46 protein-coding genes (1 of these 46 running past the window's edge) are annotated in these 57,671 nt (G+C 60.5%); 25 read left to right on the top strand and 21 right to left on the bottom strand.

Annotated features, from left to right (window positions below; translation table 11 throughout):
• From ACFFNA_RS12420 to ACFFNA_RS12410, 3 genes are all read right to left on the bottom strand, one after another.
• Positions 1–51 carry the 5' portion of an efflux RND transporter permease subunit gene (locus ACFFNA_RS12420; protein WP_378918554.1) on the bottom strand. Its footprint begins 3,090 nt before the window's first position, so the window shows 51 of its 3,141 coding nt (coding positions 1–51); it begins with the start codon at positions 49–51; the stop codon falls past the left edge of the window.
• A complete protein-coding gene (locus ACFFNA_RS12415) occupies positions 48–1,220 on the bottom strand; it encodes an efflux RND transporter periplasmic adaptor subunit (protein ID WP_378918552.1) in 1,173 nt (390 codons plus the stop codon). Before ACFFNA_RS12415 ends, ACFFNA_RS12420 begins: the two co-directional genes overlap by 4 nt.
• Positions 1,221–2,183: 963 nt before the next feature.
• Positions 2,184–2,483: a hypothetical protein gene (locus tag ACFFNA_RS12410; protein ID WP_378918550.1), complete on the bottom strand. Its 300-nt coding sequence runs from the start codon at positions 2,481–2,483 to the stop codon at positions 2,184–2,186.
• 380 nt (positions 2,484–2,863) lie between these two features.
• On the opposite strand from ACFFNA_RS12410, the gene ACFFNA_RS12405 reads away from it, so the two are divergent.
• Positions 2,864–3,100 (top strand): hypothetical protein, encoded by a 237-nt coding sequence (locus tag ACFFNA_RS12405; protein ID WP_378918548.1) that lies wholly within the window; start codon positions 2,864–2,866, stop codon positions 3,098–3,100.
• 312 nt (positions 3,101–3,412) lie between these two features.
• Here the strand turns inward: ACFFNA_RS12405 and rpoH are convergent, their stop codons facing one another.
• From rpoH to ACFFNA_RS12385, 4 genes are all read right to left on the bottom strand, one after another.
• Positions 3,413–4,363 (bottom strand): RNA polymerase sigma factor RpoH, encoded by a 951-nt coding sequence (gene rpoH, locus ACFFNA_RS12400; protein ID WP_378918546.1) that lies wholly within the window; start codon positions 4,361–4,363, stop codon positions 3,413–3,415.
• A 112-nt stretch (positions 4,364–4,475) separates the two neighbouring features.
• Entirely contained in the window at positions 4,476–4,850 is a 375-nt protein-coding gene (locus ACFFNA_RS12395) for a response regulator transcription factor (protein WP_378918544.1), read from the bottom strand.
• A 117-nt stretch (positions 4,851–4,967) separates the two neighbouring features.
• Positions 4,968–5,639: a response regulator transcription factor gene (locus ACFFNA_RS12390; protein ID WP_378918542.1), complete on the bottom strand. Its 672-nt coding sequence runs from the start codon at positions 5,637–5,639 to the stop codon at positions 4,968–4,970.
• Positions 5,636–7,072: a sensor histidine kinase gene (locus tag ACFFNA_RS12385; protein WP_378918540.1), complete on the bottom strand. Its 1,437-nt coding sequence runs from the start codon at positions 7,070–7,072 to the stop codon at positions 5,636–5,638. The genes ACFFNA_RS12390 and ACFFNA_RS12385 overlap by 4 nt, the downstream gene beginning before the upstream one ends.
• A 524-nt stretch (positions 7,073–7,596) precedes the next feature.
• Between ACFFNA_RS12385 and ACFFNA_RS12380 the strand changes: the two genes are divergently transcribed.
• Positions 7,597–8,823 carry an oxalate decarboxylase family bicupin gene (locus ACFFNA_RS12380; protein ID WP_378918538.1) on the top strand — a complete coding sequence of 409 codons (1,227 nt, stop codon included), beginning with the start codon at positions 7,597–7,599 and terminating at the stop codon, positions 8,821–8,823.
• Positions 8,824–8,855: 32 nt separating this feature from the next.
• Here ACFFNA_RS12380 and ACFFNA_RS12375 read toward each other — a convergent pair whose 3' ends face one another.
• From ACFFNA_RS12375 to ACFFNA_RS12360, 4 genes are all read right to left on the bottom strand, one after another.
• Positions 8,856–9,203 (bottom strand): hypothetical protein, encoded by a 348-nt coding sequence (locus ACFFNA_RS12375; RefSeq protein ID WP_378918536.1) that lies wholly within the window; start codon positions 9,201–9,203, stop codon positions 8,856–8,858.
• Positions 9,204–9,245: 42 nt separating this feature from the next.
• Positions 9,246–9,842 carry a hypothetical protein gene (locus tag ACFFNA_RS12370; RefSeq protein ID WP_378918534.1) on the bottom strand — a complete coding sequence of 199 codons (597 nt, stop codon included), beginning with the start codon at positions 9,840–9,842 and terminating at the stop codon, positions 9,246–9,248.
• A 26-nt stretch (positions 9,843–9,868) separates the two neighbouring features.
• Entirely contained in the window at positions 9,869–11,200 is a 1,332-nt protein-coding gene (locus tag ACFFNA_RS12365; protein WP_378918532.1) for a gluzincin family metallopeptidase, read from the bottom strand.
• 138 nt (positions 11,201–11,338) lie between these two features.
• Positions 11,339–13,216 carry a TPR end-of-group domain-containing protein gene (locus ACFFNA_RS12360; protein ID WP_378918530.1) on the bottom strand — a complete coding sequence of 626 codons (1,878 nt, stop codon included), beginning with the start codon at positions 13,214–13,216 and terminating at the stop codon, positions 11,339–11,341.
• Between the two features lie 238 nt (positions 13,217–13,454).
• On the opposite strand from ACFFNA_RS12360, the gene ACFFNA_RS12355 reads away from it, so the two are divergent.
• From ACFFNA_RS12355 to ACFFNA_RS12340, 4 genes are all read left to right on the top strand, one after another.
• On the top strand, positions 13,455–13,655 hold the full coding sequence (locus ACFFNA_RS12355; protein WP_378918528.1) for a hypothetical protein: 201 nt from the start codon (positions 13,455–13,457) through the stop codon (positions 13,653–13,655).
• A gap of 196 nt (positions 13,656–13,851) precedes the next feature.
• Entirely contained in the window at positions 13,852–15,066 is a 1,215-nt protein-coding gene (locus ACFFNA_RS12350; protein ID WP_378918526.1) for a glycosyltransferase family protein, read from the top strand.
• Position 15,067: 1 nt separating this feature from the next.
• Positions 15,068–16,312: a glycosyltransferase gene (locus ACFFNA_RS12345; protein WP_378918524.1), complete on the top strand. Its 1,245-nt coding sequence runs from the start codon at positions 15,068–15,070 to the stop codon at positions 16,310–16,312.
• Positions 16,309–17,505 (top strand): glycosyltransferase family protein, encoded by a 1,197-nt coding sequence (locus tag ACFFNA_RS12340; RefSeq protein WP_378918522.1) that lies wholly within the window; start codon positions 16,309–16,311, stop codon positions 17,503–17,505. Before ACFFNA_RS12345 ends, ACFFNA_RS12340 begins: the two co-directional genes overlap by 4 nt.
• A 203-nt stretch (positions 17,506–17,708) precedes the next feature.
• Here the strand turns inward: ACFFNA_RS12340 and ACFFNA_RS12335 are convergent, their stop codons facing one another.
• Entirely contained in the window at positions 17,709–18,380 is a 672-nt protein-coding gene (locus tag ACFFNA_RS12335; protein WP_378918520.1) for a class I SAM-dependent methyltransferase, read from the bottom strand.
• Between the two features lie 83 nt (positions 18,381–18,463).
• Between ACFFNA_RS12335 and ACFFNA_RS12330 the strand changes: the two genes are divergently transcribed.
• The 4 genes from ACFFNA_RS12330 (at position 18,464) to ACFFNA_RS12315 (ending at position 23,034) form a co-directional block, all read left to right on the top strand.
• Complete coding sequence (locus tag ACFFNA_RS12330; RefSeq protein WP_378918518.1) at positions 18,464–18,829, top strand: hypothetical protein; 366 nt, start codon at positions 18,464–18,466, stop codon at positions 18,827–18,829.
• A gap of 17 nt (positions 18,830–18,846) precedes the next feature.
• A complete protein-coding gene (locus ACFFNA_RS12325; protein ID WP_378918516.1) occupies positions 18,847–21,561 on the top strand; it encodes an ABC transporter transmembrane domain-containing protein in 2,715 nt (904 codons plus the stop codon).
• Between the two features lie 40 nt (positions 21,562–21,601).
• Complete coding sequence (locus ACFFNA_RS12320; RefSeq protein WP_111545113.1) at positions 21,602–22,051, top strand: cyclic nucleotide-binding domain-containing protein; 450 nt, start codon at positions 21,602–21,604, stop codon at positions 22,049–22,051.
• 128 nt (positions 22,052–22,179) lie between these two features.
• Positions 22,180–23,034 carry an MBL fold metallo-hydrolase gene (locus ACFFNA_RS12315; protein WP_378918514.1) on the top strand — a complete coding sequence of 285 codons (855 nt, stop codon included), beginning with the start codon at positions 22,180–22,182 and terminating at the stop codon, positions 23,032–23,034.
• Between the two features lies 1 nt (position 23,035).
• Here the strand turns inward: ACFFNA_RS12315 and ACFFNA_RS12310 are convergent, their stop codons facing one another.
• Both ACFFNA_RS12310 and ACFFNA_RS12305 read right to left on the bottom strand, forming a co-directional pair.
• On the bottom strand, positions 23,036–23,800 hold the full coding sequence (locus ACFFNA_RS12310; RefSeq protein WP_378918512.1) for a polysaccharide deacetylase family protein: 765 nt from the start codon (positions 23,798–23,800) through the stop codon (positions 23,036–23,038).
• Entirely contained in the window at positions 23,797–24,885 is a 1,089-nt protein-coding gene (locus ACFFNA_RS12305; protein WP_378918510.1) for a glycosyltransferase family 4 protein, read from the bottom strand. Before ACFFNA_RS12305 ends, ACFFNA_RS12310 begins: the two co-directional genes overlap by 4 nt.
• A gap of 74 nt (positions 24,886–24,959) precedes the next feature.
• Here ACFFNA_RS12305 and ACFFNA_RS12300 point away from each other — a divergent pair, with 74 nt between their 5' ends.
• The 8 genes from ACFFNA_RS12300 to ACFFNA_RS12265 all read left to right on the top strand — a co-directional run bounded on the left by ACFFNA_RS12300 (position 24,960) and on the right by ACFFNA_RS12265 (position 35,946).
• A complete protein-coding gene (locus ACFFNA_RS12300; protein WP_378918508.1) occupies positions 24,960–26,138 on the top strand; it encodes a DUF3095 domain-containing protein in 1,179 nt (392 codons plus the stop codon).
• 114 nt (positions 26,139–26,252) lie between these two features.
• Complete coding sequence (locus ACFFNA_RS12295) at positions 26,253–27,596, top strand: nucleotide sugar dehydrogenase (protein ID WP_378918507.1); 1,344 nt, start codon at positions 26,253–26,255, stop codon at positions 27,594–27,596.
• Between the two features lie 265 nt (positions 27,597–27,861).
• A complete protein-coding gene (locus tag ACFFNA_RS12290; protein ID WP_378918505.1) occupies positions 27,862–29,202 on the top strand; it encodes an adenylate/guanylate cyclase domain-containing protein in 1,341 nt (446 codons plus the stop codon).
• A 164-nt stretch (positions 29,203–29,366) separates the two neighbouring features.
• Positions 29,367–31,262: an ABC transporter ATP-binding protein gene (locus ACFFNA_RS12285; RefSeq protein ID WP_378918503.1), complete on the top strand. Its 1,896-nt coding sequence runs from the start codon at positions 29,367–29,369 to the stop codon at positions 31,260–31,262.
• Positions 31,259–33,157, top strand: a complete 1,899-nt coding sequence (locus tag ACFFNA_RS12280; protein WP_378918501.1) for an ABC transporter substrate-binding protein — start codon at positions 31,259–31,261, stop codon at positions 33,155–33,157. The genes ACFFNA_RS12285 and ACFFNA_RS12280 overlap by 4 nt, the downstream gene beginning before the upstream one ends.
• Before the next feature lie 2 nt (positions 33,158–33,159).
• Entirely contained in the window at positions 33,160–34,158 is a 999-nt protein-coding gene (locus tag ACFFNA_RS12275) for an ABC transporter permease (protein ID WP_111545122.1), read from the top strand.
• Positions 34,155–35,336, top strand: a complete 1,182-nt coding sequence (locus ACFFNA_RS12270) for an ABC transporter permease (protein ID WP_378918499.1) — start codon at positions 34,155–34,157, stop codon at positions 35,334–35,336. Before ACFFNA_RS12275 ends, ACFFNA_RS12270 begins: the two co-directional genes overlap by 4 nt.
• Positions 35,337–35,466: 130 nt before the next feature.
• On the top strand, positions 35,467–35,946 hold the full coding sequence (locus ACFFNA_RS12265; RefSeq protein ID WP_111545124.1) for a class I SAM-dependent methyltransferase: 480 nt from the start codon (positions 35,467–35,469) through the stop codon (positions 35,944–35,946).
• Between the two features lie 52 nt (positions 35,947–35,998).
• Here ACFFNA_RS12265 and ACFFNA_RS12260 read toward each other — a convergent pair whose 3' ends face one another.
• Positions 35,999–37,414: an adenylate/guanylate cyclase domain-containing protein gene (locus ACFFNA_RS12260; RefSeq protein ID WP_378918497.1), complete on the bottom strand. Its 1,416-nt coding sequence runs from the start codon at positions 37,412–37,414 to the stop codon at positions 35,999–36,001.
• A 186-nt stretch (positions 37,415–37,600) separates the two neighbouring features.
• On the opposite strand from ACFFNA_RS12260, the gene ACFFNA_RS12255 reads away from it, so the two are divergent.
• The 3 genes from ACFFNA_RS12255 (at position 37,601) to ACFFNA_RS12245 (ending at position 40,556) form a co-directional block, all read left to right on the top strand.
• A complete protein-coding gene (locus ACFFNA_RS12255) occupies positions 37,601–38,425 on the top strand; it encodes a hypothetical protein (protein ID WP_378918495.1) in 825 nt (274 codons plus the stop codon).
• A 74-nt stretch (positions 38,426–38,499) separates the two neighbouring features.
• The gene (locus ACFFNA_RS12250; protein WP_378918493.1) at positions 38,500–39,024 is read left to right on the top strand and encodes a GNAT family N-acetyltransferase; all 525 of its coding nucleotides are present in this window, start codon (positions 38,500–38,502) and stop codon (positions 39,022–39,024) included.
• Between the two features lie 146 nt (positions 39,025–39,170).
• Entirely contained in the window at positions 39,171–40,556 is a 1,386-nt protein-coding gene (locus ACFFNA_RS12245) for a hypothetical protein (protein ID WP_378918491.1), read from the top strand.
• A 125-nt stretch (positions 40,557–40,681) separates the two neighbouring features.
• Here ACFFNA_RS12245 and ACFFNA_RS12240 read toward each other — a convergent pair whose 3' ends face one another.
• Complete coding sequence (locus tag ACFFNA_RS12240) at positions 40,682–42,448, bottom strand: adenylate/guanylate cyclase domain-containing protein (protein WP_378918489.1); 1,767 nt, start codon at positions 42,446–42,448, stop codon at positions 40,682–40,684.
• Positions 42,449–42,676: 228 nt separating this feature from the next.
• Here ACFFNA_RS12240 and ACFFNA_RS12235 point away from each other — a divergent pair, with 228 nt between their 5' ends.
• Both ACFFNA_RS12235 and ACFFNA_RS12230 read left to right on the top strand, forming a co-directional pair.
• Complete coding sequence (locus ACFFNA_RS12235; RefSeq protein ID WP_378918487.1) at positions 42,677–45,976, top strand: ATP-binding protein; 3,300 nt, start codon at positions 42,677–42,679, stop codon at positions 45,974–45,976.
• A 19-nt stretch (positions 45,977–45,995) separates the two neighbouring features.
• Positions 45,996–46,676 (top strand): redoxin domain-containing protein, encoded by a 681-nt coding sequence (locus tag ACFFNA_RS12230; RefSeq protein WP_378918485.1) that lies wholly within the window; start codon positions 45,996–45,998, stop codon positions 46,674–46,676.
• 142 nt (positions 46,677–46,818) lie between these two features.
• Here ACFFNA_RS12230 and ACFFNA_RS12225 read toward each other — a convergent pair whose 3' ends face one another.
• From ACFFNA_RS12225 to ACFFNA_RS12205, 5 genes are all read right to left on the bottom strand, one after another.
• Positions 46,819–49,734, bottom strand: coding sequence for a glycosyltransferase (locus ACFFNA_RS12225; RefSeq protein WP_378918483.1), 2,916 nt, complete (start codon positions 49,732–49,734; stop codon positions 46,819–46,821).
• A 426-nt stretch (positions 49,735–50,160) separates the two neighbouring features.
• Positions 50,161–53,301, bottom strand: a complete 3,141-nt coding sequence (locus tag ACFFNA_RS12220) for an ATP-binding protein (protein ID WP_378918481.1) — start codon at positions 53,299–53,301, stop codon at positions 50,161–50,163.
• Between the two features lie 111 nt (positions 53,302–53,412).
• Complete coding sequence (locus ACFFNA_RS12215) at positions 53,413–53,784, bottom strand: nuclear transport factor 2 family protein (RefSeq protein WP_378918479.1); 372 nt, start codon at positions 53,782–53,784, stop codon at positions 53,413–53,415.
• Positions 53,785–54,000: 216 nt separating this feature from the next.
• A complete protein-coding gene (locus ACFFNA_RS12210; RefSeq protein ID WP_378918477.1) occupies positions 54,001–55,419 on the bottom strand; it encodes an IS1182 family transposase in 1,419 nt (472 codons plus the stop codon).
• 315 nt (positions 55,420–55,734) lie between these two features.
• Positions 55,735–56,109, bottom strand: coding sequence for a tautomerase family protein (locus ACFFNA_RS12205; RefSeq protein ID WP_378918475.1), 375 nt, complete (start codon positions 56,107–56,109; stop codon positions 55,735–55,737).
• Between the two features lie 214 nt (positions 56,110–56,323).
• Here ACFFNA_RS12205 and ACFFNA_RS12200 point away from each other — a divergent pair, with 214 nt between their 5' ends.
• Both ACFFNA_RS12200 and ACFFNA_RS12195 read left to right on the top strand, forming a co-directional pair.
• Entirely contained in the window at positions 56,324–56,887 is a 564-nt protein-coding gene (locus ACFFNA_RS12200) for a TetR/AcrR family transcriptional regulator (RefSeq protein WP_203280679.1), read from the top strand.
• Positions 56,888–57,296: 409 nt separating this feature from the next.
• Positions 57,297–57,671, top strand: a 375-nt coding sequence (locus tag ACFFNA_RS12195; protein ID WP_378918473.1) for an Arm DNA-binding domain-containing protein, incomplete at its 3' end; no start/stop codon positions are given.

The raw sequence follows: 57,671 nt of genomic DNA, 5'->3' as shown, positions 1-57,671 counted from the left end.
CAGCAGGCTTGTCGCGATCGGCCGGTGAATGAAAGGGGCCGAGACGTTCACGGGATCGCTTGCTGCACTGCGCTTTGCAGGGCGGCTTCATCAGCGGCTTTGCCCACCAGCACCTGAACGCGGCTGCCCTGCACGAGCCTGTACTGTCCGTCGACCACGACAGTTTCGTTCGCCTTAAGACCCGAATCGATGAGGGCTTGTCCCCCGCTCAACTGCGCAACAGTGACAGGCCGCATCTGCGCGGTTCCATCAGGTGCGATCACATAAACATAGGAGCCGTTCGGACCTTGCTGCACCGCCGACCCGGCGATCGTCAGCCCCCCAGTGCGGGTATCAAGAAGCAAACGCGCATTCACGAGCGCTCCGGGCCAGAGTTGGTTCCGGGCGTTCGGAAACGTGGCCCGGAGGCGGACCGTACCTGTCGTCTGGACGATCTGGTTGTCGACAAGCAGGAGTTTGCCTTCGTCGAGCTTGGTCTTGTCGTCCTGGCTGTACGCAAAGACCGTAAGCGGCCCCTTGGCCATCTGCCGCTGGATTTGCGGGAGCGTGTCCTCGGGCAGCGTAAAGATCAACGAGATCGGTTGGACCTGCGCAACGTCGACCAGACCAAAAGTATCGGTCGGATGAATGATGTTGCCTTCGTCGATCTGCCGGATACCCGTTACACCGTCGATTGGCGAGGTCAGGCGGGAGTAGCTCAGATTGATCTGAGCGGCTTGTAACAGAGCCTCGTCTGCCTTGATTGTCGCCTGGAGCTGGATGACCTGAGCCTTCTGAGTGGCCACCAGCTGGGACGTGGCAAAGCCTTTCGCCAGCAGGGGCGTGTAGCGGTCCAGATTTGCCTGCGCGTTGACGAGTTGCGCCTGGTCGCGATCGCGGGTCGCGATAATCTGATCGATTTCTGCCTGATAGGGATCTGGGTCGATCTGCGCCAGCAGATCGCCCTTTTTCACTGTCTGACCTTGCGTGAATGCGATCTTCGTAATCGGTCCTGAAATCAGGCTATGCACCACCACGTTGTTGTAGGCGATCACCGTTCCCACGCCACGAAGGTAGATCGGCACGTCGTGACTGGCTACTTCTCCGGCAACGACCGGAACCGCCGGCGGAGGAACAGAGGCCGCCGCAGGTTCGGAAGGATCGTAGACATGCTTGGCTGCAAACCCAACGCCGCCGATCAAAATCAGCAGCGCGGCAACAATGACGGGTCGCTTGCGCATCGAAGGCTCCTACAAAGACGGGATCGCTTTTTTCAGCAGCCGGGCGCCGACAGCGTGTTTGTGCCTGTCACACCCGTACTGCCGCAGGTTGGAATCGTTACCAGTGGACTTGTCACCGGATCGGTTAAACCGGGTGTTGGAATGCCAATTAACGGGCTCACTCCCAAATTGCTGAGTTCCGAAGACCCCAGCGGAATCCCAACCGGGGTCCCAAGACCCCTGGACGATGTCCCAGACGATGTGCCGGTGGTGGTGGATAGTATCGATGTGGTGCCGGAAGGCGACGCGCCCGATGCCGTCGTGCTGCAGGTGCCCAATGCTGTTGAAGGCATCGGATTCACAGACGACGTCCCACTCATGGTCGTGGCTCCGTCAACGCCTCCGCCATCGAAAGTGGAGAGGGCGGAGGTCGCTCCGGTACACCCGGAATTGGTCGTGCCTACAGAGGCAGGCGTCGTCAAGCCACCAGGATCGAGTTCGACCGCGCCCAGGGGAATACCAACCGGATTGAGGGGCGAACCAACGCCAGAGAGGGGCGAGGTCATTCCTATTGCGGGCGTGGTCGTGCTGACTTGCGCCAGGCTTGGCCCGCTGAACAAGAGAGCGATCGCAAAGGCGATCGGCAAGATTGGCATCGCAACATCATTGTCATTTCGCATTGGAACTACCGTCGTTTCGTGTGTCCAGGTGAGGCATGCGTGAAGGAACGTCGTTGGGCCTTCGAACGCATTTCGCCCGGTCAGATCGGAGATGATGGCAGATGGAGGGGAAGCGCTCTTCCGTAAAGGCGGCTGGATTTCCCTATTCGCACGCCGACCCCCGAGCATTTGACGGTTCCTCCAGGCAGGTCGAGCATCTGCGACAGGCAAGCTGGCCTGGAAATCGGTCAACTTGCCAATTGGAGCCGGAAACAGAACCGTTTCAATCCAAACCACCCAAACCACGCCAGTTGGCGAGATTGGGTCACAGGCAAGAGTGCCAGATTCCATTGGATCCGTAGTAACTCGGATTCACGGCATCAAACGAGCAGTAAGCCGTGTCGGTGTCGTCGTTCAACCAGGGCCGGTTGTCATGTTGCAGATCGCCAAGTTCCCGATCGCCAAAAAAGACCTTGTGGTGCTGGCGGTTGCCAATGGCACCGCTGCTAAAGTGTACGGCATGACCGTCACTGCCGCCACTGCGCGCCATGGAAACCGTCACCGTGCCGGTCGCCAGCATCACGCCCAAAGTAATCTTCGCCAATGTTGTCGCTGATTTTCGCACGATACGCTCCTTCAGATTGAGAATTCCAAGACTGTTTGAACAGCACTTATATTAGTCGTGTATTTCCTTCTCGAAATAGCCTCTATGTTTGATAGATATATATCATGATCTGTAGATATGACCCGTTGGGTGCATGGTGGTATCGGCAGTGCGAAACGAAATTCAGCCGGGCCGCAGTTCAGTGGACGTGCGAGCCAAATCTTTCGGCGTTCGAATCCGGTCCCCACTCGCGCTGTGGAGTCCGGATTCGAAGAGACTCTCGTGGATCACGGACAATATGGGTACCCGAGATATCCGTAGTATGGATACGGGTAACCACAGTAGCCGTCGTCATAAAAGTCACTGCCGAAACCGCGGCCCCTTCTGAAACTATGACCGCCATGGACCCCGCGGACATGGGCGCCATCGCCCATGCTTGCGGTACGACCGTCGCTGCTAGGGTTCATGCCGCGACCACCGCCAAAGCCTTCGCCGTTGCCGCCGCCGCCAAAACCTCCGGCATGGCCGCCACCGCCCATGCTCGCACCATGACCACCGCCGCCGCCAAAGCCTCCGCTACCACCAAAGCCGCCGCCGTGACCGCCGCCACCGCCGTGCGCCATCGAGACCGTCGCTGAGCCAGCCGCCAGCATTGCGCCCAAGGCGATGGTCGCCAAGACTGTTGTTGCTCTTTTCATAATACGCTCCTGTAGTTGAAGCTTTCTTAGTCGTTGAAAGCCACACTGATATAGATACAGGAGACACCTCTCGGCATAATACGATTGTTTGACATATATATATCTTTTAACTACATATATTACTTGTTGATTTCATGTGTTGCCGGCAAATATGCCCTACACAGGCAGGCAGCGCGCCTTCGAGGCCTTGGCTGCAAGGTATCCCGCTCTGACCAGGGCGGGACCGGTCGTCGCTTCGGATGCGCTGGTAACCTATGGGCTGCCCCAAGACGCTCCGGGATCAGGATGTGCGATGGACGCAACTCCAACGTTCATGCGTTCGGCGACGGGCATGGCGTCCCGTTTCGCATAGACAACCTTCACTGCATTTTGCAATTTTTCGAAGGCGCGCATCTCAATCTGACGCACGCGCTCGCGCGAAACGCCGAATTCGCTGGAGAGATCCCCCAAACTCCTCGGGTCATCCGCAAGCCGACGCGCCTCAAGAATGCGCCGTTCGCGTGCGTTGAGCACGCCAAGCGAGTCGATCAGCGCTCTATGCCGGTTGGAGGCCTCCTCGATCTGAACGAGCTTGTGCTCCTGGTTGTCCTCGCCCTCGACAAGCAAATCCTGCCATTCGCCTTCGGCTCGACCGCGCAGGGGCGCGTTGAGCGACGTGTCTCCGCCCATGCGGCCGTTCATGTAGATAACTTCCTGTTCCGTCACCCCAAGGTTGCTTGCAATGAGTTCCACCTGATCTGCATGCAGGTCATGATCGTCAAGAGCCGAGAGGCGAGCCTTGAGTCGCCGCAAATTGAAGAACAGCTTTTTTTGATTGGGCGTCGTGCCCATCTTCACCAGCGACCAGGAACGCAGGACATATTCCCGAATGGCCGCCTTGATCCACCAGACAGCATAGGTCGCCAAACGAAAGCCGCGCTCCGGTTCGAAGCGATTGACTGCCTTGATCAGACCGATGCTGCCCTCTGATATTACCTCCGACATCGGCAGTCCGTAGCCGCGGTAACGCATGGCAACCTTGGCAACCAGGCGAAGATGCGACACCACCAGCTGGTGAGCGGCCTCCGGGTCGTTGTGCTCGCGCCAGCGTTTTGCCAGCGCCTGTTCCTGCCCGGGCGTCAGCATGGGGAGATGTTTGATCTTGTCGAGATAACGGCGAAGCCCGCGTTCGCTCGACGGATTTGTTGTTGTTGCGCGTGCCATGCAGCACTCCTTGCTTGCGTCGCAGGGGAACTTTCGATGTTGGCTTCTCTGTTCGAGCTGCCGCTGTTTGCCGCGCTCTTCGCTTGAAAGGCGAAGGTGCACCTAGGTGCCGTTAGCGCGTGCCATGAAACACAGAATCGATACAGCTGATCATGGCCTGGCTATCCAACGGCTTGCGGAAGAAGCCGATCGCGCCCGTTTCCCGAGCGCGTTCGCGGACACGTTCCTCGGGAAAGGCGGTGATCAAAATGGTCGGTATGTGATAGCCATGTTCGATCAAATGATCCTGCAGCTCTATTCCTGTCATTCCGGGCATCTGGATATCGCAGATCAAGCACGACGTATCTTCCAGACTAGATGACCTCAGGAAATCCTCGGCCGATTCGAATGCAAATGCGATGAAACCCAACGATCTAATGAGGCTTGCGGTTGCAAGTCGAACGGACTCATCGTCGTCGATGATTGAGATCATCGCGTTACGGGTCAATTCACTATTCCTCCGTGCTTGCCGATGACCCAGGCATTGCTGTTTCAAAGACTGTTTCTCGGCGAGATATTGCGCCTGCGGTCGTGAAAGCGAAAGTTATACAGAGGTGTAACAAACTTATTTCCCGGGAGCGTCTATCCCCAGGGCGCCGGCCATCTTCACCAGGTCGGCTAGAGTTCTGGCACCCATTTTCTTCATCAGGCGACCGCGGTGGATTTTCACCGTGATTTCACTGAGTTGCATCTCGCCAGCGATTTGCTTGTTCATCAATCCAGTCGCGACAAATGCCATCACCTCGCGCTCCCGAGGGGTCAGGGTGCGCAGAAGGCTCTGCAGCTCCGACTGCGCCCGGTCTCTCTCTCGCCGTTGCCTGTCGCGCTCCAGAGCGCCGGCGACTGCATCCAGAATATCCTGATCTCGGAAGGGCTTGGTGAGGAAATCGACCGCACCGGCCTTCATGGCTCGCACAGACATCGGAATGTCGCCGTGACCGGTCATGAAAATGATCGGCAGGTGAATGCCTGCCTTGCCCAACTGCGTTTGAAATTCGAGTCCGCTCACCTCCGGCAGCCTGATATCGAGCACAAGGCAGCTTGGACCGTCGGGAAGCCGACTGTTCAGCAGTTCGGGAGCAGAACCGAATAGCTCGACGCGCGTACCAACAGATCGGAAGAGGCTGCTTAAAGCTTCACGTAACGACGGATCGTCGTCCACGACCAGAACAGTCGGAGGATCGGCGCCGTTGTTGCCTTGTGATTGGGAGGGAGAGGCGGGGCGTCGGATCATCATCCGGCATCCTTTTCGACGCGTGGCAGGGAGAATTGGAATATCGCGCCGCCGCCTGGATTAGGCACGATCCATACACGGCCTCCATGCGATTCAATGATCGACCGGCAGATCGACAGCCCCATGCCTATTCCATCCGCCTTGGTGGTGAAAAAGGCCTTGAACAACTGACGCGCACTATCGGGATCGATGCCAGGTCCAGAATCCTGGACCCTCACATTTGCCTGGTTCGATTCATCGATCGACGTCGTAACGAGAATTTCGCGTAAGTCGCTGTTGCTAGAGGCCATTGCCTGAACCCCGTTGATCAACAGATTGATCAGGACCTGTTGAAGCTGGATACGGTCGCCAAGTGCGGGCAGCGGCCGGTTGCCTTGATCCAGTTTCAGGGTGATGCGATTTGCAACGAGCTCATGCTGCACCAACACGAGGGATTCGTTGACGATCTCGTTCACGTCGACAAGGGCCATCTGGATGTCACCCTTCCTGGACAACGCCCGGATTCGATGGACGATGTCGCTAGCGCGTTGGGCGTCCGCGATGCTCCGCTTGACCGCGCTGCGGACCTCATCCAGATCGGGCTTGTCTCGATCGATCCACCGTAGGCACGCCTCGCCGTTCATAACGATGCCGGCAAGCGGCTGATTCACCTCGTGCACGATCGAGGCCGTCAATTCACCCAATGTGGTGAGGCGTGTCACATGGGCGAGTTCAGCCTGGGCCTTCAGGACCTCGGTTTCGGCTCGCCTGCGCTGTGATATGTCCGTATTCGTTTCGAGAACCGCCAACGGTTTGCCATCGGCATCCTTCTTCAGCGACCAACGGCTGGAAACGACAACGACGGATCCGTCCCGCTTCGTGTGCACGAGCTCACCTCCCCAGCGGCCGGAGCTGAGCAGTTCCCGATTGATCTCGTTCAGGCTGGCTGGAAAGACTGTCTGCAGGAGCTGATGGGTGGACTTTCCCGCCGCGTGTCCGGCGGACCAGCCGTAAATGGCTTCAGCACCACGATTCCAATAGCTGATCAGACCGCCCATGCTGCGTACGAAAATCGCATCATGCGTCAAATCGAGCAGTTGGGCCTTTTCAGATAGATCGGTCGAGGTCGACTGGTTTTTAAGGACAAGAAGGGTGGTGATGGCGATGGCCGCGATGCTCATGAGGCAGCGGCTGAGCGCGCCTCCACTGGCTTCGCCTCCATGAACAATCCAGAGGCTCAATAAGGTGAGCGCTACACAGGCGAATGAACACAAGACAATGCCACGCCTATGGAAGGCGGCACCTGCGAGCAGAATAACGACCACATAGAGGACCGCGACAGCTCCAGAAAATGGATCAATCGTATCGACAACGAATATCCCGGCCGCCAGAAGGATGGCTAGAGGCGCCACCAGCCGCGAATTGCCGGATGCTGGCGGAGATAGTCTGTGCCGCATAAGGTCTCTACTCGGTTCCTGGTCGACGCTTGCGCTGCTGATCGACTCTCCGTGGCGCACCGTCCAACCTAGGCAACAGAATCCTTTCTGCTTGTTCGAAATTGCGGTCGTCGGTGCCCGATTGCACCTTTGTCACTGCAACACCTCGCCGCGAATCCCCAGGGACCGAGCGACCGAACAACGACACAGGCTTGAGAGCGAGCCCAAGATCTTGCTGAAAACACGCAAACCAGCAGCGCGTTGTCGTGGATGCAAAAAATAGAAACAGGCGAGCGTGACAGCCTGAGTGTTTCCATTTGCCGCAAGCCGCCTGAGACGATCGCGAGCAGCGTTCCTCCGCACCGCTGCACCTCTGACAGCCACGATCATCGTGCGATTCAGCTATTGCGTGGGTCAACAAGAAAGACCTCGTCAGCGCCCGATCAATATCGTGTGCCTTGCGCGCCAAGCGGACACTCATGCGGGTCCGTGGCCGAACCAATTCGCGCCGTCGAGAAGCCCACCGCAGCAAGGAATGAAACAAAATGAGCATAGCCACTGACAAGATATCCCGTCGAACCATGCTGGCTGCGACAGCAGCTGGCGGCTTGCTCACGACGGCGACACTGGCCCAGGCGCAGAAAGGTGACCCGATAGCCAGCGGCCGCGGCGGCACCAACCCTGGTCCGATGAATCCTTCCCGAATAGCCCAGAATCCGGACCTAATGGTCCCACCGAGCACAGATGCGGGCGGTCTGCCGAACCTGCGTTTCTCGTTCGACGATGCCCATATCCGACTGTCTGGCGGCGGCTGGACCCGGCAGGTGACCGCACGCGAGCTCGGCGTCTCCAAGGACATTGCCGGCGTGAACATGCGCCTGAATGCCGGCGGCGTGCGCGAGTTGCATTGGCACAAGGCCGCCGAGTGGGCCTATGTTCTGTATGGGAAAGCACGCATCACGGCGGTCGATGCCAATGGCCACAATTTCGTCGACGACGTCGGCGTGGGCGACCTTTGGTATTTCCCGCCGGGCATTCCACATTCGATCCAAGGCCTTGATCCAGACGGGACGGAATTCTTGTTGGTGTTCGATGACGGCGACTTCGACGAGGATAACACCTTCCTGCTGAGCGACTTTCTGAAGCACACTCCTCCCGAAGTGCTCGCCAAGAATTTCGGCGTTCCGGCATCGAGCCTTGCGAACTTCCCCGATCCCAGCGAGCTTTACATATTTCCCGCGCCGGTTCCGGGGCCACTCAGCGCAGACAAGATCGCGGGCGCTGTCGAGGTCCCGCAGAGCTTCAGCCACCGCATGATGGCACAGGCTCCGATCAAGATGAAACACGGAACGGTGCGAATTACCGACAGCGACGTGTTCCCAGCTTCCAAAAAAATCGCGGCGGCCCTGGTCGAGGTCGAACCGGGAGCGATGCGCGAGCTGCATTGGCATCCGAATACGAACGAATGGCAGTACTACATTCAGGGTCAGGCCCGCATGGGGGTATTCGCGGCGTCGGGCGCTGCCCGCACATTCGATTTCCAGGCCAACGACGTCGGCTACGTGCCCTTCGCCATGGGGCACTACATCGAGAACACAGGTAACACGACACTGCGATATTTGGAGGTATTCAAAAGCGACTACTTCGCCGATGTGTCACTGAATCAGTGGCTCGCCGCCACACCGTCGGAATTGGTCCGCGTCAGTTTGCGCGCCGACCCGCAGTTTCTGCGCGCCTTGCGCAAGGAGAAGTCACCCATCGTGCCAGCCTAAATTAGTCACAGCTTTTTTGGAAGTGGCTAGCTTTAGGACACCGTGATAACTCCATCCTCAGGGCCACTTATGACGATTTCCTTGAAGTGTTTATGCTTGATTTGGACATAGTATACTCCGGCTGGAGCGTCAGCTTCTGCTTTAACCTTAAAGGTGATTATTGTCGCATCATCGATGACTACATCGTCTTGGTATACCGCTAGATGCCTCTTGGTGGCTAAAGAGTCAGCATAAATAAAATCAATTACCAGTTCTTCTTTGTATTTGTCTTTAAACCAATCACGGTCTGGGTATACTTTCACGCTGACTGTAACCGGATCTCCGCCTCTCACAGCATTTCCTTCAGGTGTAGAGACTTGTACTATATCTACTCTTGCCATGGTCCATCTCCCTTCGGCATTTTCAAATAACGATCGGAAACGCTAGTCGAAATCGCCGCGCCCGCCGCGGTTCATGGCACCACCGGACCGTCCCATCGCACCGCCAGACCTGCCCATCGCGCCGCCTGATCGCCCCATCGCACCGCCGGATCTGCCCATTGCTCCACCCGATCGACCAAACGAACGCGGGTCCAGCTCTGCACTTAACAGGACATCTTCGAGCGTTCCGGTGTCGAGTTCCAGCCGCATTGTCAGGTCACTCTTGTCGTAGACCCAGACCTGCATTCCGCGCGCAAACGAGCCTATCTGTGATGCGAGTCCGGTATAGTCAGGGTCGCTTGGACCGCGGCTCATGACCTTGAGATCGGTTTCCGTCGGGGCTGGATAATCAACGACAGAGCCAGGCCCGTGGACAAGAAGTATGGTCGGTCGGGCCAGCTCGTAGAACTGCGCTTCGAAGGTGAACGCATAAATCCTTGCCAGCAGGCTACCGGAGGCGTCAATCTGGTTCTGCAGGAATCTGTTGTCACCAAGCCTTGGAGGCCGTCCCCCATCGACCCTCTTCATAAGCTTCAAATCTTCAAGAACTCGACCGAACAAATGTATGGCCGAGCTACTTAGGATGGTTTCAGTTACCATGGATCACCCCATCTTCTGCATGCCGATCAAAGATCGGCGCCACTTCTGGACATCCAATATTTTTCGAAATAGCTCATATCCGGCAGACGCTGCTGGTCCCGTGGACGAACGATTCGGCCCTCATGGACATGGCTCTTTCGGCCTGATTTCGTCAGGCGAGGCCCGGCACGGTAGCGAAAAATCCCTCTCCGGTCGAAATCCCGGAAGATGATGCTTGATAGTTCTCCTCCGGTCATATTGTCGTCGACCGCGAGCATCGTTCTCGCCACGTCACCGTAGTCCAGGAAATCCGGTGCGAGAGCCCACAGCGTCTCGGCGAGATAGGTACCCACGATATCCCGCGCGTCGAGCAGCGCTTCGACGAAACCTTCTGGATTGCGAGCGAAATCGCGGTCAAAGACTTCCTGGACCGGCAGCTCCGCAGCTGGGTCGAACTCGGCGAGGTCGGCAAGATCTTCGGCCTCCGGCGAGATCAGTCCTCGAGCCACCAAGCTCTCGTGAAAGACATCGACCAGAATGTCGAAGACAGCGCCCGTGAGAGGTTGCGACAGTGCATGCTCGTCGGTCCAGCCGTCCGCAAAATCGGCCATCGTCAGTTTGTTGTTGGCCTCGCGTATCTGGCGGTGCGGCGAGAATTCCGAGAAGCGAGAGAGTTGGTTGGCGATGTAGAGATTGCCACGCGTCTCTGTCAGAACATTTTCGATCACGGAGGGAAAATGCATGGCCGCGATCAACGAAACGCAGTCGGAGAAGGCCTCCTGAAAGCCCAGATATTCGGGGAACTCTGCTCCCGGGTTCGGTATGCCGAGGACGCTGTAGACGAACGCATGGCCAACCTCGTGCGCGATAATATCGAAGTCGAGGCTGAAGGGGAGCGCGCGTCCGTCTTTCAGGAATTGGCTGCCGAGCTCGAGGAAGCCATAGCCATATTGGGCGTTATCCCAACCCGGCAGGATCGAGATTTCCAGACGGTCGTAGTGATCGCGGAAATGCCAGGTGAGCGGCTGGCCGATGTAACGCTCCCAAACGTCGAGCGTGAAGCGCACGCAACCGAACGCGTGCGCTGCTTCGAAGCCGGGCGTCGAGGGCTGATAGTGATCGAAATTGCCTTCCTCGTCGGGAACGGCCGGATCGAGGATCGCTCGCGTCCAGGGCGGCAGGGAGATGACGGGCGTGCCCAACGGGCCGTGGTTGACGCCATAGGGCCGCGTCTTGTCGACCGGCTCGACGACATACATACGATCGTCGGACGGGCCAGGTCCGACGCTGCCTCGCGGGGACGAAACCGTAATGATTTCAGGGCTTGACGTAGGGTCTTCGAACGGAGGCTGAACGAACAGCCTGAACCGGGTACCCATTCCCCACCTCTCGGTTATATTAGCAATATAACATAATATCCGTGGGATGGCGAGGGCGTTGGTCTGTCAGGTTAAATCGTTCTGAAGGCCGGTTCTTGATTACCGGCAATAAAATTGCCTCAAGAACAATGCGTGTCGCTACTGCAGGAGCTGGAGCAACTTCTGGTAGCGAGGATGACTGTGAATAGAGGCGAAATCGGAATCGTTCTTGAACCAGAGTCTCATCTCGACGCTAGCCTGCGGCAGCCACGCTTCCAAAAGGTCGATCGAGCGTTCGAACTCCCCCAGCAACGCATAGGTACAAGCGGCGTTGTATTGGACGTTGATATCGCTAGGGGCGATCGCCAGAGACCGGTCAAGCCACTTCGCTGCCCTATCGGGTTCACCAAGGAAGGCCAGCACGATCGCCCCTAGGCAGGCACAATTGGCGTTCTCCGGATGCAGACGGAGTTCCTCTTCAGCTCTCTCCAATGCGATCCGCGCATAAAGCTCCGCGTCGTTCTGTTGGCCGAGAGTGCGGAAGACGTTCACCAGCATGACCGGTGCGCCGTAGTCGGTCGGTTTGATCTCCATAGCGCGCATGAAGTACGTCGCGGCGAGCTCGAACTGGCCGCCGGTTACGCAGAACTCGGCATAGTAGCGGTTGGCCTCGTGGCAATTGGGGTCGAGCGCGAGAGCCTGTTCGAACGTCGCCGCGGCCTCGGAACGGCGGTCGGCGAGAGAAAGGGCAAAGCCCCTGGCTGAATGCGCCTCGGCCAAATTCGGGTCCAGAGCCAGGGCCTTATCGGCGGTCGCGAGAATGTTGTCCACTTGGATCGGTGAGCCGTACATCGACTGAAGGCGTACGTCGCTGACCGCCAAACCTGCATAGGCGCGGGCATATCCCGGATCAAGCTCGATGGCCCTGATATAACTTTGTCTGGCCATCAGGTGGTTCGCTCTGGTCGCGATGTGGCTGTAATCGCGGCCTCGAAGATAATGCGTATAGGCTTCCACATTGTCCGTCGGCGCCTTCTCAATAGCCTTCTTCTCCGCGGGCAGGAGCCTGACCCTGAGCTGCGCCACGACCGCCTTGGCGATTTCGTCCTGCACGGCGAAGATGTCGGTGAGGTCGCGGTCGTAGCGGGCAGCCCAGACGTGTCCGTCTGTGGCGCCTTCGATCAGTTCGGCATTGATCCTGACCCGGTTTCCCGCCTTGCGGACGCTGCCCTCGACAATGTAGCCGACGCCAAGCTCCCTGGCGATGCGTTCCATCTTGTCGGTCCTGCCCTTGAAGGCGAAGACCGTGTTGCGGCTGAGCACGAACAGGCCGGAGACGTTCGAGAGGTCGGTTATGATATCTTCAGTGATGCCGTCGCTGAAATACTGCTGGTCGGGATCATTGCTCAGATTGGCGAAGGGTAGGATCGCCACCGACGGCTTGTCGGACCGCACTAGCGTCTGGACGCTCCTGGCCGCAATATGCGTCTCGACATGCGGGACGCCCTGGTCCCAGTTGGCGAAATAGACGCGCACCGGCTGAGCAATGTTCTTGACGGTCATGGCGCCCTGATCGGCGAAGTCGACGCCCAGCTTGTTGCCGACCGCATGGCGCACCGCTTCCGAGCAGGCGATGCCGCCGGGTATCGCGAGGCCCTGCAGCCGCACCGCAAGATTGACGCCGTCGCCATGGAAATCATCACCGTCGACGATGATGTCGCCAAGGTTGATGCCCATGCGAAATTTGAAATGCCGGTCCTCGGGGATGCCGGCATTCCGCTCGGACATGCCTCGTTGGATCTCGACGGCGCAGCGCGCCGCATTGATTACGCTGGCGAACTCCACCAGGAAGCCGTCACCCATCACCTTGAAGATGCGCCCACCGTGCTTGGTGACGGTCGGGTCGAAGAACTCCCGTCGATGCTGCCGAAGGAGATTGAGCGTGTGCTCTTCGTCGACCTCCATAAGACGGCTATAGCCGACCACATCTGCGGCCAGGATCGCCGCCAGCCGACGCTCAACATGCTGCTCGGACATGTCGTCTCCTGAAATCGTAGACAATGGTTCTGCCTGTTTTAGTTCTATCTGATTTACCTCTTCGGCGCCAACGCCGCTGGAATGGTCGCTCGCGCCGGTCCCGATACGGTTGCCAACCAGGCGGCGCAGCACTAGTCGCAACCTAAGCGATCCGGCCGTACGGTCGACGTCTTTCGACGCGCACGGCCTGTTCGCGCCGCGTCAGAGCAAGGCGCGAGGGGTCCCTCGCTGTGACTTCATGCGATTTCTGCAGGATGGCGGGCAGGATTTCCGCCAAAGCGCCTCGTCCAACACCCCAGAAAGCGAAAAAGCCGCGGCGGAGAAGCGGGTGAAGCGATTCGAACGCTTGACCCCAACCTTGGAAACGTCAATTTCTGCTAACGCTGCCCTATCCGAATCTCCGCTACCAGAATCCGAGATGATCAATACAGTGAAATGATGCAGGTTCTTCTGGACCATGTGGCAAGCGGGCAGCTGAGCAGACGCAGCTTCCTGGCTTGAGCATATGGACCCTCTTGGGTAATACAAATTGAAAATTGCGCCCTCATGTTTCAAAACAGGTCGGTAAGGGTGGTTTGGAAGCCTGCCGGGTCGCCTACGGTCCTCAAGGCGAGAATTCTAAAAGACGTTCAACAATGACCCAGCACGTACAAAACGCTCGAATTCTCATGTACAGCCACGACACGTTCGGGCTCGGCCACTTGCAGCGCTGCCGGACGATCGCGCATTCGCTGGTCGAGGATTTCCGCGGACTTCAGGTGCTTATCATTTCGGGTGCGACTATCGCTGGCGCCTTCGACTACCGCGCCCGTGTCGACTTCGTGAAGATCCCCAGCGTCATCAAGTTGCGCAACGGCGAATACACCTCGCTGGAAAAGGATATCGATCTGCATGAGACGCTAAGGATGCGTCAGTCGATCATCCGCCACACAGCCGAGACCTTCCGGCCGGATATCTTCATCGTAGACAAGGAACCGCTCGGCCTGCGCGGTGAGATCGAGGACACGCTGTCCTACCTCAAGACGCGGGGCACCACGCTCGTGCTTGGCCTGCGCGAGGTGATGGACGCGCCGCATCTGCTCGAAGCAGAGTGGGCACGCAGGGATGTGATGCGCAAGATAGGCCTGTTCTACGACAAGGTCTGGGTCTATGGTCCGCCGGATTTCTACGATCCATTGACCGGCTTGGATGTGCCGCCGGCTGTCAGGGCAAAGATGAAGTTCGTCGGCTTCCTGCAACGGAGCCTGCAGAAGAACGAGTTGCCCGGCCACCGGCCCGAGGGCGACTATATCCTCGTTACCACCGGTGGCGGCGGTGACGGCGCCGAACTGATCCACGACGTCATCGATGCCTATCAGCAGGACCCGCAATTGCAGCATAGGGCGCTGATCGTCCTTGGGCCTTACATGCCGGCGCGCAAGCGCAACAAGCTGCTCAAGAAGGGGGCCAAGATCCCCTATATCAAGATCATCGAGTTCGACAACCGCATGGAAGAGCTGATTGCCGGCGCCAAAGCGGTAGTGGCGATGGGCGGTTACAACACCTATTGCGAGATACTGTCTTTCGACAAGCCGGCGCTGATCGTGCCGCGCGTCAAGCCCCGCGAGGAACAACTGATCCGCGCACGGCGCGCAGCCGAACTCGGCCTCATCGAGATGCTTTTGCCGGAAGAAGCCGAGGATTCCCAGCGGTTTGCCGATGCACTGGAGGTGCTGCCGGACCGGCCCCGCCCATCTCAGAGCAATCCGCATCTGACACTGGAAGGGCTGCCTCATATTTCCGAAATCGTCGCGGAACTGCTCGACCGGCGGGCCGGCCATCACCTTTCGGTCATTGAAGGCATGAACTGAGTTGCAACGTCGCAAGATCGTCGTGGTTCTGAAGGGCTATCCGCGGCTGTCGGAAACCTTCATCGCGCAGGAACTGCTCGGTCTGGAGCGTGCGGGGTTCGACCTGATACTCGTCTCGCTCAGGCGGCCGACCGACGCAAAACGCCACCCCGTGCATGACGAGATCAAAGCGCCCGTCCATTATCTGCCGGAATATCTGCATGAAGAGCCACTGCGCGTGGTTCGCTCGCTGTTTGCTTATCTGCTGCGGCCGGGCTTCTGGCGCGCGCTCGGATCGCTGGCTGCCGATATCCCCCGCGACTTTACGCGCAATCGCGTGCGCCGCTTCGGGCAAGCGCTCGTGCTGGCGGCCGAATGGCCGGAAGACGCGGGCTGGCTGCATGCACATTTCGCGCACACGCCGGCATCGGTGACGCGCTATGCCAGCCAGCTTCGTGGCCTGCCCTGGAGCTGCTCGGCCCATGCCAAGGACATCTGGACTTCGGCGGACTGGGATCTGGCTGGCAAGCTTTCCTCGGCGCGCTGGACGGTCACTTGCACGAAAACCGGCTTCGACCGTCTGAAAAAACTCGCTAACGGCAACTCGTCTGTGCATCTGAGCTATCATGGGCTCGACCTTGATCGCTTCGGCAGTTTCGGCGAGGCGCGAAAACAGCATGACGGCTCGGCGCCGGACGAACCGGTTATCGTTCTGAGTGTCGGGCGCGCCGTTGAAAAGAAAGGTTACGATACCTTGCTGGAGGCCCTTGCCCTCTTGCCTGGTGATTTGGCGTGGCGTTTCGAGCATATCGGCGGCGGCGAGGAGCTGGAACGGCTCAAGGCGCTGGCGCAAAAGCTCGGACTGGATGGTCGCGTCTCTTGGAAAGGCGCGCTTGCGCAGGAGGAGGTGCTTGTGCACTACCGCTGCGCCGACATCTTCGCCCTGGCCTGCAGGATCACCGCAAATGGCGACCGGGACGGTCTGCCGAATGTTCTGGTGGAGGCTGCTAGCCAGCGGCTTGCCTGCATATCGACCGATATTTCCGGCGTGCCGGAGCTTTTATCGCCGGATGAAACCGGGCTGCTGGTTCCGACGGAAAACCCAATTGCGCTGGCACAGGCGCTGGAGCGCCTGATCCGTGATCCCGTGCTGCGCGCCCGCCTCGGCGACGCCGCAGAGCGGCGCGTGCGCGGCGATTTCGATCATATGGCAAGCATTGGACAGCTCAAGGAACTGTTCGAGCGGGAGTGGCGGGCCGCCGAATGAAGCGGCTGCGCGCTTTCTTCTATGTCCAGCACCTGCTCGGCATCGGCCATCTCGCGCGCGCCAGCCGCATTGCGGCGGCTCTGGTCAATGACGGATTTGACGTAACCGTCGTGACCGGCGGAGCGCCGATCGCGGGGTTTCCGGGACTGGGTGTAAAATCTGTAACCCTGCCACCTGTCACCTCCGGTGATGAAGGATTTTCCGGACTTGTCGACCTGCAGGGCAAACCCATCGACGATGATTTCAAGAAATGGCGTTCAGAGATGCTGCTGCAGGCATTCCGGGATTGCAGGCCTGATATCGTCATTGTCGAGGCGTTTCCATTTGGACGCCGGCAGATGCGTTTCGAACTCTTGCCGCTGATCGAGGCCATCGATGCGACGTCTCCCAGACCGCTGCTGGCGACGTCCGTCCGTGATATCCTTCAGGAGCGCGTCAAGCCGGGCCGAAACGAGGAAACGGTCGATCTCATCAACAGACATTTCGACCTTGTTATGGTCCACGGCGATCCGGCTTTCGCAACCATCGACAAGACATTTCCACTGGCTGGGGCGATCAGGGCCGAGGTCACCTACACAGGGCTCGTTGCCGCGCCGCCATCGCCCGCGGCCTCCGAGCGCTTCGACGTTCTGGTGTCGGTTGGCGGCGGGGCTGCCGGAAAGAACCTTGTCAGCTCCACCATCGCAGCGGCGCGGAATGCCAACAACGGTTGGAAATGGTGCTTGATCACCGGCCCAAACCTGCCGAAAGACGAGTTTGATGCGATCGCACGCGATGCCACGCCGGGCCTGTCCATCTTCCGGTTCCGCGAGGATTTCGCCAGCCTGCTAACCGGCGCCCGCCTGTCAGTCTCGCAGGCGGGTTACAACACGGTCTGCGATGTCCTGCGCGCGGGTTGTCGCTCCCTGCTCGTTCCATTTGCAGCCGGCGGGGAAACCGAACAGACGGTCCGCGCCCTGATGCTCGAAGAACTCGGTCTTGCAACGGTGCTGATGGAAAAGGACCTAACGCCTGAAGGTTTGGCGCAAGCGATCGAACAGGCGCTTATGGGACCGACGCCATCCGCGCATCGCCTCGATCTGGAAGGCGCGCGTCACTCGGCGCAAATCCTGCGCGAACGGTATCGAACATGGTCCCTAAAAGTGGGGCCTGGTTTCGGAAAAGTTCATGATCAAACCGACGATAGATCCTAGAGCCGCTCATCGTTTCACGGAAACGCAGAACCGCTCTATCTCTTTGTTTTTGACGCAATTCCGGACGGAAAACCGGTTCACACTTTTCCTGGAATTGCTGTAACGCGCGTCGCGTCTGGCGTGATTCGTGCGACGCGCTTCAAGTCCTTGTTTTTATGCATGTCTTTGTCCCAACACCGCTACGCACTTTTGGGCGAAATGCATTAAACAGTTCCAATCAGCATGAAGCGCGTATAATTTTTTGTCGGCAGTTCGCCGGAGAACCGCACCTCCCGTAGCGCCGCCATTGCTTCGAAGGCTGCAAGTGAGGCCACGCAGTTGATGTGCGTCGGCTCGCTGAAATAGTCGTTCGATTGCAGCAGTACGTTCGTGCCCCGCGGAAGCAGAGCAAGCCAGGCGCGCAGATCGGCTATGTGTTCGCAGCTCGTATTGACGATCAGGTCGGGCCGCCCGGCCGCATAGTCGAGTGCGTACATATCTGCCGTCAGCGCCCGGAACCGGTCGCCGGCTTCCCGGTTGAGGGTCCGGGCGACCGGCGCGACTTCGGGATCGATGTCGATGCTGTCGACCGCCGCGATGTCGAAGCGGGCGTCGTTGAAAAGCATTGCCGGCAATACGCCGTACCATCCACCCAGAACCCATATGCGCCCGAACCGGCCGCCGCAGCTTTCGAACAGCCTGTCGAGCGCCCACATCTTGCAGGCGACCTGCTTGTGGTTGAAGGCGTTGGCGATATCGGCCTTCGGATGCTTGGTGATGACGCGCGCCAGCCCTGCCACGAGAGGGCAGTTGACATAGGCAGCAATTCCCCTCGTGAGGTCCAAGGCTTGCTCGTGCCAGTCCGTGCCGGCATTGCGTGGTTGCGTGACATCCATCATATTCGTCTTGTATGTTGGGATTTCGGGCGACACAACGCAATCTTGCCTCCTGCAAGGCTGTTCGATTCGCGGACGTGATTATGCTGCAAGCCGCTTCGCCATTGGCCGGTGCCGGAGAGAGCCTGTTGCATCTGTCCAGACCATCGGCGTCCATCCGCCAGCACCAGCCGCGCAGCTGCGGCCTCGTGCTGCCCGGCTATTCGCCAAAACCCTATGGAAGCCGCGAACCGCTTGGCCAGTTGCTTTCTTCGCTGACCAACAATGCCCATGTCGTTGTGATCGACCATGCGCCGGAACTGGACCGCGCCGCCTCGCAGGTTCCTTCCATCGTTGAGCGCACGACAATCTCCGTGCACTGCAGCTTCGAGCCTGTCGCTGGCGACGAAGAAATTGCCGATACGCCATTCGCCAGCAGGTGCTTTTACATCCTGCATCCTTCCAACTGAAGGGTCCACAGTCGCATATGGAATCCAGCCTAGCCCGTTATATCTGGACGCACACCAAGAAGCAGCAGCTCTGGATATTGATGATCGTCGTGCTTTCGATGATCCCGTATTTCATATCCTTCGACCTGCCGAAGCTGATCGTCAACGGCCCGATCCAAGGTAGGGGCTTCGAGCAGCCGGGCGCGACCCATCCATTCATGAGGCTACACTATGACCTGCCGTTCATTGGAGAGGTCCAGTTCTTCTCCGGTTTTCAGCTTGACCGCGAGGCGACGCTGTTTGCCCTGAGCGTTGTGTTCCTCTTGCTAGTCATCATCAACGGCCTGTTCAAACTCTACATCAACACCTACAAGGGCCGCCTCGGCGAACGCATGCTACGGCGTATCCGCTTCGATCTGGTCGATCGTGTGCTGCGGTTTCCGCCGGTTTACTTCAAGCGGGTGAAATCCGCCGAAGTGGCGACCATGGTGAAGGACGAGGTGGAGCCGCTGGGCGGCTTCATCGGCGATGCCTTCCTGCAGCCTGTGCTGCTCGGCGGCCAGGCGCTGACGGCCATGCTGTTCATCTTGGTCCAGAACGTCTGGCTCGGAATGATAGCGGCCGTGATCGTGGTGATCCAGATCGTGCTCATCCCGCGAATGCGGCGGCGGCTGATCGTGCTCGGGCGCGAACGGCAGTTGACGGCGCGCGCGCTTTCGGGCCGGGTTGGCGAAATCGTCGACGGCATCGGCGCGGTTCACGTCCACGATACATCAAACTACGAGCGCGCCGACATAGCTGCCCGGCTCGGGATCATCTTCAAGATCCGCTTCGATCTTTACCAATGGAAATTCATGGTGAAGTTCCTCAACAATTTTCTCGCGCAGCTCACGCCCTTTCTGTTCTACATGATCGGCGGGTATCTGGTCATCGAGGGGCGGCTGGACGTCGGCCAACTCGTGGCCGTGATCAGCGCCTACAAGGACCTGCCCGGACCGATGAAGGAACTGATCGACTGGGATCAGGCACGGCAGGATGTCCAGGTCAAATATCAGCAGGTCGTTGAACAGTTCAGCGTCGACGGTCTCATTGCGCCGAGAATCGGGGCATTGACGGTCGACGATCCCGATCCGATGACCAACCCCCTGTCGGCGATCAGTCTGTCCATAGCAGACGACGGCGGTGCCATGCTCCTCGACCGTATCTCCCTCCAGGTCAAGCCGGGTGAGACGGTGGCGCTGGTCAGTACCGCAACAGGTGGAGCGGAGGCGCTTGCAGAAGCCTTCGCGCGGCTGAACTGGCCGGACAGCGGAAGGGTCGCTTCGGGCGCCGACGACCTGCTTGAACTCCCCGAAGCAGTGACCGGCCGGCGCATGTCCTATGCCTCGTCGGATGTTTTCCTGTTCCAGGCAAGCCTTCGCGATAACCTGCTCTACGGGTTGAAGCATGCGCCGCTGACATCGGTGACTTATGACGGTGCTGCGGCAGACCAGCACCGCTGGAACGTGCACGAGGCGCGCCGGTCGGGCAATCCGGATCTTGATATCCGCAGCGACTGGATCAACTATGCTTCCGTCGGCGCTACCGGCCCGCACGACCTCTTTGAAGCCGTGCGCCGGGTGCTCGACGCGGTTGTTCTGTCGCGCGACATCCTGGACCTTGGCTTGCGCTCTTCGGCCGACCTCACGCGTCACACGGAGCTTGCCAGGCGGATCGTCGAACTGCGTGCGGCGCTGCGAACCCGGCTGGAACACGAAGGGCTGAGCGGACTGGTGGTTCCTTTCGAACCGGGCGCCTACAACAAGGAAGCGACGATCGGCCAAAACCTGCTCTTCGGCGCCGCCGCCGGCCCCGAACTGGCCGACAGGGCTCTGGCGGCCAATCCCTATTTTGCTTCTGTGCTGAAACAAGCCGGCCTCGACCGCACGCTCTACGAAATGGGCATGGAGATCGCCAAACAGGCGATCGAGCTGTTTGCCGACCTGCCGCCCGATCACCAGTTCTTCCAGCAGCTCGCCTTCATGAGCGCCGAGGAGATACCCGCCTACGAAACCTTGCTGCAACGGCTCAAGAACCGTCCCCACGAGGCGGTTTCGGAGAACGACCGCGCCATGATCGTCACCTTGAGCTTTGCCTATATCGAGCCCCGGCACCGCTTCGGCCTGCTGAGCGACGAGCTGATGAGCAAGATCGTCGCTGCACGCAACCGGTTCTATGAAAACCTGCCGCCCGAGCTGCAAAATGCGATCGAACGGTATGATCCTGCCAAATACATTGCCGCGGCCACCGTCATGGATAATGTCCTGTTCGGGCGTGTGGGCAACAACCATCCCGACGCGCCGGACCGCATACGCTCCATCGTCTATGACATTCTTGACGAACTGGGGCTTTATGCCGAACTTCTGGATGTCGGCCTGGACTTCAACGTCGGCTCCGGCGGCAGGCGGCTGACCGGTGGACAGCGACAGAAGCTCGATGTTGCCCGGGCCCTGCTCAAGCGTCCCGATTTTCTCATTCTCAACCGGCCGCTGTCGGCGCTCGACCAGCGCATGCAGGATAAGGTGCTGCGAAACGTGCTCGAGGAAGCCAGGCGCGACGGCCATTCGCCGGCAATTGTGTGGGTCGTGACGAGTCCGGCAATGGCGATGATGTTCGATCGCGTTATCGTCTTCGACTCGGGTCAATTGGTGGAAGACGGAACACACGAGACACTTTTGGCAGGGAACGGTATCTTCAAGGAACTGTTGTCATAGACTAGTCTGGCAAACGCGAATTTTGGGAAGGTTTGCGACAATGCTGCTCAAGGATGAAGTTGGAATGCTGCAACGCATTCCCTTGTTTTCTGGCATCGAGTCGACAAAGCTCAAGCTGCTTGCGTTCACATCCGATCGCGTGAGCTACAGCGCCGGCCAGATCCTTTTCCGGCAGGGCGACGAGGGAGACGCCGCCTATGTCATCCTTTCAGGCAGGGCGGATATTCTGGTCGATTCCGACAGCGGACCGATAAAAGTTGCCGAAATGGTGCCAAATTCGATTGTTGGCGAGATCGCCATATTGTGCAACAGCTCTCGCACTGCCACCGTCAGAGCGGCAAGTCCGCTGGAAGCCTTGAGAATCAGCAAGGATCATTTCCTGAGGCTTATGAAGGAGTACCCGGAAATGACCATCGAGATATTGCGGGTTCTTGCCGATCGCCTAAGCCATACGACCGCGGATCTGATCGACGCACGAAGCGCCAAATAACGAATGAGGTGCGCTCAGTCCTCGCTGTCGTGATGGCACTGGTCTCAGAAGGTCACCCGGAGAAAACCTGTCTCGCCTAGCAGCAGTTGTTTGGCTACGATGGGCGACGGGGACAGCGAAGGGGTAGCATGGACGACGACGTTTTCCTGGTCAGGTTTTGGGGCGTGCGCGGCAGCATTTCGGTATCGGGGCCAGAATTCTCTCGCTATGGCGGCAACACAACCTGCATTGAGATGCAATGCGGTAAGCATACGCTTCTGTTCGACGCGGGCTCTGGCCTGCGGCCTGCCGGCGGGGCGCTTCGGGCGTCGGGCGTGACCGATTTCGACCTGCTTTTCACCCATTGCCATTACGATCACATCATCGGGCTGCCATTTTTTGCGCCGATCTATGACCGGAACGTCAAGGTTACGCTTTGGTCCGGGCATCTTGCAGGACGCATGACGACCCGGCAGATGGTCGATGAGTTCATGCAGCCGCCGTGGTTTCCGGTGAAATTGGAGATCTGCAAGGCAAGTCTCGACTGCCGCGATTTCGTATCCGGAGACGTGCTTCGGCCGCGCGAAGGGGTGGTGGTCCGAACCGGCAGTCTTATCCATCCGGGCGGCTGCATAGGCTACCGGGTCGAATGGGGCGGACGTGTCGTGGCGATGATCACAGACACTGAGCACGAGCCGGACAAACTCGATCAGGCGGTGCTCGGCCTGATCGAAGATGCCGACCTCGTGATTTACGATTGCACCTACACCGAAGAGGAAATGGAACGCCGCCGCGGTAACGGGCACTCGACATGGCAACAGGGCGTCAAGCTCTGTGAGGCGGCCGGTGCGCGGGGGCTTGCGCTGTTTCACCACGATCCGACACGCACCGACGAGGAACTGGACGAGATCGAGAAACTGGCCAAAGACAGGTTTGCCGGCGCTTTTGCCGCGCGGGATGGCCAAACGCTCAAATTTCCAGTCTCATTGCGCAAAAAGCGCTGAGCTATTTTCCTCTACCGGCGCTGCGCCCGATCAATGTCCTGATCGGAAGCCATGCGCAGGCTTCAGTCTGTGCGGTGACTGTGAACAGCCGTTCGAGGAAAAGCCAGGCCGATTCATCATGTACGAGATGGTGGGTGAGCAGGCCGACCGGTTCGCCGCCGTCGAATGCATGCTGCAATTGCGCGATGATAGCCTGAACCAATAGGCCATGATCACGGCAGCCGCGCGTGCCATGCCAATCCATGATGTCGACATTGCTGTTGATGACCGCCAGTGAAGCCGGCTTCGGCGGCCCATAGACCGACAATGCCGCAAATCCTATCGATCCAAGGTCGGATACCAAGCCGGCGTCGATCCTGTTCCAGGGTGGCACCAGCATCGGAACCGCACGTGCGCCGTGCAGGCCGGTTACGTGCGACAGCCCGCGAGCCAAATCATCGAGCACCGCCTCGCGTGGCCGATGCGCGCCGAGCTCCTGCTTTTTCTGGTCCTCGGGCGCATGATTTCGGTGCGCCCAGCCATGGATGGCGACCGTGGCATGCGGCGCCTCGTCAAGCCGGACGACAAGCTTCTCATCAGTCAGGGCCGGAATGACGGCCAGAGTGACCGGAACCGCGAATTCACCGGTGAGGTCGAGCAGCCGATCAAGCGCAGGCGTCGGATCCACGGCGTCGTCGTCGCGCAGCCAGAACTCTACCTTGCGGTCCGCCCGTTGCCGGCGCGCCAGTTCTTCAACCAAGGGCTGCCAGATCTGATCGGATGTCATGAAACGGGGATCTTCGCAAGAAGTTCGGCCAGACGCGCCACTGCAGCATCGAGGGAGCGTTCTTCGAGGATGAAACGTCTGGCTTCCGCGGCCATGATGGTTCTTTCGTCGTTACGGACCAGAAGCCTTTCAATGGCAGAAGCGAACGCCGCCACATCGCCCGGCGGGGTGAGAAACCCGGTCTGGCCATGCCGCACGACCTCCGGCACGCCAGCGATGTCCTGAGCCACCACTGGAAGGCCGGCGGCCTGTGCTTCAAGATAGGCAACGCCATAGGCCTCGCCGTAACCCGGCCAGACGTAAATTCCCCCGCTGTAGAGGACATCCGGCACGGCGGCTGGCTCAATCGCGCCAAGCCATTCGATACGGTCGGCGGGCAAGCCGGCGAATTGCGCTTTGACCTCGTCACGGGCAGGCCCGTCCCCGACGACCGACATGGTCCAGGGCAGGTGGCCGATCTGACCGAGCGCTTGCGCCAGCATGCGATAGCTTTCGACTTTGTCGCCCGGGCGCATCATGGCGACGGTAACGAGGCGCGTCGGACAACCCCGTGCCGGCATTTCCCCGAATAGCGATGTGTCGATGAAGGGCGAAAGCATACCGAGTGCGGCGTCGGGAATCGCATCTGTCAGTCCCTGACGATCCCTTTGCGTGAAGCAGATGTTCAGAGCTGCCTGTTCGACGGCTCGCCCCACCAACGCTTGCGTATCGGCCCACAAACCGACGTTGCGCCGCCTCGAATAGGAGGCTTCCGCTGTCACATAGGGGACAGCAAAGGCCGACGCCAGTTCGGCCCCGATCAGGTCGGGCGCCTTGTAATAGGGATGATAGGAGAACCAGAGATCGGGCTTGCCTTCACGATCCCAAAGCTTTGTCAGCCGCGCGACTTCCTCTCGGGCCTCGATCTTGAGCGCATCGAAACTTTTCGACTCCGGTTCGCGTAGATAGAAGCGTAATTCGGATGCCAGTTCGACGCTGTGCCCTCCATGCTCCAGCGCCTTGACCAGCATCCGTGCCATCTGGCGGTCGCCGGAGGCAACGGGATGATTGGGCGACTTCAGCGGCGCGTAGAAGGCAATTCGCATCGCGCGACCCTATCATCGGAAAGCCTGCGCAAGTCAATTTCGAAGCATGATCGACTTCACCTTCAAGCAGTGGAATGTGCTATCTGATGCTCATGGAAACAGCTGCCGCGTCCGACCCGTTTGTCGCTTCCTTGCCGGTCTTCGCAAAGTTCGAAAGCGTTGCCGATATCGATAACTATCGGCCTCTCCCCGATGGCTGGGCGCTGGCCACCGCCGACATCGTCGGCTCGACCAAGGCGATCGAGGCTGGGCGCTACAAAACCGTCAATATGGCCGGCGCCAGCGTCATTTCGGCGCTGCTCAATGCACTGGGTCGGCAAGATCTTCCCTTTGTCTTCGGCGGCGACGGCGCGCTCGTGGCGTTTCCTGGCTCGGCGCTGGAGATCACCCGCAACGCGCTGGCGGCTGTCCAGAGATGGGTGGCGGACGAACTGGACCTGACCTTGCGTGCCGCAATCGTGCCGATAAACGATATAAGAGCGCAAGGCCTCGACGTTCGCGTGGCGAGGTTCCAGGCCTCCGAGGCGGTCTTCTATGCCATGTTCGCCGGCGGTGGCGGCAGTTGGGCGGAAGCCGAGATGAAAGCGGGGCGCTACCGCATCGATCCTGCGCCGGCCGGCGCGCGGCCGGATCTGACCGGCCTCTCCTGCCGCTGGAACCCGATCGAAGCCCGGCATGGCGAAATCGTCTCGATCATAGCCATACCGGGGGCGTCGCGCGACTTGCGCGGTTTTCAGTTTCTGGCTTCCGACATCATCGCCCTTGCCGGCATGCAGGAACGCGATGGCCACCCGGTTCCGGTGAACGGGCCGGGCTACAGTTTTTTGCCCGCCGGCCTCGATATCGAGGCGCGGGCCATGGCGCCGGCAGGATGGCGGTGGCTGTCGAAGCTGTGGATAGTGTTCCTGATGACGCTTACGGCTGTCACCGATAGATATGGCTGGACGATCGGCCGTTTCGATCCGAAGATCTACAAACGCGAGGTGGCCAGCAATTCGGATTTCCGCAAGTTCGACGACGGCTTGAAGATGACCATCGACGTTGACGCGGATGTGTTGCAACGGATCGAGAACCGGCTGAAACAGGCGGAAGAGGCGGGCATCTGCAACTATGGCCTGCACCGCCAGAAATCGGCCCTGATGACATGCCTCGTCGCCTCGCCGCTGCAGCGCGATCACGTTCATTTCATCGATGGCGCCGCCGGCGGCTATGCGATGGCTGCCGCAAGCCTGAAGGCGAAGGTGCCGGTCTGATGACGGCTTGCGGAAATCGATCTTCCGCAATATGCCTCGGCCATGGTTCTTGGCATCAGGTGAGCCTCGCCACGGGAGCGGACAGCCTGTCCGAATTGACGGGAAAGCAGATTTTTGGACGCCTCACTATCGACATATGACCGTCTTCTGAACCGGATTTCGACGCGCGCCGCGCAAATCGGCGTGATCGGACTGGGCTATGTCGGGTTGCCGCTGGCGGTTGCAATCGCACGCGCCGGCTTCCCGGTTTCCGGCTTCGACATCGAAGCCCAGAAGGTCGAGAGCCTGAACAACGGCCAATCCTACATTGAGGCGGTGACGTCGACAGCCCTTGCCGGCCAGGTGGCGAGCGGACGGTTCCGAGCCACCGCGGATTTTGCCGAACTGGGCGTCTGCGATGTCATCATCATCTGCGTTCCGACACCGCTGACGAAACACCGTGAGCCGGACCTCTCCTTTGTCAGGGACACGGCAGGCACGATCGCGAAGCATCTGCGTCTCGGCCAGCTGATCGTGCTGGAATCGACCACCTATCCCGGCACCACCGACGACGTGATCAAGCCCATACTGGAAGAAACCGGCTTGCAGTCGAAGATAGACTTCTTCCTCGGCTTCTCGCCCGAACGCGAGGATCCCGGCAACCGCAGCTTTGAAGTCGCGACGATCCCCAAGGTCGTGGCAGGCGACGGCATTGAAGCGGCGACGCTCGTGCAGGCTTTCTACCGGGGCGTGGTCAAGACCGTCGTTCCGGTTTCCACCACAGCGACCGCCGAGGCGGTCAAGCTGACGGAAAACATTTTCCGCTCGGTCAATATAGCCCTCGTCAACGAGTTGAAGGTCGTGCTCGGTGCGATGGGCATCGACATCTGGGAGGTGATCGAGGCGGCAAAGACCAAGCCCTTCGGCTACATGCCTTTCTATCCTGGCCCCGGACTTGGCGGGCACTGCGTTCCGATCGATCCCTTCTACCTGACGTGGAAGGCGCGCGAATACGAACTGCCGACCCGCTTCATCGAGTTGGCGGCAGAGATCAACACGGCCATGCCGCGTCATGTGGTCGATGAACTGGCGAAGGCGCTGGACCGGCGCTGCGGCAAGGCGCTCAGCCGCTCGCGCATTCTCATCATCGGGCTCGCCTACAAGAAGAATGTGCCCGACATCCGCGAAAGCCCCTCATTGCGGCTCATTGAACTCATCGAGGAATGGGGCGGCAAGGCGGAATTCCACGATCCGCATGTTACCGAGATCCCGACCACACGGGAGCATATGGCGATCAAGGGGCGTCGCTCGGTCGAATTGACCGAGGCGGCCTTGAAGGATTTCGATGCTGTCGTCGTTGCAACCGACCACGACGCGATCGACTATCGGGCGATCGCCGATCACGCCCTTCTGATCGTCGACACACGCAATGTTTTTGGCCGCCTCGGGCTAGCCCGAGAGACGGTGGTGAAGGCCTGACGGCGTCTGAGCCAGCGAATTTTTTGCCCGATGTCAGGATCGTGGTTGCACTCCGTCGGCAGCCTCGCCACATATCGCCCCACGAGATAGATGCAGTTTCGCCCGCTCCTTGCCTGCAAGGACAGTCACTTGGGAAATTCTTCGCCGGGTTTTGCCGCCGAAGCCGGCTTCATTGACTTCGAGGGTCTTATGTTTGGGTCGTTGGCGGACTGTGTTGTAGCGGATCAAAGGAGAATGGCTCGTCTTCGACGGGTCTGGAGATAGCATGAGCACAGCGCAAGCAGAAATTTCCACCACTCTCATGGATAAGGTTGCCGATTGGCTGACGCAATCGGCGCTGGCGGGCAACGACCTGGAAACATTGGTAAAAGGCTTTTGTGAACGGCTGGCTGCTGCCGGCCTGCCGCTGAAGCGGGTGCATTTGAGCTTTTCGATGCTTCATCCGCTTTATGACGCGCTTGGCTTCACCTGGTTTCGCGGCCAGGGCATGGAAGTAGAAGGCTTCCGCCATGAGGGCGGCGTGCCGTCTGACAGGTTCCTGACCAGCCCATACTACCATCTGCTCAGCAACAAGCTCGACCATCTGCGGCGCCGGTTCGACCCGTCGGTGCCGTCGGAGTTTCCGGTTTTCGATGAACTCAGGCTTATGGGCGTTACCGATTACATGGCTTTCGTCCATTCCTTCAGTGGCAACACCACTCAGGGCATGATGGGGTCTTGGTCCACCGACAGTGCTGCAGGCTTCAGCGACAGCATGATTTCGGCGCTGCTGCGCATCCAGAACCATCTCGCTATCGCAACCAAGATGGCGGTGCTGACCAAGCTCGCCGACAACATGATGACCACTTATCTCGGCGGCGATGCCGGCAGGCGCGTGCTGGACGGCCAGATCAAGCGCGGCGAGGGCGATACAATCCGGGCCGCACTGGTCATGGCCGATATGCGCGGGTCGTCAAGGCTTGCCGAAACCTCCGGCCGCGAAATCTATATCGATACGCTGAACCAGTTTTTCGACGCCGTTGCCGCACCTTTCAATCGCAAAGGCGGGCAGATCATGAGTTTCATAGGAGATGGCTTCATTGCCGTCTACCCTTGCGAAAGGCACCGCTCGCAGTCCGAGATCGCCTGCCAGGCTGCTCTTGCGGCAGCGCACAAGGCCACCGCGCGTATGATGGATCTCAATCTGCGCAGAAAGGAGCAGGGGTTGAGCGACATAGGCTTTGGTATCGGCCTGCATGTCGGCAATGTGATGTTCGGCAATGTCGGGCTTACCGACCGGCTCACATTCTCTGTCTTCGGCTCGGCTGTAAACGAGGTCCAGCGCCTCCAGACCCTGACCAAGAAATATCCGCACAGCGTTCTCGCCAGCAAAGACTTCGCCAGCTATTGCGGCGCCAACAGCTGGCTGACGCTCGGCAACGAGGAACTGGCGGGCATCAAGCAGAAGCTGACGGTGCTTTCACCCGATCTGTCGGGTGCTCTCGCACTCGATGAAGACAGTGCGATGGAGCCGATTCACGACCGAATATCGGACGCAGAGCAGGTCATGCTGCTTCATCGCGATGCCACGCGGTTGTCAGCGGGCGACCGGAGGAAGCTCCAGTAACCACCACGATCTGATCCGAACGCCTTGGCATGCAGTCCGGTCGCCGGTTCCGCCAGGGAACTGGCGACCGTTTCGAATCCAAGTTGCTCTAGGCTGGCAATGCGCTAGTCTCGCTTTCTGCGTCGGTCGCCCCGGCAGGCCGCCAGAGTGGGGTTGGTGTGAGAATGAATTCGGGTTTTGATCTGCTGCGGATCGAAGATGTTGGCATCTCTTTTGCCATTATCGGGGGACCGTTGCATGCCGTCAGGCGTGCAAATCTTCGCGTCCTGCCCGGCAAGGTTACCGCGCTTGTGGGCGAGTCCGGTTCCGGAAAATCGGTTCTCAGCCAGGCAGTGATGGGCATTTTGCCGAAGACAGCCCATGTTCGCGGCCGTATCCTGTTTTCCGATCCTGAAAAGCCCGGCACGACGCAGGATATCCTGCAGATGCCGCGTGACGGACCCGAAATCCGGGCGTTGAGAGGCAGCCGCATCGGCAAGATCTTTCAGGAGCCGATGACATCGCTGTCGCCGCTGCACACGATCGGCAACCAGGTCAGCGAATCCCTGCAGATTCATACGCCCATGGCTCGGGCGGAGCGCAAGGCGCGGACCGAGGAAATGCTCAGCCTTGTCGGCTTTCCCAATCCCAAGCGCGCCTATGACATGTATCCCTTTGAACTTTCGGGAGGATTGCGTCAACGCGCCATGATCGCCATGGCGCTTATCTGCCGGCCCGCCCTGTTGATCGCCGACGAGCCGACGACGGCGTTGGACGTCACCATCCAGGCGCAAATCCTGCAATTGCTGCGCGAGCTTCAGACCAAGCTGAACATGGCGATGCTGCTGATCACGCACGACCTCGGCGTGGTCGCCAATGTCGCCGACGAGGTGGTGGTCATCTACCATGGCGAGATCATGGAAGCGGGACCTGTCGAGGCGATATTCCGCCGGCCAGGTCACCCTTACCTGAAGGGCCTGATGGCAGCCGTTCCGCATTTCGACCTGAAGCCTGGCGAAAGGCTAAAGGCGCTCCGCGAGGTGCCGGTGAATGTCGGGAACCTGCTCGGCAAGCAGACGGCGCCGGTATCGAAAGGGCCGGACGACATCCTGCTGTCGGTCAAGGATCTGGAAAAGACCTTCACCACCCGCAAGTCCGGATGGTTCGGCGGGGATCATCAAACCTCTGTTCGCGCCGTGGACGGCGTGAGCTTCGATATCAGGCGGGGTGAGTGCCTGGGTCTGGTCGGCGAAAGCGGCTCCGGCAAAACCACCGTCAGCAAGATCCTCATGCGGGCTGTTACCCCTAGCGGCGGCTCTGTGATCTTCAACGGCCGCGATGGACCGATCGACGTCTTGGCAGCCGGGGGAAACGCCCTGCGCATGCTGCGCGCGAAAATCCAGATGGTCTTCCAGGATCCGGTTTCGTCGCTTTCACCTCGCATGACGGTGGAGAACATCTTGAGCGAGCCGCTGGAAATCCATCAACGTGGCAATGCCGCTTCCCGCCTCGCCACAGTCAAGAGCCTGATGCAGGCAATCGGGCTCGATCCGCGCTTCATCAAGCGTTATCCGCACAGTTTCTCCGGCGGGCAGCGTCAGCGTATCGGCATCGCGCGCGCGTTGGCGCTGGGGCCTGAACTCCTGATCTGCGACGAGCCGGTTTCAGCACTCGATGTCTCTGTCCAGGCGCAAATCCTGAACCTTCTGAAGGACCTGCAGAAGGAACTGGGCCTGACCTACCTGTTCATATCCCACAACCTGGCGGTGGTGGACTACATGGCAGACCGCATCGCGGTGATGTGCGGCGGGCGTATCGTCGAGCTTGCGCCGCGCGAAATTCTGCTTAGGAAACCGGTGCACCCCTACACGCGCTCACTGGTCGCCGCAGTACCTTTCCCCGATCTCGACAGGCCGATGGATTTCAAGACGCTGAATCTCAGCGGCGCTTCCGACACCAGCGCATGGGGACCGCAATTCCGCGACGAGGGCGACGAGGGTATGCTGTCGCCGCTCGATCTTGGCGGCGGCCACCTCGTGCTGGCCCGACGTTCGGCAGATGTCAGCGAGCTACGCCATTGATCAGCCGGCGCACCGTCCTTGGCCTCATGGCTTCGGCATTTCTGCCGGGCACGTTGCACGCCGGCGATCTGGAGCCGGAATTTCTTCAGCCGTACCTGAAGGCCAGGGCGCTGCCGGCACTCGCCGAACGCCTGCCCAAGAGCCCGCGCGCGGTGAATCTCGCTGCGATGGGCCGGCAGCCCGGCCAGTATGGCGGCACGCTGCGTACGATCATCGGCAGCCAGAAAGATATCCGGATGATGACGATCTATGGGTATGCTCGCCTGGTCGGCTATGACGAAAAGCTTAACATGCAAGCCGACATTCTCGAAAGTTTCGACGTAGCGAATGATCGCGTCTTCACTTTCAAGATACGGGAAGGGCATAAATGGTCTGACGGTGGCCTGCTGACGCCGGAGGATTTTCGCTATTGCTGGGAAGATGTCTGGCTGAACGATGAGCTTTCGCAAGGCGGGCTTGCCCCGGCCCTGCTGGCGGACGGCAAGCCGCCACGCTTCGAGATCGTCGATCCGTTGACGGTCCGCTATAGTTGGGATGCGCCCAATCCCGACTTCCTGCCCAGGCTCGCTGCTGCTTCGCCGCTATCGCTTGTTCTGCCAGCCGCCTATCTCAAGCAGTTCCACAAGAAATATCAGGATCCATTCCGGCTCGCCGGCCTAATGAGGGAGAACCGGGCCAAGAAATGGACGCTCCTGCATATCCGCATGTCGCGACAGTATCGCCCGGAGAACCCGGATTTGCCGACGCTCGATCCCTGGCAGAACCGGACCAAGCCGCCGGCTGAGCAGTTCGTCTTCGAGCGCAACCCGTTCTTTCATCGAATAGACGAGAATGGCCGGCAACTGCCCTATGTTGACCGGATTGTCATGAATGTCAGCTCGTCGGCGATCATTTCCGCCAAGACCGGTGCGGGCGAGAGCGACCTGCAATGCATGGGAATTGACTTCACCGATTACTCCTTCCTGAAGGATGCGGAGAAGCGCTACCCGGTGAAGATGCATCTCTGGAAACGCACACAGGGTTCGCGGCTGGCGCTGCTGCCCAATCTGAATTGTGCCGACCAGGTGTGGCGTCGCCTTTTTCGCGACGTGCGCGTGCGCCGCGCACTTTCGCTCGCTGTGGACAGGCGCGAGATCAATATGGCTGTGTTCTACGGATTAGCACAGGAAAGTGCCGATACGGTCCTGCCGGAGAGCCCGCTCTACCGGCCGGAATTCGCGAAAGCCTGGGTCGCCCATGATCCCGACCAGGCCAATGCCCTGCTCGACGAGGTCGGGCTTCAGACGCGTGGCGATGACGGCCTGCGGATACTTCCCGATGGACGCCCAGCGCAGATCATAGTGGAGACGGCCGGCGAAAGCACACTGGAAACCGACGCGCTCGAACTCATCACCGATCACTGGCGCAAGATCGGCATCGCCTTGTTCATCCGGACTTCGCAGCGCGACATCTTCCGCAGCCGCGCGGTTGGCGGCCAGATCATTATGTCGATGTGGTCGGGCATCGACAATGGCGTGCCGACCGCCGACATGAACCCGAGCCAGCTGGCCCCCACCATCGACGACCAGCTGCAATGGCCGCTCTGGGGTGCTCACTACTTGTCTCGTGGCAAGCTCGGTGAGGCGCCCGATCTTCCGCCTGTGGTCGAGTTGATGGCTTTGCTCAAGCGCTGGAACGCATCGACCGAAACCACGGAGCGCGCCGAAATCTGGAATTCGATGCTGTCGATCTACACCGATCAGGTGTTTTCGATCGGCACGGTGAACGGAACGCATCAGCCGGTTCTAGCGTCCTCGCGGCTGCGCAACCTGCCTGACAAGGCGCTCTACGGCTACGACCCGACTGCCTATTTCGGTGTCTACATGCCGGATACATTCTGGCTTGGAGAGTCCTGAGCGTGCTTCGATATCTTGTTTGGCGCATCGCCGTGATGGTTCCAACGCTGCTGATCATATCGGCGCTGGTGTTCACGATCATCGAACTTCCCCCAGGCGACTATTTCGACAGCTATGTTGCCGAGCTTCGGGCTCAGGGCGAAGGGGTGGATTCCGATCGCATCGAGATGATGCGCAAGGAATATGGTTTCGACAAGCCGCCGATCGTTCGCTACTTCTACTGGGTCGGCGGGATGCTGCACGGCGATTTCGGCTATTCCTTCGAATATGAGCTGCCGGTTCGCGACGTCGTCGGGGACCGAATGTGGCTGACCGTGATGGTTTCCTTCGTCACGATCGTCTTCACCTGGCTCATCGCCTTTCCAATCGGCATGTACTCCGCCACGCATCAATACAGCTGGGGCGACTACGGCCTGACTTTCTTCGGCCTTCTCGGCCTTGCCATTCCGAACTTCATGCTGGCGCTGATCCTGATGTATTTCGCCAACATCTGGTTCGGCACATCCATCGGCCATCTCATGGACCAGCAATATCTCAGCGAGCCGATGAGCTGGGCCAAGGCGAAGTCGATCCTCGCCCATCTCTGGATCCCGGTCTTGATCATCGGCACCGGAGGCACGGCAAGCATGATCCGGCGGCTGCGCGCCAATCTGCTCGATGAGCTACACAAGCAATATGTCGTGACCGCACGCGCCAAAGGCCTTCATCCCTTCAAGGCGCTGGTCAAATATCCGCTGCGCATGGCGCTCAATTTCTTCATTTCCGACATCGGCTCTATCCTGCCGGCCATCATCTCCGGCGCCGAAATCACGGCGATCGTGCTGTCTTTGGAAACGACCGGGCCGATGCTGATCAAGGCGCTGCAAAGCCAGGACATGTATCTGGCAGGGTCGTTCCTGATGTTCCTCGCCTTCCTGACGGTCATCGGTGTCCTGATTTCCGACCTGGCGCTGGCGCTGCTTGATCCACGAATTCGTTTGCAGGGCGGCAGCACCAAATGAACACGAATTCTCCGCTGCCCGCTCCGGGTGCTCCACTGCAACACTACGTTTCCATCGCGCCCATTGACCTGCAGTCGGTCGAGGCGATGACGCCGGAGCAGTCGAAAGTCTATCAGGCGTCGCAGTTGCGGCTGATGTGGTGGAAATTCCGGAAGCACCGGCTTGCCGTTATATCAGGCATATTCCTGGCAGTGCTTTATTTCGGGATACTGATCTGCGAGTTCCTGGCGCCCTACAATCTGCACACGCGCAACATGGACTACATCTATTCGCCGCCGCAGCGGGTGCACCTGTTCCACAACGGCCAGTTCGTCGGGCCGTTCGTCTATGGCCGCCGGATGACGCTGGATATGGACACGCTCAAGCGGAACTACATCGAGAACCACGATGATGTTCAGCGGATCCGCTTCTTCTGCAGGGGCGACAGTTACCGGTTCTGGGGCCTGATCGAAGGTGACAGGCATTTTGTCTGCCCTGCCGAAAACGGCCAGCTCTTTCTGGCCGGCACTGACAGGCTGGGGCGCGATGTGCTCTCGCGCATCATCTATGGCGCACGCATTTCACTGACAATCGGCCTCGTCGGCATCAGTTTCAGCTTCGTGCTCGGCATTGTCATCGGCGGACTGGCCGGCTATCATGGCGGTATCTTCGACCTGATCGTTCAACGGATAATCGAAGTTCTGCAATCGATCCCCAGCATTCCGCTATGGCTGGCTCTGGCGGCTATCATGCCGATAACCTGGAGTCCGGCCCTGATCTATTTCGGCATCACCGTCATCCTCGGGCTGCTCGACTGGACCGGACTGGCGCGGGCCGTGCGTTCGAAGCTTCTAGCCTTGCGCGAGGAGGATTACGTTCTGGCCGCGCAATTGATGGGCGCCAGGAGCAGCCGCATCATCGGGCGGCACCTCATTCCCGGCTTCATGTCGCATCTGATCGCGACGGCGACGCTCTCCATACCCAGCATGATCCTGGGCGAGACGGCGCTGAGCTTCCTCGGGCTCGGCCTGAGGGCGCCGATAACCAGTTGGGGCATCCTGCTCACCGAGGCGCGCAGCGTCAACGTGATCGCGTTCTATCCATGGCTGCTTTTGCCGATGCTCCCCGTCATTCTCGTCATCATGGCGTTCAACTTCCTCGGCGACGGCTTGCGGGACGCCGCAGACCCCTACAAGTGAGATCGCAATTCCGCCGCGCGCCGTGCCGCCGACTCCACCCGGTATGATCCTTGTCGGCGGCCTGTTCGGTTATTGCAATGTTCATTGCTCGCCTCTATGTGCGGGACTGGTTCAGGACATACAATCGCCTATGAGTCGCCTCGACAGTTTCATCCGCAGGATGACCGCACAGCGCGACATTCTCGATCATGTCTGCACCGAGGTGGCGAAGATGGAGGGGCCCGTGGTCGAGCTCGGCCTCGGCAATGGCCGGACGTTCCACCATCTGCGCGAGCGCCTGCCCGGACGCCGGATCGTGGCGTTCGACCGCGCACTTGCCGCACACGCCAGCTCAATTCCCGAAGCTGAAAACCTCGTGCTCGGCGAAATACGCGAGACGGCGAGCAGGTTCATTGGCATCGATGCCGCTCTTGTTCATGCCGACATCGGTACCGGCTATGAAGATCTCGATGCAGTGACCTCTACCTGGCTTCCCGATCTGATTGCGCGCCTGCTTCGCGTCGGCGGCATCGCGGTCAGCGGCACGCCGCTCGATCACCCGCAGCTGCAACGCCTCCCGCCGCCGCCTTCGGTGCCCGCCGATCGTTATTTTGTCTGTAGGCGCGTGTGAGGGGCCGAGACGACCCAAATCTTCAGGGGCCAAGTCTTCAGGGGCCAAGTCTTCAGGGGATCGTATAGACTGCGATCTCCCGCTCAATGCCGCGCAGCGAGACCTCGTGGGGCACGGGCGTCAGCGCTTTCCTGTGCAACAGATCGGCGGTGAGATTGTCGTCGACCACCGCACGAGTGGCGAAGATCGCCTGTGCGGTGGCAAGGTTCTGGACCCGCGAAGCAATGTTGACCGTCTGGCCGAAATAGTCCTGTCGCTCGTTCATGGACACGGCGATGCAGGGGCCGGCGTGGACTCCGATCTTGAGCAGCAGATCCTCGCGCCCGCTCTTGTCGTTGAGCGCACGCATGGCATCGCGCATCCTGAGGGCCGCGGCAATCGCACGATCAGGCGTCGCGAAGGTCGCCATCACCGCATCACCGATCGTCTTCACCACCGCGCCTGCCTCCGCCGCGACGATCTCGTGCAGAACCTGGAAATGCTCGCGCACGAGATCGAAGGCTGAAAGGTCGCCCACCCGCTCGTAAAGCGCGGTCGATCCGCGCAGGTCGGTGAACAGGAAGGTCAGGCTGGTGATCTTCAGGCGCTGGTTGATGTCGAGCGTGTCCGCACGATAGAGATTGCGGAACGTCTGGTTGGTGAGCAGGCGCTTGGCGGTCAGGAAGGGCCGGCGTTTGCCCAGCAAATCATGCAATGCCTGGCCGGCGATGAAGACCGTCGGCAGCACGCGGGTGTCGGTCCTGTTTTCCAGCGAAATGCGCATCGGGCCCGGTTGCATCTCCAGCGTCTGGCTCTGCACATGGTCGCGGTCGAAGACCAAAGAGAGGCTTCGGCGTTCCTTTGTTGGTTCGCCCTTCCCATCGATGAACTGCGCTGAATGGGTGACCGGATCGAAGACGATGATGAATTCGGACGGAAGCTGTATGAGCAGAAACGCCTTTTCACCGGGCGCAAGCTCGATACCCTCCAGCGAGAACGCTTCTATCTTTTTGGCGAAATCCTCTTCCGGCAGATCGACGCCGGACCCCCAGTAGATCTGGCGGAAATATTCCACCAACGGCAGTTCGTGTGGATTGTGGGCGGCAATCCTGCGCACGCGGGAACTGACGGTGAATGTCACCTCGACCATCTCGTCGAGGGTCGGCGAATAGCCCTCGGCGCACAGCGCGCAGGTGTATTCGTCCTTCTGCAGGGTTTTCAGCGTGGCGTTGGTGTCGAGCACGCCGCCACAGCCGGGGCACAGAACATTCCAGGAAATGTCGAAGATGCCCACCCGCGCCGCGTGGAGAAAGGCGCCTATGGTGCGTTCCTCGTCGAGGCCATGCTTGCTGGCGAAGGCTGGCGCATTGATGCGGCAAAGTTCGCGGTCCTGGCCTTCCGCGATGGTTCGCTCGATCGCGTCGATTGCCTGTGGATCGACATCGGTCGATTGCCGCAGAAGCGAGAACAGATCCTGAGCTTCGTTCATCGTGCAGGCTCCGGACGCCCCATGAGGCATGGTTGACCGGACCGCTCTTTGGTCCGAGTCTTCATTCTACTTCGAAACGGACCGTACGGCCATTCGAATAGACAAGCCTGGTGACAGTCCAATTTCCATTCGCGGTAACCGGCACTATGATGATCCATGGGGAATTCATCCTTGGGGCTCTCTCCCATGCCGACATCCGACAACCCGCCATTTCCGGCGGCCCTGCGCCTTTTCTCTGCGGTGGTCATCATCGTCCTGATCGTAGGCGCCGGCCTGTTTTTCGCACCCGTCTTGGTCAAGCCGCGCTGGCCTTGGGCCGTCACGCCGTTCAATGCCCGCTTCCTCGGCGGCTTCTACACCGCCGAAATGGTCGTGATGGCGGCGCTACTGTTGTGGAATCGCTGGTCGCCCGCCAGGCTCGTGCTCGTCATGGCCTTCATCTTCACCGTCATCGTGTCGGTGGCTTCGTTCCTCAATCTCGGCTATTTCAACTTCGGGCGCAAAGCGCCCTGGCTCTGGTTTTTGGTCTATCTTGCTTCGGTCGCGGTATCCGGGCTGTTCCTGTGGCGGGCCAGGGCCCGTCCTTCTGCAAAAGGCGTGACCTTAAACCCCGCATGGCGGGGCTACATGCCGGTGGAATCGGCGATCCTTGGGCTCTATGGCGTCGGCCTGTTGCTGTTTCCCCTGACATTCAGCAGCATCTGGCCATGGCCGGTAGACGCCTTCCACGCTCAGGTCTACAGCGCCATCTTTCTCGCCGGTGCGGGCGGCATATATCTCGTCTGGAGAAGCGCGCCGCGCGAGGAACTGCTGGTGCTCGGCTTGGCGCAGTTTCTGGTTGGCCTGCTTGCCATCCTTGGCCTCGTCATCACCGACGCTGCGGTGCACCGGATCGACTGGACGGCGACCGGGACATTGTGCTGGCTCGCCCTTTTCGGCTGGATCGGCATCAGCGGCGTCTTCAAACTCTACGCCGCCTCGCGGTATTTTAGCTCGCAATCGGCATCATAGGGTGCAGAGACGGCTGGATTTTCAGGGGACGTCCGGTGCATCGTGCCGGGCCGATTGCCTTCGCCGGGAACGCCATGACCAGCACGACCTCGCCATCCTCCGAGAAAATCCAGCCGCAGCTGCGGTCCGTCCGGCCAAGCGATGCGGAGGCGCTTTGCGCTATCTTCAACATGCCGGGCTTCCGCTGGGGCACGCTCAGGATGCCCTTCGAGCGGGTAGAGCAGGTGGAGCGGCGCATCGCCAAGTCCGGCCAGGAAACCACCTGGATCGTTGCCGAGTTGGACGGCAAGGTCGTCGGCCATGGCAGCCTGGTCGTGCAGGGTTCGCCGCGCCGTTCGCATATCGGCGAGATCAATATCGGCCTTGACGATGCCTTTGTCGGCAAGGGCATCGGCTCTGCCATACTTGGCGCGCTGCTTGACGTGGCCGACAACTGGCGCGCCCTGAAGCGGGTCGAATTGACCGTCTATGCCGACAACGAACCGGCCGTCCGTCTCTACACAAGCCACGGCTTCGAGGTCGAAGGCCGGCATGTGAAGGCCGGTTTTACCGACGGGCAGTACCACGACCTCCTGAGCATGGCCCGGCTGCGGTTCTGAGGTCTCCCTTGGCGTTTGCACCGCAAGCGGCTAATGCATGTCGCTCAAAAGTGGTCCCGGTTTTGGGAGAACGACATGCTAAAAAACAAAGATCTAAAGCGCGTCGCATGGGTCCGTTCAAACGCGACGCGCTTTAGACGGGACCAATGACCGCCGTCTTCGATCCAACCCCTACGCCTCCGGCGGAAATTCTGGCTGTGCTGTCGCTGCTCTGTCCGGAAGTCGTACGTGACATCGAGCAGAACTGGAATGCACCGGTTTCCGATTACGCCCGCCATCTGTGGCGGCCGGTGGCAAGGCCTGCATCGGCCCCGGCTATCGCTGCCCGCTCGATCCTGCGCGAAGTCCTGCATCAGCGCCTTGGTGTGATCATGCAGCCTGAAGAGATCGGCAAGGCGCTCGAAGAGTTCGAGCACAGACCGGTGATTCAGTCCGGCCTGCACTGCCTGCTTCTGATGGACCGGATCACCTTCGATGCCGTCCTGCTTGCCTGGCTCGGCGCGGTCGAAAACGGGCTGTCGGCCTTCGTCGGCTTCATGGGAACGACGATGACCATGGAGACAATTGGCCGGGAGGGGCCGGGATGGCTCGATGTCGGCGACGACAAGGTCAACCTGTTTGGCATGGGGCGCCACAAACTGTGCCGCAAAAGCGCCTGCGTGGCCGGTCCCGTCTCCCTCAACAAGCGCGCGCTCGAAGCGGTGGGCGATGAAACGGATGCCAGCCGCTGGCTGGGCACACTGCTTGCCAACCAGGACAAGGTGTTTGGAACCGCCGCCGATGCGCTGACAGCCCTCAACGAGGATCTGGTCGCCGATTGGGATCGTTCCGGCATGGCCCTGCCGGTTTTCATCGATGATCGGCTCGCCGCGGCTGCCATGGCGCGGCATCTAGAATATGACGGCAGCCTTCTTTCCAGGCTGCTCATTGATCCCGCAAGGCGCCAGCGTCTCGAACGTGCCTTGCAAGAGGCCGCATCGAGCCCCTTTGGCAGGTTTCTGCCCAATGCCACGGCCTATTTCTGGGGCATCCGCGAGGAGCGCGTGCGCAAGCTCGTCCTCGAGAACGGGCACCTGATCGAGCCTGACAAGCCGCATGGTCTTTCCATCCCGTTCGAGCGGCCGCATCTCAAGCAGGCGCTGCTGGACGGCGTGCTGCTGCCGAACTTGTTCCTGATGTTCCTCGTCCTTGCCATATTGCCGCGTGTGCGGGTTGTGGGCGGCCTGAGACAGATTGGCTATGTAGCGCTTTTCCACTCGATCCTGCTGGCTGCGCTGGACGAAAACATGCCGGAAGAGCGCGATCTGGCTGCGGAGCTGCAGGTTCGGGAAAATGCCTGGGGCATGCGGGTCATCGATGAAAAGATCTCGGTCCGCGAGCAGCTTGCCGGCCTGCCGGAAGGGGCGCTCTTCCCGGACCTGCTCCGGCAATACCGATTGCGGACACTTGCCGAGACGACCGACGACCTGAAGCTGGTTCGCGAAAACGCCCGATGGCGCAAGATCGGCCAGGCAGAGATCAAGGCGACCTGAGCCTCACTTCAGGCCTTATTTCAGGTTGATTTTCTAATTTCGACGACGGCTTCCGCCTCGACGATCATATGGCTTGCCTGCGATCCGTCTGCAGTTCAAAGCCTGACCTGACATGGGCTCACCTGTCATTGCACGACACCGGCCTTGCGGAGCCCGTCCACCACGAGTTCGAAATCGGCAGGGTTCTTGTAGGGCAAGACTTTGCGACGGTATTCCAGCGAATAGTCGGGATTGACGCGAAGCACCTCCTGCCATGCCGCGCGGGCCTCGGCGAAACGGCCCAGATGGCCGTAGCTGGCGGCCAGAAGCGCGCGCGAGACGTCGGTAACAGCGTTGCGAGCCAGCCGTTGCATCAAGAGGCCAACGGCCTCTTCGTACCTTCCCAGTTGAAACAAGGCCAAAGCCTGGAAGTGCAGAAGCACATCCGGAAAGTACGGATTCAAGGTCTTCCCCCGGGCGAAACTCTCGAGGGCCTCCTCAGGTCTGCCCGAATAGTACAGCGCCTCGCCGAGGATGACGTGCCCTTCGGCGAAGTTCGGATTGAGGGCGATCGCGTGCTCGGCCTCGCCGATGGCCCCATCGTGCCGTCGTGTGTACAGCTTGGCTATAGCCAGCGCCCAGTGCGCCCAGGGATCGCTGTCATCCAGCGTTACCGCTCGCGTTGCGACCTCTTCCGCTTGCGCCATCGATTCCGGCGGCGAGGCACTCCACCTGTTCAGGTAATCGAGTCCGTGCGTGAGGGCGAGGAAAGCGTGGGCCGAGGCAAACTTCGGGTCCAGTTCGATGGCACGTTGCAAGAGGTCGCGGGCTGCGAGGTTCGTCTCCTTCGTCAGCCGGTGCCACAGCTCCCGGCCCCGCAGGAAACAGTCATACGCCTCCGCGTTGCGCGGGTGCTCGGGCGCCAGCCGCTGACGGTCACCCTCCGTCAGATTGAGCGCCAGCGCAGCGACGATCTGCTGCGTCACGTCGTCTTGCACGGCGAATATGTCGGTCAGGTCGCGATCGAACCGCTCCGCCCAAAGATGGCCGCCCGAGGTTGCATCGATGAGCTGCGCGGTGATGCGCACCCTGTTCCCCGACTTGCGTACGCTGCCCTCAAGGACATGCCGCACGCCGAGCTTCGTGCCCACCTCCTGCACATGGACGTTCTGGCCCTTGAAGGTGAACGACGAATTGCGTGCGATGACGAAGAGCTGCGACAGTTTGGACAGCGCCGTGATGATGTCTTCGGAGATGCCGTCGGCGAAGTAGTCCTGTTCGACGTCACCGCTCATGTTGGCGAACGGCAGGACGGCTATCGACAGCTTCGGCGGCGCTGCCGGCCGGCTCGTCGCGGTTTCCGAGGTCGCGGCCGCCTTGGTCCCGGCGCTGCCGACTTGCAACGAATAGACCCGGATCGGCTCGGCGATGTTCTTGAGCTGCGTGCTGCCGAGATCGCTGACCGAGAGGTCGAGCCTCGCCTTGACCTGGCGATAGGCATCCTCGGACAGGCAGATGGCGCCGGGCGCCGCGACGCCCTCCAAACGCGAGGCGATGTTGACGCCGTCGCCCATCAGGTCGCCGTCGCTTTCTTCGACCACATCGCCCAGATGGATGCCGATCCTGAACTCGATGCGGCGGTCCTGCGGCACGCCGGCATTGCGCTCAACCATACCATTCTGAACCTCAACGGCGCAGCGCACGGCATCCACCACACTGCGGAACTCAACCAGCGCCCCATCCCCGGTGCGCTTGATCACCCGTCCGTTGTGCACAGCGATGGTCGGATCGATCAGGTCGCTGCGCAGTGCCCGCAACCTCGCCAAAGTAAGATCTTCGTCCGCGCTCGCGAGCCGGCTGTATCCGACCACATCCGCAGCCAGGATCGCGGCCAGCTTACGATTCTCGCTCATCGGTCCGTCTCCTCGTCCCTACGATAGCAGGAAGACGGGGGGTACGAGGGAACTTTCGCAAACGACGGCCACGCAGCCGCCCGAACGACAGGACTCACACCGATCGCTCGATGCCCATCTGCGCTGCCGCTTGCTGGTCGACGGCTATCGGTTCATTCTTGTGAATACCCTGGCCGTGAAGTGCGTAGCGAGATCACGCCGTCACGGCCCCTAGTGAGGTCTTGTTCGATGGACTGCTCGGGCTGCGGTTTGGAGGTTGAGAGCGGATACGCTTTCTGTCCGAGGTGTGGCAGGCGCCAGCCCGTGCCATGCGCCAGTTGCGGCTACCTCTGCGCACCTGATTTCGAGTTCTGTCCGAAATGTGGGGCAAGCGTCGGTGCGCCCGCAAAAGCCGTCGAACGGCCTGCCCCGACACCGAGCCGGACCATTGTGCCGCCTTCTCGAACTCCATCGCTGCTTGCGAACATCGAAAGCGAAGATGGGCTGCATCCCGTCTCTGACGCCGATCGCCGGACGGTGACGGTCCTGTTCGCCGACCTTTGCGGCTTCACGACACTCAGCGAGCAGCTCGACCCCGAGGTGATGCAAGCGCTGCAGAACGAACTGTTCAAGGAATTGACGGCGGCCGTGCGAAACTTTGGTGGTTTCGTCGACAAGTTCATTGGCGATGCACTGCTCGCTTTGTTCGGTGCGCCGGTCGCGCATGAGGACGATCCGGAACGTGCGCTTCGCGCCGCCCTCGACATGATCGCCCGGACGGCGCGGCTCGGCGAAAGCGCGCCGCCCTCCGGCTCGCCTCTGTTACTCCACATCGGCATAAACACTGGTCCGGTCGTCACTGGCGGATTGGGCATCGGCACCGCCAAATCCTATTCGGTGACCGGCGACACAGTGAATACGGCGCAACGCCTGCAATCGCTGGCCGCACCGGGTGAGGTGCTGGTAGGCGAGCTCACTCACAGGCTGACCCGGCATGCCTTCTCTTACGAGTCGCTGGGTGATGTCGTGCTTCGCGGCAAGGCTGGCAGTGTGCTCGTCCATCGACTGGATGCACCGCTTGCGGCGCCGCGTGCAGCGCGTGGGCTCGAGGCGCTCGGCCTCAGCGCGCCGATGATAGGTCGTGGTGCGGAGCTCCAAAGAATGCTGGCGAGCCTTGACCAGGCGTGCGGCGGCTCGGCCCAACTTGTCCGCCTCGTCGGAGAAGCCGGTATCGGGAAATCGCGGCTGGTGAAGGAGTTCGTCGCCCGCGTCGGCGACGAGGATCGTTTTCGCAACGTCGCCGTGCGGCAGGCCACGTGCTCACCGCTGGGCGAACAATCATTTGGCGCCTTGGGCGCAGTGGTGCGCAGCGCTGCCGGGATGATGCAAAACGACAATGGGGACGAAATGCGGGGGAAGCTCGCAGGCTTGCTTACCGATCTCGGCCTGCAGGGCGAGGAGGCGAAGCGGCTGATGCCCTTGCTCTACCATGTGCTTGGCCTTGGCGACCCCGATGCCACCTTGCAGCATGTCGAGCCCGAGCAGCTGCGGCGGCAAATTCTCTACGCAGTCCGCACACTCATCGAACGGCGGCTTGCGTTGTCGCCGCTGTTGATTGTCGTCGAAGACCTGCACTGGGCCGACGCCGTGTCGCTCGAGGCACTGCGTTTCGTGATGGACAGGTTGGAACGCACGCGGCTGATGTTGCTGGTCACCCATCGTCCGGCACCGGACAACGACCAGCTCGACTCAAGTCGGGTCAGCCACACAGCGCTCAGGCTTTCGCCGCTCAGCCATGATGACGGACGCAGCCTCTTGGCGGCGCTTTTCGGCGAGAGCTGGGTAAACTCCGCAGGAAGGCTTCCCGACCAGATCCTCGAGCGCGCGGGCGGCAACCCGCTTTTTGTGGAGGAGATCGTTCGCGGCCTTATCGATCGCGGTGTACTGGTGCGCGAGGGCCAGCGATGGCGGACTGCGGCAGGCGAAGTCGCAACCGGCATTCCCGCCACTATCCAGGCAATGTTGCTTGCTCGCGTCGACCGGTTGCCCCAAGAGGTGCGCCGGTTGGCCCAGGAAGCCGCGGTAATCGGCCCGCGCTTCGATGCCACACTTCTGAAAACCGTGACAGCCGACCCCGGCCGGCTGGAAGCCGGCTGCGAACTGCTTTGCGATGCGGAAATCATCGAGGAAGTTGCCGGATCAGGCTCGGTCTCGTCGCAAAGCTACCGCTTTACGCAAACATTGCTGCAGGACGTGATCTACCAGAATCTGCTCCTGCAACGCCGGACCGACATCCATGGGCGGGTCGGTGCTGCCTTGGAGCAACTGTACGGCGACAAGCCGGAAAGGCTCGAGGATTTGACCGTGCTCGGTCATCATTTCGCACTGAGCGCCGAGCGGGAGAGGGGCGCGCATTACCTGCAGGCGGCGGGCGATCGCGCTCGCATGATATACGCCAACGACGACGCCCTTCGTTTCTACGAGCGAGCCCTGACTGCGTTGGACGCGATCGGGCAAACACCGCTCAAACTGGCAATAGCAGAGCGCATTGCCGATTTGAGCGGCCCGGTAGGCCGCCGCGAGATCGCGCACCACCACTACGAGACGGTGTTGCAGGCATACCGCGAGTCAGCCGATCGTGTCGCTTCGGCGCGCGTTTTGCGTAAGATCGGTCGGCTGCTCTGGGACGTCGGCAAACGGGACAACGCAGAATCCCGCTATGCTGAAGCGGCAGCGCTCCTCGATGGAGCGGATGCCCCGATCGAGCAGGCGCATCTCTGGCAAGAACGTGGCCGACAGGCGTTCCGTAGCGGAGACAACGCTCTCGCGGCAAAATGGGCGGACGCGGCGCTGGATTGCGTACGCACTCTGACAACGGAGCATGTCTCCGAGGTAGGGCGTGATGCCACTCTTGTGACCGCCGAGGCACTTAATACCAAGGCTGTTGCGCTGGCCCGCCTTGGGCGAAACCGTGAAGCCGTGCGAGAGGTTGAGCGAAGCATTGAATTGGCCGAAGCCGCCGGTCTACTGGGCGCGGCCTGCCGCGGCTACACCAATCTCGGCGTGCTTTACACGACCATCGATCCGGCAAAGGCGATGGAGGTCTGTCGGCGCGGTCTTGAAGTGGCGCGCCATATTGGTGATTTGGGTTTCCAGGCGCGCCTTCTCGCCAATCTGGCGGTCGCTTGTTGTACTTTCACGGATCGCTGTCCAACGGAGGGCGTGCCTGCCGCCGAGAAGGCTATCGAGATCGACCGGGCGCTCGACCAGCGCGAGCACCTGCCGGTGCCGTTGATCGTGCTTGGGCAGATCCACCAGTGCAACGGCCGTCCGGAACTGGCGGTTGGCTTGTTCCACGAAGCACTGGACGTAGCCCGCGAAACAGGCGAACCCCAACTGCTGTTTCCGTGCTATGATGGTCTCGCAACGCTTAATCTCGACCTCGACAATCTGGCCGAGGCCGAACGCTACTTTTCCCTGGCGCAGGGTATATGCGCCCAGCACGGGCTCGACCCGGAAGCGCTTGTGGTGCTGCCTTTTCTCGACTAGCCGGGGTGGGAGGTTGGAAATGTCCGCGCATAGTGACTTGGTACCGCTTCAACCGGGCGACCGTGCGCCGAACTTGGTACTCGACGCCATTACCCAGGAAGGCAAGATCGCGCTTGACGACTTTCGCGGACAAAAACCGGTGCTGGTCGGCCTGTTTCGAGGTCTGCATTGTGCGTTTTGCCGGCGCCATATCGCCGCCCAGGCGCGGCTTGATCCGGAGCTGCGCGAAAAGGGCGTGGAGAGCCTGACGGTGGTCAACACGCCGATCGAACGGGCGCGTCTCTATTTCCGCTACCACCCGATGCCGAATCTGCTTGCGGCCTCCGACCCTGAACGCGCTTCACATCGTGCTTTTGGACTGCCCAATCTCGAATTCACCCAAAACGAGACGAACTGGCCGTACAAGGTCTCGATGGCAGCGGCAAAGGATATGCGGGTCGACATGCCAGGCGAGTTGCCCAGTCCTATGGATCCTTTCGCCGCCAGCGAATTCCTCGACAAGAAGGACCATTACGAACTGACCGAAGCCGACGAGCAGATGATGGCAACCGGACACGGACAACTGATCGGTCAGTTCCTGCTGGACCGGCAAGGGATCGTGCGCTGGAGCTTCACGGAGGTTCCAGAGGGCGGGCGATACATGTTTGGGGCGCCAAACCCGCAGGAGCTGATGTCAGCCGTGTCCCAAGTCGCCCAATAGACTTGCGAACTCGGGCAGGACACTGAACAAAAAGCGGAACCAATTTGTCACAAAACTAGACATTGGCGCACGCTGCGGAGCGTCTCGTCGATTGTGTCCTGCGCATTGTGGGCGGGACTAATCACACTGACACGTTCACCGTTCATTCGAGCACGGCCTCGACCGTGGCAACAAAGTCATCGAGCGAGCGATCCCCGCGAATCTCGATGCGCGGAAGGTCGATGGGATCGCAATCGAGGCCTGCCGGCCCGTGTCTGCCGCCGAAGCCGATTCGATAGCCGCACTCCTTGGCCAGCCTGCCAAGCCGTCGGTCGGTGACAGAGAAGGGTGCCGCGAACGCCGTGGTTGGCCGACCGGTCCACCGTTCGATGAACATACGAGAGCGCAGGAGCTCGGCGGCCAAGTCAGAGCTCGACAGACCATCGATCGCGCGATGCGTCGCCAGATGGCTTCCGAAGAACGCACCTTCGGCGGCGAGGCGTCGCACCGTCCCGGCGTCCATAAGCGGCGTCGGCGGACCGCTATAGGCGTCCCACCGTGCACTTTCACCCACCAAGTCCGTCACCAGGAACACTTCCGCGGTCAGGTCGTTCGCGCGCAAGGTCGGCCAGGCATGGTCGGCAAAGTTCTGGAAGCCGTCATCGAAGGTGATGAGCACTGGGCGGCCAGCGAAAGGCTGACGGTTGGCGATGAACCATTCCAGCTGCTCGGACATAATCGCGTGAAAGCCATTGGCGCGCAGCCATGCCATCTGGCTGTCGAATGCGGCGGGCGCGAGCCGAAAACGGGCGAGCGCGGCCGGACCATCGTCGGAGACGCTGTGATACATGAGGACGGGGATGCGCTGCCGCCGCTCGCTCCGTGCGACGTCGCGGCGCAAGGCCCGCGCCCCGCCCCAGACGATTTTTCGCGCGACCCCGATTTCGACGGGCGCGCGGATTGGCACATGATCTATCATCGGTTCCGTCGCCACGTCGTCTGGTGACAGGCGGCGGAAGCGGTCTATGCGATAGAGCTCGGTCTGGATCGATTGCTCGAGGACGAGGCCTTCGGTCCCTGCGAGCGTCTCCGAGATCACTTGTGCACCGAATGTGTTCCAGTCGAAGCCCGTCCTTTCAACATTGTCACCCAGCACGAATGCGTGTGCGCTGATGAAACTGCCGCCAGGCGCCAACGCCTCAATGAATTTTTTGGCGATGCGCCGCAACTCGGCGAGATCATCCAGATAGTAGAGCACTTCCGAACAGACGATCAGATCCATCTCACCCGGCAGCGTGTCCGCAGAGAAATCCAGCACGCCGAACTCGACATTCGGCAGATCGCTGCATCGCGCGCGCGCCCGCTCGACGGCTACGGCGGAGATGTCAGTTGCGGTCAAATGGCCCACTCGCGGCGCCAGCTGCCGCGTGAAGTGGCCCTCCGCGCAGGCCAGCTCAAGCGCCCGTCCGATGGGACCGGCAGGCAGAATTTCGAGCTGCCGCTCATATTTTTCCTGCTCATAGGGCGAACCGTAGTTCCAGGGATCCTTGGTCGCGAAATGGCGATTCCAGAACGACGTGCGATCATTGTCGTGCCTATCCGCGGCCGGTGCACGGCGCGGCGTTGCAAGAGGCTCCGTAGGTTCGGCGCTCGACCGAACCAGCCGCCGCGCTTGCGCGGCCAATCGCGCGAGTTTGCCGAAGTGGCTGTCCCGATCGGACCGGCGTCCCGCTATGGACAACAATGCCTCGCCTGCAAACATGTTTGACTTGTCGGCACGTATAAGCCGCTCGGGGGGCACGACATTCAGGATCAATTCAATCCAATGACGCCTTGTCACTTTCCCGAGGACGCCGAACTGCACGCGAGCCTCGATCTGGCCATCCATCATCAGATAGGCGTAAATTTGATCGATTCCTTGCGGAAGTTCGATCGCGGTCGGGTTTCGAGCGTCGACGCGAATTCCAAGTGTCCGCGCCAGCCTGCGCGGCGCGGCAAGATCGTCGACGTCGAGAAGCATTTGCTCAAGGTGATACTGGACGCGGCGACCCGCGACGGGATTGTCCCAGACCTTGCCGAGTTCGGTGATCAACTCGGTGAGGGAGCCGCCGAACCTGTCCCACCTGGCAGCCATTTGCGCCGGCACCGACAGGCTTCCTACCATAAGGCCATCGAAGGCCACCTTGGCGATCTCACGCGCCCACTTGCGTCCTGCCGGGAGCGCGCGCAGGGACTGCGGGTTGACCGAGCGCGAGCCGCGGCCGCAATCCGACGCCGCGTTCCACAACGCGAACCACGCGAGTGCTTCGGAAGCGGTGCGGCCGTTCGCCTCGATCGCTCCATTGGCGTGTGCCGATGCCGGGTGTTTGACCCTGGGATCAGCAGAAAAGCCGCGGGCGATCACGATTTCCGCATCTGCCAGCATCTGCGTCGAATTGCGGGAGAGCGCGTTGGGGCTGGCCCGATAGAAGGCGAGCGGCTCGTCGACCATCACCCAATTTTTGCCCAGACGTGCGAGGCGCTGCCACAGATCCCAGTCCTCGCAGGTGCGCAGCGACACATCGAAACCGCCCAACTCGACAATTGTCTCGCGGTCGACCAGCAGCGCGTGAGTGCGGATGGCACACTGGCGGGCGAATGTTTCGAAGGGCTGGATCGCAACCTCCGTCGAGATGCTCGACGGGGTGAGTTCGCCATCGGGCATCACGCGCCGGGAACCGCAATAGGCGGCCACTGCATCGGGGGCGGTTTTCAGTGCGGCCAGCATTTTCGCCAGGAAGCTGGCATCCACCCAATCGTCCGCATCCAAAAACATGAGCCAGCGGCCGCGCGCGGTCGAAATCCCGCTGTTGCGCGCGCCGGCGGCGCTATACGCGCAAGAGCTCAACGTTCGAAATCGGGCATCTTGCTCGACATAACCGGCGATGATCGTGGGGGTGCGGTCCGTGGAGGCGTCGTCGACGATGATCGCCTCCCAATCCACAATTTCCTGATCGAGAAGGCAATCGAGTGCGCGCGCCAGCGTTGCCTCCGCGTTGTGCGCCGGAACCACGATTGAAACCAGGGGATTATGCGCCACGCCGTCTTACCCGCGCCTGGTTCGAAGCAAGGGTCCCGAAACAGTGCCGGCGATTTCCTGCCAAAGGAAACGGTCCTCGCTGCGTCCAAACGGTCTCCTGCGACCGAGATACCAAAGCGGCTTCCATTTGCAAGCTTGTTTCAAATTCGACCTGACGCCAGTCCGCTCATGCTGGACGCAATGCGGCTGAATGGCCGCACATATAGAAGTAGAACCACGCCAAAACCCCTTCGGGCCAAAAGTGTTACCCATCCGGTATAAACCGTAACCTATGTGTCCGGGTCGGACACGACAAGGATGGCGCACCCGAGAAGACGAAGATGAGAACTCGTCCTGGACTATGCACGTCCCGATACAGCCTGCGAGGCCCGTGCCACGTAAGCGATCCAAGAGCAACGCCCGCGGGCTCTGAACGATCTCGCGACGTTATTGAGTGACCTGGTCAATCCGAGTGATCGCAGTGGAAGCGCCGAGAGCTTCCGCAATTATGCGCGCCTCCTTGAGCCTCGGATCGCTCCTGTCGCCTCTCCCGATCGGCGGCAGAGCGGCTCCCATAAGCGCCTGCATGAGAAATCCCCGCGTCGCTGCACTGCGCGCTATGTCAGCCGCGCGTTCGTAATGGAGCCGGGCCCGCGCGCGCGCGGTCATGAAGATGAACGCCAGGATCGGATCGCGGAACGCCGCCGAGATTGGCGGCGTCGGCATTTCGACCATGATCTTGTGAAGATCGCCGAGCATAAGGTGAGCCCAGCCGACCAGCCGGGAATTGCGCCACTTCGTAAACAACGCAATGGCGCTTTCGAGACCCGCGATCGCCTCTCGGACACGCCCGATCGCGGCGATCGCAGCCCATTTCGGCACCTCGACCGCTGGCAGCAATGCGCGGAAACCCGCCTTGTCGATGTCTTCATAAAGGCGAGTGAAGGTTTCGTTCGCTTCGGCGAAACGGCCAAGCGTCAACAGCGCGAGGGCGGTCGCGGCCGCCGCGCCCATCTGTTCGGTGCGGCCACCGGAGGCGACGGAAGCCGCTTCGGCGCTGGCGAGGGCGCCGGCTCCGTTGCCCGCCACTGCCAAAGCGAAACTCGTAAGCATGTGGCCCATGGACCGGGCCGGCGGATAATGGGTGCGCTCGCCGAGCGCGAGCGAGCGGTTCGCCCAGGCGAGGGTCGTGGCAATGTCGCCAAACTGCAGCGCCCTCGTACTCGCGAGATAAAAAGTCAGGGTCTCGAGGTAGGCATCGCCGAGCGCGTCAGCGGTGGCTAGGATTTCATTTGCAGTCCCGTCGAAAGTCTCGGACGGCCTGCCATCGGGGCGCAATTCCGCGAGCCAGAGCTGATCCCATTTCGCGTAGGCGATGCTCTCCCGGTCGCCAATCGCCGTTCCGATCTGCAACGCGCGGTCGAGCGCCGCCTCGGCTTCCTCGAACCGATCCGCGTTCAGATAGCCCTCGCCCAGCCAGGCGAGCGTCCGCGAAAGCGCGCGGCTCGGCCCGAGTTTTTCGATCCGCGGCAGCCAGCGCTCCGCGTGGCGGATCATGCCGGCAAAGTCGGCCTCCCAGCAGCAGGTAAGCATGCGGTCGACGACGATCTCGGCAAGCGTCGGTTCGTCTGCACAGTCTGGATCGGCTTCGATGAAGGCCAGCGCGCGATCGAGCTGCTCGACAGCTTCCTTCAGCGAAAACACCTCCAAACTGCGCTTGGCGGCGAGCGCGAGATAGTGGACCGCCTTTCTCGTCGAAGCCGCGCGAGAGTAATGGTGCGCGAGAATTGCGGCGAGATCGTCCGCCCGATTTCCCGCGCGCCGTTCGAGCGCTTCGGCAGTCCGGCCGTGAAGTTCGACGCGCTGCGACTTCAGCAGGGAGCCGTACAGCGCATCTTGGATCAGCGAGTGTTTGAACGCATATTCGCGGTCTGCGTCGGTGTCAGGCGACAGGGGCAGGATCAGCCCTTCGCCTTCGGCGCGTGACATTTCGCGCACCGGCGGCGCTGGCGCCGCGCAGACCTCGCCGACTAGCGCCGTCCGGAACTGACGGCCGACGACCGACGCCGTCTGCACGGCGAACCGGTCCTCTCCGGGCATTCGCTGCACCCGGTTCATGATGAGATTTTCGAGGTTCGCAGGAATATCTTCCGGCTGTGCGGCCGCTCCGGGCTTTCGCTGGGCGACGTAAGCGGCCAGCTCCTCTGCGAACAGCGGATTTCCCTCCGCCCGGCTGACGATCGACTTCAGGAGATCCGGCGAGACCTCGGCGCCGAGGCGATCGGTAACGAGGCGCATCGCCTGGGCGTCCTCAAGCGGAGCCAAGTTGAAAATTTCAACACCCTTCGCCTGAACCAAATGCTGGACTTGGGGCTCCGGGCGCGTCGTAAGGGCGAACATGGCGCGCATCCGTCCCGCTGCGCACATGATCTCGTGAAGCGCTTCCAACGAGGCGCTGTCTGCCCAGTGCAGATCTTCGAAAATCAGCAGAAGTTGGGGCTCTACGTGAGAAAGGAATTCAAACAGGGCGACCAGCGCCTCTCGTGTGCGCACGCCGCTGAGTTCCGACGCTTGGATCGCGCCGATCTGAAGCCTCTTGGCGCCCAGAATATTCACCAGAAAGGGCGTTGCGGCCAAAAGCGAGTGGCCGGCGCCGCGCAAGCCTGATGCGATGCTCGCCTCGATCTCGGCGGCCAAAGCGGTTTCGGGGATCCCGAACGCCGCGCGGAGGACATCCGCGAACGGCGAGAAGGGCGCCGAGGCCGCATCGGGGCGACAGGACGCCCGCCAGACAGTCGCGTCTTTCAATTCGCTTTCAAACTCATGAAGCAGGCGCGACTTGCCAAGCCCTGCTTCCGCGACGATCAGCGTAATCGCCGCACCCTCTGTCTTGCTTCGCGTCCACAGCGACCGAAGGCGCGCCAGTTCGCTTTCCCGGCCGAGCAGGGAACCCAACCCCAGGGCGCGCTTAGCTTCGAAGCGGCTGACGGCGGAACGCAGGCCATCGATCCGAAACAGCCGGGCCGGTTCAGACTTGCCCTTCAACGCCCTCGCACCGAGGTCCGAGAATTCGGCATAGCCCGCAGCGAGGTTGGCTACGATTTCGGTGCAATAGACGGTTCCCGGCTCGGCCGCGCTCTGGACCCGCGACGCCAAATTGATTGCGTCGCCAAGCGCGTTATAGGCAAGGGCCTTGTCCTCGCCGATGCGCCCCAGCACGACCGCGCCCGTATGCAGGCCGATCCGCAGCACAGGCTCGCAATCAAAGGCGGCGAGGAACTCGGATTGCAGCGCGTTCATGCGCCGCTGTATCTCGACTGCTGCGCGGCACGCGCGAGCGGGCGCGTCTTCGAGTGCCTGAGGAGCGCCGAAAAAAGCCATCAGGCCGTCTCCCGCGAAGTCCTGCAGCATTCCCCCGTGACGGTTAATGATCGCGGTCTGCTCTCCTGCGAGGCGCTTGATCAGGGCGAAGACAACCTCCTCGTCTAGCCGCTCCGTCAGCGGCGTGAACCCGACAAGGTCGGTGAACATAATCGTGACCTGGCGCCGCTCCCCCTGCGGCTCCGAGGCGGCCTGCTCCACGCCCATGATGGCCTCCAACAGAACAGGGTATCCGAACTTCGTTGTTCCTCTGGCCCGCCGCGGTGCGAAGTCACTTTTGACGCTCGTACGTTCGGGCGTGCCGAAGTCGGGCCGGTTTTACGCGGTCAGTGGCGTCGTGTCGTAGCCGATGAAGCGCGCCAATTTGCCGTTACGCATTTTCATGAAGTGAGCCCAGCGGTTCTCATAAAGTGCGCCGGACGACCGGATCTGCGCTGATGTGCGCCCTGTGACAGCTACGTCATCTTCGCTCACTATGAATTCGTCAGGTCCAAACGCCCTGATTTCGACAGCGCCAGCCAGAATTCCGAAGAAACGCATGACCTCGCCGTGGCCTCGGAAAGAGCCCGCCCAAGGCACGGATCCGTAGTAGATCCATTCGATGTCGCCGTCGCAGAGCGCCATGAACTTGGCCATGTCTCCACGCGAAAATGCTTCGTAGCCTTCCTTTGCGATGTCCAAGCTGCCCATGTTTCCCTCCCCGCGCGCAAGTCGAGCTATCGCGTAAATGGCGCAAGAAAGCGCCCGTCGCGGGTCGCCGCACTTCATTGGCGAGGATATTGATACCATGTAGCCGCTTCTGCAAGTGCTACCACGGTCCGTCGCGGGAAGCGTCGCCCCCTCAGGCTGTGCAAGAACTGGGGCGGGCAAGCGCCGACCGCGAGCAATGCAAAGCGAAGTCCCCTCTCAGCTCGGCGTGATCGCCGTAGCTCCGAAGGCGTTCACGGCATGGAGGATATTGAAGGCCAGGATCGAAAGTGCCGCTTCGGCCTTCACCGCCCGGAGGCCCCTGGTTAGGAACCTTCCGCCGCCAGACATCCGCTTGATCGTTCCGAAGGGATGCTCAACGGTACATCGCCGGATCGTCATCAGGCTGGGGTTGGCGTAAATTCTCGCCTCCATTCGGTCCAGAGCACCCTGATCGACCAACCTATGGATGGTGCGCTGGACACCTGGCGTACATCGCGGCTTCAACCTGCAGCTCGGGCAGGCCGAAGTGCGATATCGGATCGCCCGGTTCCGGGTGTGTAGACCAGAGGGACGAAGGGTCTCTCCGGCGGGACAGCGGATGGTGTCGCTGGCGTCGTCGTAGACGAACTGGGCCGGCCGGAAGTGATCGGAGTTCATGGCGCCGCGCTTTATCGGGGCGGCCACCTCAATGCCCTCTCGCTCGCATCGAGCGATCTCCTCGGCGTTGGAGTACCCGCCGTCCGTCAGCACCTGGATCTGCTCGACCTCCAGCACCTTCTTCGCCGCCACAGACACGGGGTGCAGCATGTGACTGTCGTTGGCATCGCTGTAGACGTCGTGATGGACAATCAGGCCGCTCTCGACGTCCACCACGCTCTGGAGATTGTACGAAGGCATCTTGGGCGCACGGCCGTAGCCCATTGGCTTGGCCTCCGGCTCGCCGAAGACCAGCACCTTTTCGTCGCGACGCTCCAACTCCTGCTGCCTTCGGACAAGCCGATCCTTCCGGCGCTGGAGCGAAGCTACGGCGGACGCGAAATTCTCGCGGTGTAATGGCTGATCCTCGAAGCCTTGCGCCACCGTCTCGTCAATGATGTCGAGCCGATCGAGATAGTAAGCGACCTCCTTTTCGGTGTGCGCGATGTCTCGGGCGAGACGCTCCGCGCCCGCGATGTTCTTTGCGCTTGCCACCGCCCGCATCTTGGTGCCGTCCACCGCCACGACGCGCCCGCCGACGAGCCCTTGCTCCCGGCAGAACCGCACGAAGGCCGCGCTGGCGGCGATGATCGCCTCTGGATTGTCGTGTCGGAACGCGGCAATGGTCCGGTAGTCCGGCGCCAGCCGGCGCATCAACCACAACGCTTCGAGGTCCCGAACGCACGCGCGCTCAAGATGCCGCGATGATCGGACTTGGTTGAGATAGCCCCAAATGTAAAGGCGGAGCATGTCGCCAGGCTGGAATCCTGGCCTGCCAGTCGCCGCCGCGACTGCCCGGTTGAAGCCCAGGTCGGCCAGGTCCAGGCTGGCGACGAATGCATCGACGACACGGACGAGGGCGTCTGGCGCGACGTAGTCGTCGACGCACGCTGGCAGCAGGCTGATCTGATCTCGGCTATCGCCTTCGATGAAGCTCACCGTCCGCCTCCATCCATTTTAACATGCTGATTCTACGGTGATTTGCTGGATTTGACGAAGTTCTTGGGGCGTTTCTGGGTCTCGCCACCCTTGACGGGGAGCCTCGCGAAGGTCCGGTTCGCGGAAGGGCGGCGCCCTTCGTTAACGACCCGAACCGGCCATGAGAACCCTGCCCAAAACCTGCTGCTGGGAAGTCTCTGGGTAGGCTTTGCCCACCCGGCGGCCCCCATGCACCAAGGCGTGTGAACGCGAGCCGCCTGTTGGAATGACGGAGGCTTTGCCTCCGCCTCACCGTTACAGTTCAGATTCAGCCATTCACCAGGGCTGGCCGTCGCCAAACGACCAGTCCTCTTTGTCCACGAAGACCATGTTGATCATGATGTCGTCTGCACGGATGGCCAGCTTGGTTTTCAGCTCGTCGGCGATGAACCGGTAGAAGGCGAACTTAGTGTCTCTCTCGTTTCCGACGGTGCTGGTTACCTGGATCAGCATGAAGTCGGGGGACCGACTGAAGCCGAGGAATTTGGGATCATAAATTAGGTTTTCGGCGGTGTGTTCGCCGACAACCACGAAGCGGTCACCGTCGGGCGCCTTGAGGATATCGATGACGCCCCTGTAAACGATGTCGGCCACTGCGGCGCGGTACTCGGGGGTTTTGCCTTGGATCAGATCGATGCGTGCGAACGGCATTGTAGCCTCCTTCAGGTTGGGTTTCGGATTAAGCGTCGGTCGAGGAGTGAGTGTTCAGACCCAAGAGTTTCAACTTGTCGGTCATCGGATGTCTCGCTTTCATCTAGCTCGCCACCTGCCTGTCAGATGACAGGTATCCAACTAACACCCGAAGCTTGCAACGTCAACCCCTGTCTGCCATATGACAGATAAGGTGTGAAAAATGGCGGCGACGATGAAAGAGAATGCGAGGGAAGCGATCCTTCTGGCCGCGCGGGAAGCGGCGATGGCGTACGGCTACGGTGGGATAAACTTCCGCGATCTTGCGGAAACCGTCGGCATCAAGGCCGCCAGCATCAATTACTATTTCCCAAACAAAGCCTCCCTCGGCGAGGCAGTCGCGAAGCGCTATTGGGAAGACATTGCCGCTGACCTGGACGCCATCTCAGCGGAAGCTCGAGATCCGATCGACGCCTTGCGCCGCTATCCGAGCGTCTTCCGAGCGTCGCTCGAGCGCGATAATCGCATTTGCCTGGCCAGCTTCATGGCAACCGAACACGCCGAACTGCCCGAAGCGGTCTTGAAAGAAGTGCAGACCTTTGCCGACGTCAATGTCGCTTGGTTGAGTCGGCATCTCACCGCTGCGGGAATTGTCGGGCCCGACGAAAGCGAACCAAGGGCTCGCGCGATCTATGCCGCCGTAGCTGGCGCTCAAATAATCGCTCGGAGTCGGTCGGACATCTCAGTCTTCGACGGATTGATCGAGAGCTACCGCGCAGCGGGGCCGCTCCCGAGATAGATACTGCGCAGAACTTGCGACGTCCGTTTTCAGGGGCTGCAGTTAGCAGACCGAAAGACTTAAAGTGGTCGGGAGCTGCCGCAGATAATTCCGTCGTAGAGATTAGTTTTCGCACAGCCTGCCCTGCAACGCCCCGAATATCCAGAGGAGGCCCGCGCCGACCGCAGTCGACACAAATTGCCCTAGGCCCGCAGCATAAGAGGCTGCTCCTGTAATCGTCGCACGGGTTTGGAAGCCAGGGAGGTTCTCATCTTTGTTCTGCCCGAAGACGGAAAAAGCTAAGAAAATCATGGCTTCTATCGAAATGGCGCACCCGACAGGATTCGAACCTGTGACCTCTGCCTTCGGAGGGCGCTATATCGCTTTCGCCAGGATACGCTAGAGTATCCGAATGCCATAACAATTCAATATGATAGCGTGCGTCAGCTCGCCGACCTTATCCATTATTTGCCTTGAGCTTGCTCCCATTTGGTTGCAGTATGGTTGCAACATAAGGAGCCCCAGAGGCAAGATGCCCAAGTTTAGCAAACGCGCAATCGAGAGCCTTCGGTCAGATGGCACCAAGACAGGAACCCTTTATTGGGATACCGAGCTCAGAGGGTTCGGAGTCCGAGTGTTCCCATCTGGCCGAAAGACATTTGTGGTCAAATTCCGTACCCACAGTGGACGCCAGCGATGGTTGAAGATTGGCGCCTATGGCCCACTTACCGCGGAGCGCGCACGGGACCTTGCGAAGATCGAGTTGGCCAAGGTCGTGGAAGGCAAGGATCCGGCGACGCTTCGG

Source organism: Mesorhizobium kowhaii, assembly GCF_042431665.1.
Lineage (GTDB): Bacteria > Pseudomonadota > Alphaproteobacteria > Rhizobiales > Rhizobiaceae > Mesorhizobium > Mesorhizobium kowhaii.
Note: the sequence above shows the minus strand (reverse complement) of the source record. Positions and strands in the feature narration are given on the sequence as shown.

Excerpts from the sequence above, each read along its gene's own strand:
- ACFFNA_RS12415 (WP_378918552.1), bottom strand. The coding sequence starts at position 1,220 with ATGCGCAAGCGACCCGTCATTGTTGCCGCGCTGCTGATTTTGATCGGC.
- ACFFNA_RS12405 (WP_378918548.1), top strand. The coding sequence starts at position 2,864 with ATGGACCCCGCGGACATGGGCGCCATCGCCCATGCTTGCGGTACGACC.
- rpoH (WP_378918546.1), bottom strand. The coding sequence starts at position 4,363 with ATGGCACGCGCAACAACAACAAATCCGTCGAGCGAACGCGGGCTTCGC.
- ACFFNA_RS12390 (WP_378918542.1), bottom strand. The coding sequence starts at position 5,639 with ATGATGATCCGACGCCCCGCCTCTCCCTCCCAATCACAAGGCAACAAC.
- ACFFNA_RS12385 (WP_378918540.1), bottom strand. The coding sequence starts at position 7,072 with ATGCGGCACAGACTATCTCCGCCAGCATCCGGCAATTCGCGGCTGGTG.
- ACFFNA_RS12380 (WP_378918538.1), top strand. The coding sequence starts at position 7,597 with ATGAGCATAGCCACTGACAAGATATCCCGTCGAACCATGCTGGCTGCG.
- ACFFNA_RS12375 (WP_378918536.1), bottom strand. The coding sequence starts at position 9,203 with ATGGCAAGAGTAGATATAGTACAAGTCTCTACACCTGAAGGAAATGCT.
- ACFFNA_RS12370 (WP_378918534.1), bottom strand. The coding sequence starts at position 9,842 with ATGGTAACTGAAACCATCCTAAGTAGCTCGGCCATACATTTGTTCGGT.
- ACFFNA_RS12365 (WP_378918532.1), bottom strand. The coding sequence starts at position 11,200 with ATGGGTACCCGGTTCAGGCTGTTCGTTCAGCCTCCGTTCGAAGACCCT.
- ACFFNA_RS12360 (WP_378918530.1), bottom strand. The coding sequence starts at position 13,216 with ATGTCCGAGCAGCATGTTGAGCGTCGGCTGGCGGCGATCCTGGCCGCA.
- ACFFNA_RS12355 (WP_378918528.1), top strand. The coding sequence starts at position 13,455 with ATGCGATTTCTGCAGGATGGCGGGCAGGATTTCCGCCAAAGCGCCTCG.
- ACFFNA_RS12350 (WP_378918526.1), top strand. The coding sequence starts at position 13,852 with ATGACCCAGCACGTACAAAACGCTCGAATTCTCATGTACAGCCACGAC.
- ACFFNA_RS12340 (WP_378918522.1), top strand. The coding sequence starts at position 16,309 with ATGAAGCGGCTGCGCGCTTTCTTCTATGTCCAGCACCTGCTCGGCATC.
- ACFFNA_RS12335 (WP_378918520.1), bottom strand. The coding sequence starts at position 18,380 with ATGGATGTCACGCAACCACGCAATGCCGGCACGGACTGGCACGAGCAA.
- ACFFNA_RS12330 (WP_378918518.1), top strand. The coding sequence starts at position 18,464 with ATGCTGCAAGCCGCTTCGCCATTGGCCGGTGCCGGAGAGAGCCTGTTG.
- ACFFNA_RS12325 (WP_378918516.1), top strand. The coding sequence starts at position 18,847 with ATGGAATCCAGCCTAGCCCGTTATATCTGGACGCACACCAAGAAGCAG.
- ACFFNA_RS12320 (WP_111545113.1), top strand. The coding sequence starts at position 21,602 with ATGCTGCTCAAGGATGAAGTTGGAATGCTGCAACGCATTCCCTTGTTT.
- ACFFNA_RS12315 (WP_378918514.1), top strand. The coding sequence starts at position 22,180 with ATGGACGACGACGTTTTCCTGGTCAGGTTTTGGGGCGTGCGCGGCAGC.
- ACFFNA_RS12310 (WP_378918512.1), bottom strand. The coding sequence starts at position 23,800 with ATGACATCCGATCAGATCTGGCAGCCCTTGGTTGAAGAACTGGCGCGC.
- ACFFNA_RS12305 (WP_378918510.1), bottom strand. The coding sequence starts at position 24,885 with ATGCGAATTGCCTTCTACGCGCCGCTGAAGTCGCCCAATCATCCCGTT.
- ACFFNA_RS12300 (WP_378918508.1), top strand. The coding sequence starts at position 24,960 with ATGTGCTATCTGATGCTCATGGAAACAGCTGCCGCGTCCGACCCGTTT.
- ACFFNA_RS12290 (WP_378918505.1), top strand. The coding sequence starts at position 27,862 with ATGAGCACAGCGCAAGCAGAAATTTCCACCACTCTCATGGATAAGGTT.
- ACFFNA_RS12285 (WP_378918503.1), top strand. The coding sequence starts at position 29,367 with ATGAATTCGGGTTTTGATCTGCTGCGGATCGAAGATGTTGGCATCTCT.
- ACFFNA_RS12270 (WP_378918499.1), top strand. The coding sequence starts at position 34,155 with ATGAACACGAATTCTCCGCTGCCCGCTCCGGGTGCTCCACTGCAACAC.
- ACFFNA_RS12265 (WP_111545124.1), top strand. The coding sequence starts at position 35,467 with ATGAGTCGCCTCGACAGTTTCATCCGCAGGATGACCGCACAGCGCGAC.
- ACFFNA_RS12260 (WP_378918497.1), bottom strand. The coding sequence starts at position 37,414 with ATGAACGAAGCTCAGGATCTGTTCTCGCTTCTGCGGCAATCGACCGAT.
- ACFFNA_RS12255 (WP_378918495.1), top strand. The coding sequence starts at position 37,601 with ATGCCGACATCCGACAACCCGCCATTTCCGGCGGCCCTGCGCCTTTTC.
- ACFFNA_RS12250 (WP_378918493.1), top strand. The coding sequence starts at position 38,500 with ATGACCAGCACGACCTCGCCATCCTCCGAGAAAATCCAGCCGCAGCTG.
- ACFFNA_RS12245 (WP_378918491.1), top strand. The coding sequence starts at position 39,171 with ATGACCGCCGTCTTCGATCCAACCCCTACGCCTCCGGCGGAAATTCTG.
- ACFFNA_RS12240 (WP_378918489.1), bottom strand. The coding sequence starts at position 42,448 with ATGAGCGAGAATCGTAAGCTGGCCGCGATCCTGGCTGCGGATGTGGTC.
- ACFFNA_RS12235 (WP_378918487.1), top strand. The coding sequence starts at position 42,677 with ATGGACTGCTCGGGCTGCGGTTTGGAGGTTGAGAGCGGATACGCTTTC.
- ACFFNA_RS12230 (WP_378918485.1), top strand. The coding sequence starts at position 45,996 with ATGTCCGCGCATAGTGACTTGGTACCGCTTCAACCGGGCGACCGTGCG.
- ACFFNA_RS12220 (WP_378918481.1), bottom strand. The coding sequence starts at position 53,301 with ATGGGCGTGGAGCAGGCCGCCTCGGAGCCGCAGGGGGAGCGGCGCCAG.
- ACFFNA_RS12215 (WP_378918479.1), bottom strand. The coding sequence starts at position 53,784 with ATGGGCAGCTTGGACATCGCAAAGGAAGGCTACGAAGCATTTTCGCGT.
- ACFFNA_RS12205 (WP_378918475.1), bottom strand. The coding sequence starts at position 56,109 with ATGCCGTTCGCACGCATCGATCTGATCCAAGGCAAAACCCCCGAGTAC.
- ACFFNA_RS12200 (WP_203280679.1), top strand. The coding sequence starts at position 56,324 with ATGAAAGAGAATGCGAGGGAAGCGATCCTTCTGGCCGCGCGGGAAGCG.